This is a genomic window from Chelativorans sp. J32, from assembly GCF_000518985.1.
In the GTDB taxonomy this organism is placed as follows: domain Bacteria; phylum Pseudomonadota; class Alphaproteobacteria; order Rhizobiales; family Rhizobiaceae; genus Chelativorans.
On record NZ_JAEQ01000011.1, the window covers coordinates 53224 to 108508 of the forward strand.

At 61.1% G+C, this 55285-nt stretch carries 58 protein-coding genes and 1 tRNA gene (2 of these 59 running past the window's edge); 34 read left to right on the top strand and 25 right to left on the bottom strand.

The annotated features are described in order from the left end of the window. Positions 1-627 carry the 3' portion of a glycosyltransferase family 4 protein gene (locus CHEJ32_RS0114855; RefSeq protein WP_028034495.1) on the top strand. The gene continues 459 nt to the left of window position 1, outside the view, so only the last 627 of its 1086 coding nucleotides appear in the window; the start codon falls outside the window, past its left edge; it ends in the stop codon at positions 625-627. Between the two features lie 26 nt (positions 628-653). Further along, a complete protein-coding gene (locus tag CHEJ32_RS0114860; RefSeq protein WP_028034496.1) occupies positions 654-2858 on the top strand; it encodes an amylo-alpha-1,6-glucosidase in 2205 nt (734 codons plus the stop codon). 42 nt (positions 2859-2900) lie between these two features. Here CHEJ32_RS0114860 and CHEJ32_RS0114865 read toward each other — a convergent pair whose 3' ends face one another. From CHEJ32_RS0114865 to CHEJ32_RS0114875, 3 genes are all read right to left on the bottom strand, one after another. Beyond that, entirely contained in the window at positions 2901-3248 is a 348-nt protein-coding gene (locus CHEJ32_RS0114865; protein WP_028034497.1) for a DUF1428 domain-containing protein, read from the bottom strand. A gap of 76 nt (positions 3249-3324) precedes the next feature. Continuing rightward, positions 3325-4071 (bottom strand): helix-turn-helix transcriptional regulator, encoded by a 747-nt coding sequence (locus tag CHEJ32_RS24940; protein ID WP_245261114.1) that lies wholly within the window; start codon positions 4069-4071, stop codon positions 3325-3327. A gap of 418 nt (positions 4072-4489) precedes the next feature. Next, positions 4490-5809, bottom strand: a complete 1320-nt coding sequence (locus CHEJ32_RS0114875) for an NAD(P)H-dependent oxidoreductase (RefSeq protein WP_028034499.1) — start codon at positions 5807-5809, stop codon at positions 4490-4492. Between the two features lie 418 nt (positions 5810-6227). On the opposite strand from CHEJ32_RS0114875, the gene CHEJ32_RS0114880 reads away from it, so the two are divergent. From CHEJ32_RS0114880 to CHEJ32_RS0114900, 5 genes are all read left to right on the top strand, one after another. Further along, complete coding sequence (locus CHEJ32_RS0114880; RefSeq protein WP_028034500.1) at positions 6228-7850, top strand: alpha-amylase family protein; 1623 nt, start codon at positions 6228-6230, stop codon at positions 7848-7850. Between the two features lie 21 nt (positions 7851-7871). Beyond that, the gene (locus CHEJ32_RS0114885; protein ID WP_034658573.1) at positions 7872-8912 is read left to right on the top strand and encodes an SDR family oxidoreductase; all 1041 of its coding nucleotides are present in this window, start codon (positions 7872-7874) and stop codon (positions 8910-8912) included. A gap of 87 nt (positions 8913-8999) precedes the next feature. Next, positions 9000-9659: an SRPBCC family protein gene (locus tag CHEJ32_RS0114890; protein WP_028034502.1), complete on the top strand. Its 660-nt coding sequence runs from the start codon at positions 9000-9002 to the stop codon at positions 9657-9659. 12 nt (positions 9660-9671) lie between these two features. Beyond that, complete coding sequence (locus tag CHEJ32_RS0114895) at positions 9672-10865, top strand: zinc-dependent alcohol dehydrogenase (RefSeq protein WP_028034503.1); 1194 nt, start codon at positions 9672-9674, stop codon at positions 10863-10865. Beyond that, positions 10858-11643 carry an SDR family oxidoreductase gene (locus CHEJ32_RS0114900; RefSeq protein WP_028034504.1) on the top strand — a complete coding sequence of 262 codons (786 nt, stop codon included), beginning with the start codon at positions 10858-10860 and terminating at the stop codon, positions 11641-11643. The genes CHEJ32_RS0114895 and CHEJ32_RS0114900 overlap by 8 nt, the downstream gene beginning before the upstream one ends. Here the strand turns inward: CHEJ32_RS0114900 and CHEJ32_RS0114905 are convergent, their stop codons facing one another. The 10 genes from CHEJ32_RS0114905 to sppA form a co-directional block, all read right to left on the bottom strand. Beyond that, on the bottom strand, positions 11644-12510 hold the full coding sequence (locus CHEJ32_RS0114905) for a GNAT family N-acetyltransferase (RefSeq protein WP_051469697.1): 867 nt from the start codon (positions 12508-12510) through the stop codon (positions 11644-11646). It abuts the gene before it with no gap. 114 nt (positions 12511-12624) lie between these two features. Continuing rightward, complete coding sequence (locus CHEJ32_RS0114910) at positions 12625-14766, bottom strand: PAS domain-containing hybrid sensor histidine kinase/response regulator (protein ID WP_245261117.1); 2142 nt, start codon at positions 14764-14766, stop codon at positions 12625-12627. Positions 14767-14918: 152 nt separating this feature from the next. After that, positions 14919-15908 carry an MDR family oxidoreductase gene (locus CHEJ32_RS0114915; protein WP_028034507.1) on the bottom strand — a complete coding sequence of 330 codons (990 nt, stop codon included), beginning with the start codon at positions 15906-15908 and terminating at the stop codon, positions 14919-14921. Positions 15909-15988: 80 nt separating this feature from the next. Further along, a complete protein-coding gene (lspA, locus tag CHEJ32_RS0114920; protein ID WP_028034508.1) occupies positions 15989-16471 on the bottom strand; it encodes a signal peptidase II in 483 nt (160 codons plus the stop codon). Then, complete coding sequence (locus CHEJ32_RS0114925; RefSeq protein WP_156936707.1) at positions 16468-17307, bottom strand: RNA methyltransferase; 840 nt, start codon at positions 17305-17307, stop codon at positions 16468-16470. The genes lspA and CHEJ32_RS0114925 overlap by 4 nt, the downstream gene beginning before the upstream one ends. Positions 17308-17324: 17 nt before the next feature. Continuing rightward, on the bottom strand, positions 17325-18329 hold the full coding sequence (locus CHEJ32_RS0114930; RefSeq protein WP_028034510.1) for a class I SAM-dependent rRNA methyltransferase: 1005 nt from the start codon (positions 18327-18329) through the stop codon (positions 17325-17327). Positions 18330-18398: 69 nt separating this feature from the next. Continuing rightward, positions 18399-18896 carry a hypothetical protein gene (locus CHEJ32_RS0114935; protein ID WP_028034511.1) on the bottom strand — a complete coding sequence of 166 codons (498 nt, stop codon included), beginning with the start codon at positions 18894-18896 and terminating at the stop codon, positions 18399-18401. Positions 18897-19023: 127 nt separating this feature from the next. Continuing rightward, the gene (locus CHEJ32_RS0114940; RefSeq protein WP_028034512.1) at positions 19024-19347 is read right to left on the bottom strand and encodes a LapA family protein; all 324 of its coding nucleotides are present in this window, start codon (positions 19345-19347) and stop codon (positions 19024-19026) included. Between the two features lie 35 nt (positions 19348-19382). After that, entirely contained in the window at positions 19383-19667 is a 285-nt protein-coding gene (locus CHEJ32_RS0114945) for an integration host factor subunit beta (RefSeq protein WP_028034513.1), read from the bottom strand. Between the two features lie 54 nt (positions 19668-19721). Then, the gene (gene sppA / locus CHEJ32_RS0114950; RefSeq protein ID WP_028034514.1) at positions 19722-20687 is read right to left on the bottom strand and encodes a signal peptide peptidase SppA; all 966 of its coding nucleotides are present in this window, start codon (positions 20685-20687) and stop codon (positions 19722-19724) included. A 281-nt stretch (positions 20688-20968) separates the two neighbouring features. Here sppA and lptC point away from each other — a divergent pair, with 281 nt between their 5' ends. From lptC to ptsN, 6 genes are all read left to right on the top strand, one after another. Further along, positions 20969-21676 (top strand): LPS export ABC transporter periplasmic protein LptC, encoded by a 708-nt coding sequence (lptC, locus tag CHEJ32_RS0114955; RefSeq protein WP_198023875.1) that lies wholly within the window; start codon positions 20969-20971, stop codon positions 21674-21676. After that, entirely contained in the window at positions 21669-22226 is a 558-nt protein-coding gene (locus CHEJ32_RS0114960; protein ID WP_034658574.1) for an LptA/OstA family protein, read from the top strand. The genes lptC and CHEJ32_RS0114960 overlap by 8 nt, the downstream gene beginning before the upstream one ends. An 8-nt stretch (positions 22227-22234) precedes the next feature. Continuing rightward, a complete protein-coding gene (gene lptB, locus CHEJ32_RS0114965; RefSeq protein WP_028034517.1) occupies positions 22235-23029 on the top strand; it encodes an LPS export ABC transporter ATP-binding protein in 795 nt (264 codons plus the stop codon). Positions 23030-23167: 138 nt separating this feature from the next. Beyond that, positions 23168-24646 (top strand): RNA polymerase factor sigma-54, encoded by a 1479-nt coding sequence (rpoN, locus tag CHEJ32_RS0114970; RefSeq protein WP_028034518.1) that lies wholly within the window; start codon positions 23168-23170, stop codon positions 24644-24646. Between the two features lie 229 nt (positions 24647-24875). Continuing rightward, positions 24876-25454 carry a ribosome hibernation-promoting factor, HPF/YfiA family gene (gene hpf, locus CHEJ32_RS0114975; protein ID WP_028034519.1) on the top strand — a complete coding sequence of 193 codons (579 nt, stop codon included), beginning with the start codon at positions 24876-24878 and terminating at the stop codon, positions 25452-25454. A 54-nt stretch (positions 25455-25508) separates the two neighbouring features. Continuing rightward, entirely contained in the window at positions 25509-25973 is a 465-nt protein-coding gene (gene ptsN, locus CHEJ32_RS0114980) for a PTS IIA-like nitrogen regulatory protein PtsN (protein ID WP_028034520.1), read from the top strand. Positions 25974-26034: 61 nt separating this feature from the next. Here ptsN and CHEJ32_RS0114985 read toward each other — a convergent pair whose 3' ends face one another. Beyond that, the gene (locus tag CHEJ32_RS0114985) at positions 26035-26292 is read right to left on the bottom strand and encodes a DUF1150 domain-containing protein (RefSeq protein ID WP_028034521.1); all 258 of its coding nucleotides are present in this window, start codon (positions 26290-26292) and stop codon (positions 26035-26037) included. 82 nt (positions 26293-26374) lie between these two features. Then, the gene (locus tag CHEJ32_RS0114990; protein ID WP_028034522.1) at positions 26375-26800 is read right to left on the bottom strand and encodes an Hsp20 family protein; all 426 of its coding nucleotides are present in this window, start codon (positions 26798-26800) and stop codon (positions 26375-26377) included. A 111-nt stretch (positions 26801-26911) separates the two neighbouring features. On the opposite strand from CHEJ32_RS0114990, the gene CHEJ32_RS0114995 reads away from it, so the two are divergent. From CHEJ32_RS0114995 to upp, 10 genes are all read left to right on the top strand, one after another. Further along, positions 26912-27853, top strand: coding sequence for a nucleoside hydrolase (locus CHEJ32_RS0114995; RefSeq protein WP_028034523.1), 942 nt, complete (start codon positions 26912-26914; stop codon positions 27851-27853). Between the two features lie 138 nt (positions 27854-27991). Continuing rightward, the gene (phnC, locus tag CHEJ32_RS0115000) at positions 27992-28828 is read left to right on the top strand and encodes a phosphonate ABC transporter ATP-binding protein (protein WP_028034524.1); all 837 of its coding nucleotides are present in this window, start codon (positions 27992-27994) and stop codon (positions 28826-28828) included. An 85-nt stretch (positions 28829-28913) separates the two neighbouring features. Then, positions 28914-29822, top strand: a complete 909-nt coding sequence (gene phnD / locus CHEJ32_RS0115005; RefSeq protein WP_028034525.1) for a phosphonate ABC transporter substrate-binding protein — start codon at positions 28914-28916, stop codon at positions 29820-29822. Positions 29823-29879: 57 nt separating this feature from the next. Next, positions 29880-30848 (top strand): phosphonate ABC transporter, permease protein PhnE, encoded by a 969-nt coding sequence (gene phnE, locus CHEJ32_RS0115010; protein ID WP_028034526.1) that lies wholly within the window; start codon positions 29880-29882, stop codon positions 30846-30848. A 1-nt stretch (position 30849) separates the two neighbouring features. Continuing rightward, positions 30850-32400, top strand: coding sequence for a phosphonate ABC transporter, permease protein PhnE (gene phnE, locus CHEJ32_RS0115015; RefSeq protein WP_034658575.1), 1551 nt, complete (start codon positions 30850-30852; stop codon positions 32398-32400). A gap of 118 nt (positions 32401-32518) precedes the next feature. Continuing rightward, entirely contained in the window at positions 32519-33226 is a 708-nt protein-coding gene (locus tag CHEJ32_RS0115020; RefSeq protein ID WP_028034528.1) for a DUF1045 domain-containing protein, read from the top strand. Between the two features lies 1 nt (position 33227). After that, on the top strand, positions 33228-34367 hold the full coding sequence (locus tag CHEJ32_RS0115025) for an alpha-D-ribose 1-methylphosphonate 5-triphosphate diphosphatase (RefSeq protein ID WP_028034529.1): 1140 nt from the start codon (positions 33228-33230) through the stop codon (positions 34365-34367). Next, positions 34367-34996: a phosphonate metabolism protein/1,5-bisphosphokinase (PRPP-forming) PhnN gene (gene phnN / locus CHEJ32_RS0115030; protein ID WP_028034530.1), complete on the top strand. Its 630-nt coding sequence runs from the start codon at positions 34367-34369 to the stop codon at positions 34994-34996. Before CHEJ32_RS0115025 ends, phnN begins: the two co-directional genes overlap by 1 nt. A gap of 21 nt (positions 34997-35017) precedes the next feature. Further along, positions 35018-35989: an adenosine deaminase gene (locus tag CHEJ32_RS0115035; RefSeq protein ID WP_028034531.1), complete on the top strand. Its 972-nt coding sequence runs from the start codon at positions 35018-35020 to the stop codon at positions 35987-35989. 93 nt (positions 35990-36082) lie between these two features. Next, entirely contained in the window at positions 36083-36712 is a 630-nt protein-coding gene (upp, locus tag CHEJ32_RS0115040; RefSeq protein WP_028034532.1) for a uracil phosphoribosyltransferase, read from the top strand. Positions 36713-36765: 53 nt separating this feature from the next. On the opposite strand, the gene deoA is transcribed toward upp, so the two are convergent. From deoA to CHEJ32_RS0115070, 6 genes are all read right to left on the bottom strand, one after another. After that, on the bottom strand, positions 36766-38079 hold the full coding sequence (deoA, locus tag CHEJ32_RS0115045; protein WP_028034533.1) for a thymidine phosphorylase: 1314 nt from the start codon (positions 38077-38079) through the stop codon (positions 36766-36768). A gap of 72 nt (positions 38080-38151) precedes the next feature. Beyond that, complete coding sequence (locus CHEJ32_RS0115050; protein WP_028034534.1) at positions 38152-38958, bottom strand: purine-nucleoside phosphorylase; 807 nt, start codon at positions 38956-38958, stop codon at positions 38152-38154. Next, positions 38955-39350 carry a cytidine deaminase gene (locus CHEJ32_RS0115055; protein WP_028034535.1) on the bottom strand — a complete coding sequence of 132 codons (396 nt, stop codon included), beginning with the start codon at positions 39348-39350 and terminating at the stop codon, positions 38955-38957. The genes CHEJ32_RS0115050 and CHEJ32_RS0115055 overlap by 4 nt, the downstream gene beginning before the upstream one ends. Beyond that, complete coding sequence (locus CHEJ32_RS0115060) at positions 39350-40321, bottom strand: ABC transporter permease (protein ID WP_028034536.1); 972 nt, start codon at positions 40319-40321, stop codon at positions 39350-39352. Before CHEJ32_RS0115060 ends, CHEJ32_RS0115055 begins: the two co-directional genes overlap by 1 nt. Continuing rightward, positions 40321-41460 carry an ABC transporter permease gene (locus CHEJ32_RS0115065; RefSeq protein ID WP_028034537.1) on the bottom strand — a complete coding sequence of 380 codons (1140 nt, stop codon included), beginning with the start codon at positions 41458-41460 and terminating at the stop codon, positions 40321-40323. The genes CHEJ32_RS0115060 and CHEJ32_RS0115065 overlap by 1 nt, the downstream gene beginning before the upstream one ends. Then, complete coding sequence (locus CHEJ32_RS0115070) at positions 41457-42989, bottom strand: ABC transporter ATP-binding protein (protein ID WP_028034538.1); 1533 nt, start codon at positions 42987-42989, stop codon at positions 41457-41459. Before CHEJ32_RS0115070 ends, CHEJ32_RS0115065 begins: the two co-directional genes overlap by 4 nt. A 168-nt stretch (positions 42990-43157) precedes the next feature. Here CHEJ32_RS0115070 and CHEJ32_RS0115075 point away from each other — a divergent pair, with 168 nt between their 5' ends. From CHEJ32_RS0115075 to CHEJ32_RS0115085, 3 genes are all read left to right on the top strand, one after another. Then, positions 43158-43637, top strand: a complete 480-nt coding sequence (locus CHEJ32_RS0115075) for a pyridoxamine 5'-phosphate oxidase family protein (protein WP_028034539.1) — start codon at positions 43158-43160, stop codon at positions 43635-43637. A gap of 133 nt (positions 43638-43770) precedes the next feature. Beyond that, positions 43771-44397, top strand: a complete 627-nt coding sequence (locus CHEJ32_RS0115080; protein ID WP_028034540.1) for an ABATE domain-containing protein — start codon at positions 43771-43773, stop codon at positions 44395-44397. A gap of 11 nt (positions 44398-44408) precedes the next feature. Further along, complete coding sequence (locus tag CHEJ32_RS0115085; protein WP_028034541.1) at positions 44409-44927, top strand: hypothetical protein; 519 nt, start codon at positions 44409-44411, stop codon at positions 44925-44927. Positions 44928-44982: 55 nt separating this feature from the next. Here the strand turns inward: CHEJ32_RS0115085 and CHEJ32_RS27185 are convergent, their stop codons facing one another. Further along, entirely contained in the window at positions 44983-45123 is a 141-nt protein-coding gene (locus CHEJ32_RS27185) for a hypothetical protein (RefSeq protein ID WP_156936708.1), read from the bottom strand. On the opposite strand from CHEJ32_RS27185, the gene CHEJ32_RS0115095 reads away from it, so the two are divergent. The 3 genes from CHEJ32_RS0115095 (at position 45122) to CHEJ32_RS0115105 (ending at position 48711) form a co-directional block, all read left to right on the top strand. Then, positions 45122-46696: a sugar ABC transporter ATP-binding protein gene (locus CHEJ32_RS0115095; RefSeq protein WP_210164590.1), complete on the top strand. Its 1575-nt coding sequence runs from the start codon at positions 45122-45124 to the stop codon at positions 46694-46696. The genes CHEJ32_RS27185 and CHEJ32_RS0115095 overlap by 2 nt on opposite strands. Next, entirely contained in the window at positions 46693-47700 is a 1008-nt protein-coding gene (locus tag CHEJ32_RS0115100; RefSeq protein ID WP_028034543.1) for an ABC transporter permease, read from the top strand. The genes CHEJ32_RS0115095 and CHEJ32_RS0115100 overlap by 4 nt, the downstream gene beginning before the upstream one ends. A 63-nt stretch (positions 47701-47763) precedes the next feature. Beyond that, positions 47764-48711 (top strand): ABC transporter substrate-binding protein, encoded by a 948-nt coding sequence (locus CHEJ32_RS0115105; protein ID WP_028034544.1) that lies wholly within the window; start codon positions 47764-47766, stop codon positions 48709-48711. Between the two features lie 129 nt (positions 48712-48840). On the opposite strand, the gene CHEJ32_RS0115115 is transcribed toward CHEJ32_RS0115105, so the two are convergent. Continuing rightward, positions 48841-49050 (bottom strand): hypothetical protein, encoded by a 210-nt coding sequence (locus CHEJ32_RS0115115; protein ID WP_028034545.1) that lies wholly within the window; start codon positions 49048-49050, stop codon positions 48841-48843. A 277-nt stretch (positions 49051-49327) separates the two neighbouring features. On the opposite strand from CHEJ32_RS0115115, the gene CHEJ32_RS0115120 reads away from it, so the two are divergent. From CHEJ32_RS0115120 to scpB, 3 genes are all read left to right on the top strand, one after another. Beyond that, on the top strand, positions 49328-50266 hold the full coding sequence (locus CHEJ32_RS0115120) for an AEC family transporter (RefSeq protein ID WP_028034546.1): 939 nt from the start codon (positions 49328-49330) through the stop codon (positions 50264-50266). A 185-nt stretch (positions 50267-50451) separates the two neighbouring features. Next, positions 50452-51630, top strand: a complete 1179-nt coding sequence (locus tag CHEJ32_RS0115125; protein WP_028034547.1) for a CaiB/BaiF CoA-transferase family protein — start codon at positions 50452-50454, stop codon at positions 51628-51630. Then, positions 51623-52420: a methylmalonyl-CoA decarboxylase gene (scpB, locus tag CHEJ32_RS0115130; RefSeq protein ID WP_034658577.1), complete on the top strand. Its 798-nt coding sequence runs from the start codon at positions 51623-51625 to the stop codon at positions 52418-52420. Before CHEJ32_RS0115125 ends, scpB begins: the two co-directional genes overlap by 8 nt. Before the next feature lie 93 nt (positions 52421-52513). Here the strand turns inward: scpB and CHEJ32_RS0115135 are convergent. Beyond that, positions 52514-52589 (bottom strand) — tRNA-Ala (locus CHEJ32_RS0115135). A 143-nt stretch (positions 52590-52732) separates the two neighbouring features. Then, complete coding sequence (locus CHEJ32_RS0115140) at positions 52733-53107, bottom strand: TIGR02300 family protein (protein WP_028034549.1); 375 nt, start codon at positions 53105-53107, stop codon at positions 52733-52735. Positions 53108-53332: 225 nt separating this feature from the next. Here CHEJ32_RS0115140 and aroA point away from each other — a divergent pair, with 225 nt between their 5' ends. Both aroA and CHEJ32_RS0115150 read left to right on the top strand, forming a co-directional pair. Next, on the top strand, positions 53333-54676 hold the full coding sequence (aroA, locus tag CHEJ32_RS0115145) for a 3-phosphoshikimate 1-carboxyvinyltransferase (protein ID WP_028034550.1): 1344 nt from the start codon (positions 53333-53335) through the stop codon (positions 54674-54676). A gap of 10 nt (positions 54677-54686) precedes the next feature. After that, positions 54687-55285 carry the 5' portion of an SDR family oxidoreductase gene (locus tag CHEJ32_RS0115150; RefSeq protein ID WP_028034551.1) on the top strand. Its footprint extends 106 nt past the window's final position, so the window shows 599 of its 705 coding nt (coding positions 1-599); the start codon lies at positions 54687-54689; the stop codon falls past the right edge of the window.

A 55285-nucleotide genomic window follows, 5' to 3' on the forward strand; every position in this document is an offset into this window, starting at 1 on the left:
ACCGTCCGGCATGGTCTGCCGCTCGATCTGCTTCCGTTCAGCCCGGTCGCCAAGGGTGGCTATCTCGCATTTCTCGGCCGCATATCGCCGGAGAAGCGCCCCGACCGCGCAATCGAAATCGCCGCGCGGACGGGCTTGCCTCTCAAAATCGCAGCGAAGGTAGACAAGGCGGATCAGCAATACTGGGACGGTTTCATCAAACCCATGATCGATCGGCATTCCAATGTCGAATATATCGGCGAGGTGAACGATCGCGGAAAGGCCGAGTTTCTCGGCAATGCAGCCGCTCTCCTGTTTCCGATAGACTGGCCGGAACCCTTCGGCCTTGTCATGATTGAGTCCATGGCCTGCGGCACGCCGGTGATCGCCTTCCGATGCGGCTCGGTGCCGGAGGTGCTGGACCAAGATGTATCCGGATTCATCGTGACCTCGATAGATGAAGCAGTCGCGGCTGTACCGCGCGCGCTGGCAGCCGACCGCGCAGGCGTACGCCGCCGCTTTGAGGAACGCTTCAGCGTCGGGCGCATGGCAGCCGACTATCTGGAGGTATATGAACGCTTGCTGCATCACCGGATGCGCACCGTTCCGTTTCCGGCTGAGGCGGTCGGAGTCCAGACGGTCGCCTAAGACCCGACTCGTCCAAGGAGGCAGTCATGGACGACCGCAGCAACCCGCTTGCGCCCAATCCGGACGAATACGTCACGGCGCGTACGCCGCAATTCTTCATCGCCGCCACCGCTCCTCTGCAGGAGCGGCGGCCACGAACGCAGAAGCATGGCGACACCTTCTCCATGTTCGATCACAACGGAGACGCACTTTCGGGGCCCGCCAGCCCCGAAGGTATTTTTCATCGAGACACGCGATATCTCTCGCATCTCTTCCTTACCATCGGAGGAGAGCGCCCGCTCCTTTTGAGCTCGATGCTGCGTGACGACAATGCCCTGCTCACCTTCGATCTGGCGAACCCCGATCTCTATGAGAATGGCTCCATCAGTCTTCAGCACGACCTCATTCATATCCGCCGAACACGCTTTCTCTGGAACGCAGCATGCTACGAGCGGATCAGCGTCAGGAATTACGACGAGGAGACCCGCACCATCCGGCTGGAACTCGCTTTCGCGGCGGATTTCGCGGATCTCTTCGAGGTTCGGGGCGCCCGCCGGAAAAAGAGGGGTCAGATGCATCCGCCGCAGGTGGAGGCCGGGCGTGTCACCCTTTCCTATACGGGGCTCGACGGCGTTCTTCGCCGCACCATCATCCGTGTCGATCCCGCACCCGTCACCTTAACCGGCGAACACGCGGTGTTCGAGGTGCAGTTGAAGCCTCGCCAGACACGCCAGATCTTCATCGAGATCCTCTGCGATGCGGAGCCGCAGGATTTCACCCCGCGCCGGCTCTTCTTCTCCAACCTTCTGGAGGCGCGCCGTTTCAATCGCGCGGCCGTCAGCAATGCAGCATCGGTGTCGACCTCCAATGACGTCTTCAACGAAGCTGTCCGACGGGCCGTTGCCGACCTTTACATGCTCGTCACGGATACGGAGGACGGCCCCTATCCCTATGCCGGCATTCCATGGTTCAGCACCGTGTTCGGCCGGGATGCGCTCATCACTGCGCTCCAAACCCTCTGGTTGGACCCCTCGATCGCACGGGGCGTTTTGAAGCATCTTGCTGCGAACCAGGCCACCGAAGTGAATCCCGCAGCGGATGCGGAGCCGGGAAAGATCCTGCACGAGGTCCGCTATGGCGAGATGGCGGAGCTCGGTGAGGTTCCCTTCCGCCGCTATTACGGAAGCGTGGATGCCACGCCTCTCTTTGTCGTGCTCGCGGGAGCCTATCTCGATCGCACCGGGGATGTGGAAACCCTGAAATCTCTCTGGCCGAATATCGAGGCGGCGCTTTCCTGGATCGAGGAATATGGCGACAGGGATGGTGACGGCTTCGTGGAATATGGCCGTCGCACGGTGGAGGGGCTCGCCAACCAGGGCTGGAAGGACAGTTTCGATGCAATCTTCCATGCCGATGGCAGCCTCGCGATAGGGCCCATCTCGGTCTGCGAGGTGCAAGCTTATGTTTATGGCGCGTGGAAAGCCGCGGCCAGGATCGCTTCGGCCATGGGGCTGCCCGAGCGGGCGCCCCAATTCGAGGCGAAGGCGGAGGAGCTTCGCGCGCGCTTCGACAGGGTCTTTTTCGACGAGGAGTTGGGGACTTATGTTTTGGCGCTCGACGGCAACAACAAGCCTTGCCGGGTACGCGCTTCCAATGCCGGCCACGCGCTTTTCACGGGCATAGCTTATCCCGATCGTGCGCCGAGCGTCGTCGCGACGCTCATGGAGCGCTCGTCCTTTTCCGGGTGGGGTATCCGCACGGTTGCAACCACCGAAGCCCGGTATAATCCCATGAGCTACCATAACGGCTCGGTTTGGCCGCACGACAACGCGTTGATAGCCGCCGGGCTCGCGCGCTACGGCTTCCGGAGCGAAGCCACGCGCGTGTTCGAGGGGTTGTTCATGGCCTCGACCTATATCGACCTGCGGCGGCTACCTGAGCTTTTTTGCGGTTTCCCCCGCCAAAGAAGCCGCGGGCCGACCTTTTATCCGGTGGCGTGCGCTCCTCAGGCCTGGGCCGCGGTCACGCCGCTTTCCATGCTGCAGTCCTGCCTTGGAATGGGCTTTGATCCCGGCGCAGGAACGCTCCTCTTCCATCAGCCCATCCTGCCCGAGTTCCTGGACGAAGTGACGCTGCGCGGGATCAGACTGCCTCAAGGCCGGCTGGATATCTTCCTGCGGCGGGTCGACGACGAGGTGGTGGTGCAGGTGCTCGACCGTGAAGGCGACACGCGCGTAACCACCACCTATTGACACACAGCCGCCTTCCTCATCCAGGAAGGTGGCTGCGCCCTGTCAGAGACCGAGAAAAGGTTTGAACCCGCCATAGATCATCCGCTTGCCGTCAAACGGCATGTCTTCTGATTTCATGCGGGGATCCGCCATGACCTTGGCGAGGACCTGGTCGCGGTGCTCGCGCGATTCATAGATCACATAGGAGAACACAACGATCTCGTCTTCCTTCGCCTGCACGGCACGCGGAAAGGACGTGAGTTCTCCATAGGGGACGTCATCGCCGAAGCATTCGACATAGCCGATCGCGCCATGCTCCCGCCAGACCTGCTCGCCGAGCTGGGCCTGACGCTTGTATTCCTCGATTTTGTCCTTCGGCAGAGGGATGATGAAGCCGTCGACATACGCCATCGCAATTCTCCTTCGCTAGATTGCGGGCCTAGGACGAATGGAGAAGGCGCCAGCCGACATTCGGCAAGCAGAAAATTCAGCGCTTCAGGCGCAGCAGAGCCGGAGTCGCCTGCTTATATCTCCTCATTGCCGAGGTCAGGTGGCTCTGGCTCGAGAAGCCACTGAGATACGCCACCTCTGCTATCGTCATATCGGTGTCGAGGAGGAGCTTTTCCGCAAAGCTGATGCGCAGATTGATGAGATACTTGTGCGGAGGTTCTCCAAAGGTTTTCGTGAATGCCTGGATAAAATACCCCGTGGACAGCTCGCAGAGGGCGGCGAGCTCGTTCACCGAAAGCTTTCGGGCAAAATTTCCCTTGAGATACTCCTCGACCCGCTTGGCAGCCGCTACGGACAGACCACCCTTCGGTCGGCTGGCCGAGGTCGAATGGCTCGTATAGCTACGCAGAATATGTATACCGAAGAGAGTGACGATCGAATCGACCAAGAGCTCGTTCGGCGGCTCCTCGCGGATCAGCTCCGCCTTGAGCATTTGCGCAAGTTGTAGCGCTTTCAGATCCACCGTGCCGAAGGGGAGTGGCTGGAGTTCCCACGGTCTACCGCCGAATTCGTGTTCGGCTAGCTCGGTAAGGCTTTCCGGCGGAAGTGCAACGGATATGTTTTCCCTATGGGAGTTCCATCTGCTCTCGCTTTCCAAGAAAGCCGGGCTGATGACGATCATGCCTACGGGAGCGTCGTAGGTGACAGGCTTCTCGCCTGCGAAGGCCGCAGTAATGTTTGCCGACGGCGCCAATGTTACGGCCACAAAATGCGTGTCGGACAAGAATCTCTGCGATCCGGGCGCGCGTACGGAATAGACCGCCCCACCCCTGTAGGTCGTCAGCCGTGGCCCGGCATCTCTCGGTATCGCATCCAATATGCGAGGATCAGCTGGCGGACGCTCCCAAGAGACACGTTCGCGCGGGCTCGTTCCTAAGTAATGTTGCACTGTTAGCCGCCGCCCCGACTAATTGTTTTGGGCACTTTCTTCTATTTCGCGGCCAATCGCAAGTTATAGCGCTGCCAGATGGGGCTGAAAAAAGCGCGCGGCTTTTTGTCCCAATTTCGGGAGTCTGAATGGGCGCTCGCCTCCCACGCGCGTTCCACCGCGGTGACACGCGCCTCAGCCTCGCCCTCGACGACTATATTGCCGCGAGCTTCACAACTATTCGTTGCTCCGCCCATTGTCCGTCAGCTTCGCGTCACGCCCCGTAGATCAGCCTGTCCTGTCTCGCTCGCAGTTCGGCGATCTTCGAGTTCTCGGGAGGAGCGGCATTGTCATAGGTAAGAAGATCGCCCTTGCGGATGGGCTTCAATACCTTGCCGCCTTGCAGCAGTCCGCACGGTATGGCTGCTGCCGCGCGAGCTTCGTCGGCTCTCATGATCCAGGCGCGGTAGCAATATTCCCCTATCGCATCAAGCCGATCGCCGGGCCTGAGATCCCGCTTCGCAACCGCACACACTTCGGCCACGGGCTTGGGAAGCGGGACCATGTCCGCCTTGCGATAGAGAACCACGCGGGCACACGTGAGAGGCACTTCGAGCGAGGTGAGGTGGTATGGCCGGTGGAAAGTGAAATAAGGCCCCTCTCCCATCTTCAAATCCTCCATCCGCTCGCGGATCCGCGGATGCGACATCTCGGCGATGACGAATACGCCGGGTGCTACGCCCTTTCCGATCGAATAATCCACCACGCCGGTGCGGGAGAGAACACCGCCGTCTTCTCTGGGGATCAGCGTCTTGTTGAGCTCAGCCAATGTGGCAGCTGGGCCGTGCATGCCCGGCTTGTCAGGCACAAGGCCGGTGGCATTTGCGATTGCCGCCATCTCGACCATCGTTTTCGAACCGTCGACGAACTCCACGAGCATGCGGACATTCATGTTCCGCCGCTCGGCCTCTTCCGCATAGTCGTCCGGGATCGCGTCCGTGTTGAGGGGGTTGTTCTTGCCCTTGCCCGCGGCGACGATGGTGTGGCCCATGGCGGAGACAAACTCGATCAGCTCCATGCAGGCGGAGGGCTCATCGCCCGCGCCGAGCGAGTAGGTCACGCCCAACCGGTCGGCTTCGCTTTTGAGATAGGCGCCGATGGTCACATCCGCCTCGACATTCATCATGACGAGATGTTTGCCGTGCTCCATGGCGCGCAGGCCGATTTCCGCGCCGACCGCAGGAACCCCGGTTGCATCGACAACGACATCGATAAGATCGCTTTCGATGATCTGGCCGGCATCTCCCGTCACCGCGATCCGACCGGCCTCGATCGTGCTGGCCATGGCGGCGGCGCTGTCGACTATCTTCGCGTGACCCGGCTCCTGATAGGCGATCTCCGCCGCTTTCAGCGCTGATTCGGGCCGGAGTTCAGAGATCGCGCCGACTTCGATGCCGCGCATATGGGAAACCCGGGCCACGATGTCGGTCCCCATTTCGCCGGCTCCGATAAGGCCGATACGAATCGGCTTCCCAGTCTTGGCCCGCTCTTCCAGATCGCGCGCAAGCCCAACCAGCGCTACGTTGCTTGTCATGATATGCCTCCGGCTCAGCTCCTACGAGGGTTAAAGGGCTGGGAGGCACGCCGTCAAGGACGGCCATTTGCTGCGGTGCGACAGAATTGCACGGCTGTTATGCAAAACAGCTCTTTAAATCCCGCGGCGAGCCCCCTATGTAAGCCGCAAGTTCTCGACGGGGCTCCTCCTCCCTAAAATCCCTGTCGGGTCGCGGTCAGCCTATCCTCCTCCCAGGCTGACCGACTCCAAAGGCACCCGCTGGACCTCCTCCCCCAGCGGGTGCTTTTTTTTGAGATTTCCGCACCCCTACAGCATCGGCCTGAAACCGGAATCGGTTTTCGGAAAGCACGATGCGTCGCCCTGGCTCGGAACGCTCTCTCGTATAAATGCGTTGGCTCCTCGAAGGCGCTATGGTTCGAGGGGTATTGCGAGGTTGATGAGCGATTATTGGTGGAAGAACGCGGTAGTTTACGCGGTCGATGTAGAGCGGTTCTGCGATTCGGATGACGACGGCATAGGGGATTTCAAAGGGCTGACGTCCAAACTGGACTATATCGCCGAGCTCGGCGTCACCTGCATCTGGCTACTTCCCTTCTATCCCTCCTTCGGCCAGGACAACGGCTACAGCATCACCGATTATCTACGCGTCGACACCCGCTTCGGCGTGTTCGAGGACTTCCTCGATTTCATTCATCGGGCCGGCGAGCACGGAATTCGCGTCGTTGTCGATCTCGTGGTGCACCATACATCAACCCATCACCCGTGGTTTCAGGCCGCTCGCTATAACGAGAAGTCCCGTTACCGGAATTACTACATTTGGGCCCACAATCCTCCACCGACGCCGCCAGACAAGGGCACAATCTTCCCGGGTGAGGAAGAGACGGTCTGGACCTACGACGAGGTCGTGCGCGCCTATTACCACCACCGGTTCTATCACTTCGAACCCGGGCTCAATCACGCCAATCCCGATGTGCGCGACGAAATCGGGAGGATCATCGATTATTGGCTGAGCTTCGGCATTGCCGGGTTTCGCGTGGATGCGGCGTCACACATCCTGGAAAACCCGCTCGCCAAGTCCGGGGAGGACGAGCACGCACCGGACATGTTGCGGGAGATGTTTGACAGGGCAACCGGAGCCAAGGCCGACATCGTCATGCTGGGCGAGGTGGACGAAAGCCCGGACAAGCTCGAGAAGTTCTTCGATGGAACACGGTTGAACATGATGTTCAACTTCCTGCTGAACAACTATCTCATTCTGGGGCTGGCGCAAGAAAAGGTGGAACCGATCCAGCGTGGGTTGGCCATGCTTCCCGTGCCACCGGAAAATGGTCAATGGGCCAATTTCCTGCGCAATTTCGACGAAGCGGACCTGGAGCGGCTCACGCCTGAGGAGTTGGAGAGCGTTCTCCAGATTTTTGCGCCAAAGGAAGAGATGCGCATCTACGGGCGCGGCTTGAGGCGGCGTCTCGCGCCGATGCTGGATGGAGACGTACGCCGTCTGAAGATGGCGATGAGCCTTCTTTATTCCATGCCGGGCGTACCCGTTGTCGTTTATGGCGACGAAATCGGCATGGGAGAAGATCTTTCCCAAGAGGGGCGCAATTCCGTCCGCTCGCCGATGCAGTGGGACGGAGGCCGCAACGGCGGCTTTTCATCGGCCCGGAAGGAAAAGCTTGTCCAGCCGATGGTCGATAAAGGCCGTTTCGGCTTCGAGCGCATCAATGCGGAGGCGCAGCGCAATGATCCGGATTCCCTCCTCTCCTTTGTCAAGCAACTCTCGATCTTGCGCCGCGAGCGTACCGAGATAGGCAGTGGTTTTTGCGCGTTCCTCGAGAGCGGTTCCGACCATGTGCTCGTGCATCATTACAAGTCCGAGGCCGCCCCGCTGGTCATGATACACAATCTCAACGGGCAGTCGGTGGATATCGATATCCAGCTGCCGGCCGGCGTGACCTCGCTGGGCGCTCTCTTCGGCGGCAAGACGCCGCCCGTCGAAAATGGACGGCTGCGTATGCCACTCGAACCTTACGGCGTGCGCTGGTTGGGTCTGCCGCGCTGATTTGCAGAACTGGAGGAAGCTATGGCAGGGGAGAGAGGCCGACTGGCGGCCCGCAAAGTGGTGGTGATCACCGGCGCGTCGGCCGGTGTAGGCCGAGCTGTCGCGCATCGCTTTGCCGGGTCCGGTGCAGCCGTGGCCCTTATTGCGCGCGACCAGACGGCCTTGGAAGAGACAAGGGCGGAAGTGGAAGCGAGAGGCGGGAGTGCCATGGTGATCCCGCTGGATGTGGCCGATGCCGACGCTGTCTTTGCGGCTGCACGGGACGTGGAAGAAGAGCTCGGGACCATCGACGTCTGGATCAACAATGCGATGGCGACGGTCTTTTCTCCATTTTCCGAGATGGGGCCGGAAGAATTCCGCCGCGTTACGGAGACCACCTATCTCGGCTATGTTTACGGCACGATGGCCGCGCTCGAGCAAATGCGCAGGCGCAATCGAGGGGTAATCGTGCAGGTTGGGTCCGCCCTCTCCTATCGCGGGATCCCGCTGCAATCGGCCTATTGTGGCGCAAAGCATGCTATCCGCGGCTTTACGGACTCGCTGCGTTGCGAACTGATCCATGAAAGAAGCCGGATCAAGCTTACAATGGTGCATCTTCCGGCGATAAATACGCCGCAATTCGAGTGGGCGCGCACGCATATGTCCAAGGCTCCGCGTCCCGTCGCGCCTGTGTTCCAGCCAGAAGTTGCCGCTGAGGCGATCTACAGTGCCTCCCGAAATCCCCGCCGGGAAATATGGCTCGGCTCGAGCACGGCCCAGGTGATCCTCGGAAATGCACTCGCGCCATGGCTGCTCGACCGTTACCTGGCGCGCAGATGCTACGACGGGCAGCAGAGACGGGTGGAAGTGGCGCCGGGCCGCGCCGACAATCTGTTCCATCCCGTGCACAAGCCTCACCGCACTCACGGTACATTCGATAACGAGGCTTCTTCCTCCGCCGCTGCATTCTCCGGAAGCGGGCTTCGGCTGGGCGTCGCGATGGCAGGATTCGGTGTAGCGGTGATCGCAGGCATGCTGGCGCGAGGCGCTCTTTCGGCACGTTCCCTGCGCTCCAGACGCTGAACGAGCGGCGCCGAACCCTGCGGGAACAATCGACGCGGGCATAGGTTTGGGCCGCATCGCCTTTGGCCTTACCCGAGGGAGCATCCGATGCATCATCGACATCACAACCACGGTGCCGGCCGTGCACTTGCGGCCGGTATGTTGGGCGCTGCCGCCGGCGCCATCGTCTTGATGGCTGCCCGCAGCATGATGAGGGACAACCATCCAATGGGCCCTGAGGACTCACCGCGCCATGCCTGGCGCCGCCGCGCCGGCCGCCGCTGGCGCGAGGGAGCAGTGGTCGGCCGGAGCATCACGGTGAACGCCCCGCGCGAGGAGGTCTATTCCCGCTGGCGCGACTTCTCGACCTTCCCGAATTTCATGGAGAATGTCGTCTCCGTCACCCCCCTGGACCAGACAAGATCGCGCTGGGTCATCGAGGGCCCTGCCGGCAGCACGGTCGAATTCGAAACGAGGATCACCGAAGATCGACCGAATGAGCTGATCGCCTGGGAATCGGACGAGGACGCCGAGGTGCGCAACAGCGGCCGGGTCACCTTCCGCGATGCACCAGGCGGCCGCGGCACCGAGATCGAGGCGGTGATCGCCTATGATCCGCCGGGAGGCGCGGTGGGTCGCATGGCTGCCAAGCTCTTCCAGAAGGAGCCCGGCGTTCAGGCCAAGCGCGAGCTGCGTCGCTTCAAGCAGTTGATGGAGACCGGCGAGATCTCCACGGCCGCTTCCGGTTCAGCGTCTTCGCGCGCTTGAGGTCGACCAGGCATGCGCGCTCTCGTCTGGCACGGAAAACACGATGTTCGCGTCGATACGGTTGACGATCCCGAGATCGTCAACCCCCGCGACGCGATCATCAAGATCACCTCGACCGCAATCTGCGGGTCGGACCTTCACCTCTATGATGGGGTTATTCCAACCATGCGCCCGGGTGACATCCTGGGCCACGAATTCATGGGCGAAGTGGTCGAGGTGGGGAAAGGAAACACCCGGCTCAAAAAGGGAGACCGCGTCGTGGTCCCCTTCGTGATCGCCTGCGGAAAATGCTTCTTCTGCGAGAAGCAGCAATATTCCGCCTGCGACAACTCCAATCCGGCTGACAAGGCCGATATGTCCCAGATGCTCTATGGCCACCAGATGGCCGGCCTCTTCGGCTATTCGCATCTGACAGGCGGTTATGCCGGCGGGCAGGCGGAATATGTCCGCGTGCCCTATTCGGATATTGGCCCGATCGTCGTGCCCGACGACCTTGAGGATGACGAGGTTCTCTTCCTTTCCGATATCCTGCCGACAGGATGGATGGCGGCGGAAAACTGCGAGATCGAGGAGGGAGACACCGTTGCCGTCTGGGGCTGCGGACCGGTCGGGCTCTTCGCCATCCAAAGCGCGCTCATCATGGGCGCTGAGCAGGTGATCGCGATCGACCATTATCCGCACCGGCTGGAACTCGCGCGAAAGCTCGGGGCCAAGGTGATCAATTACAAGAACGCCCGGGTCTACGAAGCCTTGATGGAAATGACAGGTGGGATCGGCCCGGATGCGGTCATCGATGCGGTCGGGCTGGAGAGCCACGGATTCGCTCCGGACAATCTCTACGATTACGCCAAGCAGACGCTGAAATTGGAGACGGATCGTCCCCACGTGCTGCGGCAGGCGATCTATGCTTGCCGCAAGGGCGGCCGTGTCTCGGTCCCGGGTGTCTATGGCGGATTCGTCGACAAATTTCCCGTCGGCGCCTTTATGCAAAAGGGCCTCACCTTGCGGACGGGGCAGACGCATGTGCAGAAATATCTGGCTCCGCTGCTCGAGATGATCCGCGAGCGCAAGATCGACACGACCTTCCTCATCAGTCACCGCCTGCCCCTGGAACAGGGCCCGGACGGCTATCGGAAATTTGCTTTCGAGCAGAACGATACGACGAAGGTCGTCCTGAAACCCGGATGGGAGAAGAGCAATGGCTGACGAGCTAGGACTTGCAGTCGTAACCGGCGCGTCCACGGGCATTGGCTATGAGCTGGCGAGATGCTGCGCTGAGGCCGGCTATGATCTCGTCGTGGCTGCGGACGAGCCGGAAATCGCGGCCGCAGCCGGTAATTTCCAGGCAATGGGCGTGAACGCCGAGCCGGTGGAGGCGGATCTTTCCACGGCCGAGGGCGTGGAGAAGCTTTATGTAACGCTCGCAGGCCGGCCCGTGGATTTACTGCTCGCCAATGCAGGGCGCGGTCTCGGGCACGCCTTTCTCGATCAGGAGGTGGCCGACATCAGACATGTGATCGACACGAATATCACAGGCACGGTTCTCCTGGTGCATCGAGTCGGCAGGGACATGCGGCTCAGGAACCGCGGGCGGATTCTCTTCACCGGCTCGATTGCCGGCTTTCTGCCGGGGAGCTTTCAGGCCGTCTACAATGCCACGAAAGCGTTTGTGGACAGTTTCTCCTGGGCGCTGCGCAACGAATTGAAGGACACCAATATCACCGTGACCTGCTTGATGCCGGGTCCGACGGACACCGAATTTTTCGAACGCGCCGATATGACCGACACGAAAGTGGGTTCGGAACAAAAAATGGACCCGGCTAAGGTCGCCCGGATCGGCTTCGACGCGATGATGAAGGGCGAGGCTGGCGTTGTGGCGGGGTTCTCGAACAAGATCCAAGCCGCCATGGCCCATCTCATGCCCGCCAGCCTGCTTGCGGAACAGCACCGCAAGATGGCGGAACCGGGAACCGCGAAGCGCTGATCAGGCGGCGAATCGCTGCGCTTCCGCGCCATAGTAGGCGATGTAGCGTTCCGAGATCGCTTCGACGGGGAGCACAACGAAAACATCCGTCGTGCAGAAATCCCAATCGATCACGCAGCCCTCCCCGAATTTCGCTCCGAGGCGCAAATAACCCTTGATCAGTGGCGGCATGCCGGAAAGCGCTGCCTTCGCGTCGATCGCTTCCAGCGGCATCAGGTCCATCGACACATAGCGCTTGCTCCTCGCCTGGATGGACCACGCCCCATCTGCCTGGCAGTAATGCGCGAGAAAAGAGAGCGCCTCTGCATGCGCGGCGGGCACGGTACCGTGGAACGACGCGCAGCCCGTCATGACGTCGATCCTGTTGCGGCGGCAATAGGCCCAAATTCCCTGCCAGAGAAGCTCGATTGTTCGCTTCGAACGGTAAGCCGGCAAAACACAGGAGCGGCCGAGCTCGAGGAAGCGGCGATCGGGATGACGCGCGATGAGCTTTTCCAGCTCGAACTCCGCTTCGGAGTAGAATCCACCGGCCGCCAATGCCTGCTCCTGGGGAAGGAGCCGATAGGTGCCGACGATTCGATCACACTCCGTCCCCGGCAGGGTGGTGTCGATCACCAAAAGGTGGTCGCAAACGGCGTCGAAACGGTCGGCATCACGTTCTTCCGCGCTCTGGGAGGACGATCTTGCGCCCATTTCCTGATAGAAGACGCGGAAGCGAATCGCTTGCGCAGCAGCCACCTCCTCCGTATCGCGCGCCAGTCGCACCTCGAGCGGGCCGATCCTGCCCAGGATGGAATGATCGGAAATAGCAGCATTTACAAGGGCGGCCTTGTCGGCGCTATCGTGGCTCACGGTCGATTTCAGCATCAAGTTGTGCACGGCTGAGTCTCCTCCACGGCGCTGCGATCGGGAATTAGAGAGAAGCTGCGACAGGACGATGACAGGAAACTGGCCGGCTTACAATCTTTCTGTAAACAGTGTTCACGCTGTGGTGTGGACTTCGAGAGCAGTGAGAAGACGGCTGGGGTCTAGCGGTTTACTGATGAAGCCGGTGGCGCCATGGGCGAGCGCGGTGTGCCGTGTCTTCTCCTGGCCGTCTGCCGAAAGAACCAGGATCGGAATCGGCGCCAGCCCCGTCTCTTCTTCATAGCGGCGGATCTGAATAATGGCGTCCAGCCCATCCATAACAGGCATATGGAGATCCATAAGCACCATGTCGTAGTCACGGGCTGGATGGGTTAGGATATCCACGGCCGCGCGGCCATTCGAGGCCACCACTACGGAATGCCCGGCCTTGCCGAGGGCAGCGCGCGCAAGCAAGGCGTTGATTTCATTGTCTTCGGCCACCAGGATCTTGAGGCCGCGACCGGGCTGTTCCGGAGCTTTGCCCGTTATCTCGTCCACAGGTGGCGACCCCGCCATCTGCGGGTTGAGAAGCAGGCGCATAAGGGTGCGGTCGCGCGCCGGCCTCGCGATAAAGGCATCATAGCCGTTGAGGCGGAACTTGGTGAGCCGGCCACGATCGGTAGGCGCAATCAGGGTGAGCGCCTGTTTTGAGCGCAGACCATTGCGGCGCAGCCGGCCGAGGAGGTCGCCTCTGTCGTTCTCGAGCGAGGCGTCGATGATGATGGCATCGAACCCGGTTTTCCGCCGGCGCAGAAGCGAAAGCGTGCTTTTCTCGCCCTCAAAAACGCGGGCCTTTCCTCCATGCGACCGGACACTCATGGCGAGCGCCTCGCCTTCCACGGCATGTGGCGTCAGGATGGCGACATCGAAACCCTTGAGCACCAGCGATGTCTCGGCAGTCGAACCCTCGGGGTCGACGAGAGGGATGCAGACGGTAAAGGTGGCACCCTCACCGGGAGCGCTTTCCACGGTTATCGTGCCTTCCATGGCATCGACCAGCCGCTTCGTGATCGCCAGGCCAAGGCCCGCGCCGCCATGCTTGCGCGTCGAGCTCGTATCCGCTTGCTCGAATTCCTGGAAGATGCGCGACAGGCTATCCTGTTCGAGGCCTGGTCCCGTGTCATCGACCTTGAAGGAGAGTTTCGGCGCTCCTCCGTTGTGGGTCAACACCGTCACCGTCACCAGAACGCCGCCTTCCTCCGTGAACTTGATCGCATTTCCAAGGAGATTGAGCAGGATTTGACGGAGCCGGCCCGGATCGGCGACGATCGTGTCGGGCACTTCCGGCGCGATGTGGCAGCCTAGGCCGATCTTCTTCGTGAAGGCGCGTACGGCCATGAGTTCGACCACGCTTTCGACCAGTTCCCGGACCGCCATGCGCTGCGGCTCGAGTTCAAGCCGCCCGGCCTCGATCTTGGAGTAATCGAGCAGATCCTCGATAAGCGCCAGAAGCGCGCTGGCTGAAGTCGTGATCGCGCCCACATAAGTGCGCTGTTCGGAAGAAAGCCTTGTATCCGCGAGAAGCGTTGCCATCCCGATGATGCCATTCATCGGCGTGCGGATTTCATGGCTTACGGTCGCAAGAAAGCGCGATTTGGCTATGCTCGCCTGCTCCGCGCGCTCCCGCGCGTTGACAAGGGCGGTTTCGGCCCGTTTGCGGGCAGTGATGTCTCGCGCGATGGCCCAATGCGAGACCACCCCGCTTTCACGGTCACGCCGGGAGATTTCTGTCCAGGAAAACCACCGCAAGCCGCTCCTCGTGTGAATGGCCACGTCGATCGAGCTCAGCCGTTCTCCTTCCGCCAGCTCGTCGGCCGACATGGGTGAAATGTCTATTCCCAGCTGATGCAGGGTCTTTCCGAAGATGTCGCCGGGTTCGCTTTCGATAAGCTCGGCGAAGATGCGGTTGGCATAGAGAATGCGCCCCTCGCCGTCGCGATGGATCACAAGGTCTCCGAGAGTTTCGAGCAAGCCATAGAAGCGTTGCTCCGCCTCCTCCATTTGCGAGACGCGATCGGCGAGCTCCTCCACATGATGTTCGTCGGTCGTTGCCTCTCGTGGTGCCTCGGCGAACCTTTCCTGGGGAAGGGCGATGGCCGCAACGAAAGCCGTTGCACCAAGGCCGACCAGCAGGAAAGTGAGGAGGGGATCGGAGCGAATGAAATGCGCCGCCCCTGCAATGAGAAGGGCTGCGACGGCGAAAATCAGCAAGATCATGCCTGCAAGCGAGGTGAATCCTCGCCGGGGCCGAGCCTGGCCCTGCCCAAACCATTTCCAGATCGGCTTCAAATCCCCAGCGCGCATACCCGAAGGGTAATTCGGGTATGACTTATGGATCGTTACGATCCCGGCTGCTCTTCTTTCTTGCTTTACATTTGGATAACCAGCCGCCCGCGCACACGGCCGGCCACGATATCCTTTCCTGCCGCGATGACATCGCGGAAGGAAATGTCAGCAGAAAGGCTGGAAAGTTTGTCCCGGTCGAGATCCTTCGAAACGCGGCGCCAGGCTTCCAACCTCAGGGATTTGGGGGCCATGACCGAATCGATGCCGAGGAGCGAGATTCCCCGCAATATGAAGGGAGCCACCGTGGCGGGCAGGTCCATGCCTTGTGCGAGGCCACACGCGGCCACCGCACCGCCATAGCAGGTCATTGAAAGGACGTTGGCAAGCGTGTGGCTGCCGACTGCATCGATGCCGCCCGCCCAACGCTCTTTCCCGAGCGGGCGGCCGGCGCCGGAGAGTTCTTCGCGTGGAATGATCTCGCGCGCGCCCAGCCCCTTCAGATAGTCTTCCTCCGACATTCGCCCGGTGACCGCCACCACCTCGTATCCAAGCTTTGCAAGGAGCGAAACGGCGACAGAACCGACACCGCCGCTCGCGCCGGTGACGATCACAGGGCCCCGATCAGGCGAAATGCCGTGGCGCTGCAGCGCCATCACGCAGAGCATCGCGGTATAACCAGCGGTGCCGATGGCCATTGCTTCCCGGGACGACATGTCTTGGGGCAGCGGCACCAACCAGTCACCGCTGACGCGGGCGCGGCCGGCATAGGCGCCGTAATGCGTCTCGCCCACGCCCCAGCCGTTGAGGATGACCTTGTCGCCAGCATACCAGTCGGGGTGGCTGGACCGGATCACCGTTCCCGCGAAATCCACTCCGGGGATCATGGGAAAGCGCCTTACGACCGGCGCTGCTCCGGTGATCGCCAGCCCATCCTTGTAGTTGACGGTACTGGCTTCGACCGCGACGGTGACGTCACCGTCCATCAGGTCGTCCTCGGTCATCTGGACGAAATCGACGGATTGGTTCTTGTCTTCGTCACGGGTGATTAGAACGGCTTCGAAACGGTCGCTCATGTCACAGCTCCACTGGCCTACAAGTCATGCTTGCTAGGCTTAGACTGCTCTGCGGCAGCACCCGGGTCAATGGGCCGGCTTCACGACTCCTGCCGCTGGCGGCGAAGGCCCAGCACCTCCTCCAGGATGACGAGCATCGCACCTACGGTGATGAAGGCATCGGCCAGGTTGAAAATCGCGAAGGACCAAACCGGCGTGTGAAAGTAGATGTAATCGACGACATAGCCGCGAAGCGCCCGATCTATCAGGTTTCCAACCGCGCCGCCGAGGATCAGGGCAAAACCCAATCGCGCATAGATGTGGCTCGTATGAGTGCGGAACGCGAGCACTGCGATGAATATGATGATGCCGAGCACCAGCAAGCTCAGCCAGAAACCGCCGACGCCGGAAAGGAAGGAGAAGGCAACGCCAGTGTTCCGGGAATGCAGCAGGGCCAGGAAAGGCAGCATGTCGACGTGCTGATGCAGCGGCAAGCGCGCCTCCACGAGCGCCTTGACGAGCTGATCGAGAATGACGGCAATGATGGCGATGGTGGCATAGGGCGCGATCTGGCGCGATTTCATGAGGAAGGTCCGTGGCTTGCAGGCAGGGCGGTGCGGCGGATCTCATAGAGCATGACGCCGGTGGCGACCGCCAGATTGAGCGAATCGGCGCGGCCCGCCTGCGGAATGCGTACGAGCCGGTCGCAAGCTTCCGCCAGCTTTTCCGGCAGGCCCTGTTGTTCATTGCCCATGAGGAGGAGGACCGGCGTGCCGGAATAGTCCACGTTCCGATAGTCGACCGATCCTTTGAGATGGGTCCCGACCATGAGGCCCGAGAAGCCCTCCCGCCAGGAAAGGAATGCGCTCTCGTCAGCACGAGCAAGGGGAACGGAAAAAACCGATCCCATGGTTGCGCGTACGGTTTCGAGAGAGAATGGATCGGTGCATTCTCCGACCAGCATCAGACCCTTGGCGCCCACTGCATCGACCGTACGTATGATGGTGCCCAGATTGCCGGGATCGCGCACCCGGTCGAGCGCGACCCAGACATCCCCGCCTGCCGGCTGGATTTCGTGGAGCGGCAGCCAGCGCTGCTCGAAAATGCCGACCACCATCTGCGGGTTGTCGCGTCGGGTAATGGCGGAAAGCACTTTCTCGCTAACCTGGAGCACGAGTCCGCCGGCGGCCACGGTCCGGGCAGCAGCTCTTTCTACGGTGGTGTTGCCGCCTGCGCTCTTGGCGTAAACAAGCGTCCGGATTGCCCAACCTGTATCGAGCGCGTCGAGCACCAGCTTGAGGCCCTCGGCCATGAAAACGCCTTCGCGGTCCCGATATTTCTTGAGCGCAAGAGCCTTGATATCTTTGACGAGCGGATTCGAGAGGCTTGTCACCTCCTTCACACGTCCCGGCGTACGCATTGCCTTTTCCGGTCCGCTCATCGCGCTACCCAACGGGAAAAGAGCGAGGTGGAGAGCGCCCGCCCGGCTGATTTCTCGCGGATCACCAGCTCGCCCGATTCGACGCGCCCGCCCATGCCCGCAAAAGTATCACGCATCAGCGCATGAATGGAAAAGAAGGAGGCGCGGATCGAATAGGCGGTGAGCACCAATGCCAGCGGTTTCGGCGAAAGGATTTCACGGCATGTTTCCACCAGACCCGGCAAATCCTCGAACAATTGCCAGACTTCGCCCTTGGGGCCCCGCCCATAGGCCGGCGGATCGAGCAGGATGATGTCGTAGCCATTGCCGCGCCTGGCCTCGCGCTCAGCGAATTTCACGGCGTCCTCGACGATCCAGCGGATCGGACGGTCCGTGAGCCCCGCCATTTCCTGATTCTCCCGCGCCCAGCCGATCGCCTTTTTGGAGGCGTCGACATGGGTTACCTGTGCGCCGGCTTCGGCAGCGACGAGGGACGCGAGACCTGTATAGCCAAAGAGATTGAGTACTTTGACCGGCCGTCGCGCCGATTCGATGAGGCCGCGCATATGCTCCCAATGGCTCGCCTGCTCCGGAAACACACCGACATGACGAAATGAGGTGAAGCGGCCGAGATACGAGATCCCGTCATGCCGCATAGGCCAGGTTTCACCGAGCGGAATTCGCGGAAAGCGCCAGCGGCCCATTCCTTCCTCGTCCGTGTCGCCGGTGAAGATGGCGTCTGCCTTCTCCCATTCGGCCGCGTCCCAAGCGGGCTGCCAGATCGCCTGGCCTTCGGGGCGGATGATGCGGTACGGGCCATATTGCTCGAGCTTGCGACCGGCGCCGGAATCGAGCAGGGCGTAGTCTTCGTCTGGAAGCACCTCCAGGATGAGGGGTAGTCGCTCATCGGGGAGCGCGCCCGAGCGGCGCTCGGGAGTCCGGGTCGGCTTCGCCGGCTCTCGCCTCTCGCGGCCTTCGGTGTGCGGTCGATGCCGTTGGTTCTTCTCCCGTGAAGGCTTCAACAAGGGCTCCGGAATTGATGGTGCGTCTGCGGCTTCTGCCATAGCGGAAGAACGGGCGCAACACGGCATTCAGGCATCGATCCGCCGGCGCATCAGAAGCACGGCCGAAACCATCGATGCGAAGCCGAGGAGCTTTACACAGGCGATGACAATGTGTCCGGTCTCCCAACGCAGCCTTACGGCATCGAAGTCTTCCGGGAGAGGGCCAGGCTTCCAGCTGGCAAGCTCCGCATTGACCGGAGCCACCACCGCGGCCCAGATCATAAGGCCTCCGAGATAGAGCATGCTGCCCGCCAGCGCCGGTTTGAACGCCCGTGGCTCTTTACGTCCCACAAGCAGGGTCACGGTGAACCCGAGCAGAATGGAGCCGAGCTCGATCGGGCCGCCCAGAATACCGAACAGAAGGAATTGCCCGTGAAAGACGGTCGCTTCCCGCCAGAGCTCGGGTGGCCAATTCGCGATTCGGGGCGGTGCCTCCAAAAGATGCGCAAAGGACAGACCAAGGCTGAGCGCCATGATGGTCAGCGACAGCAGGGAGCAGACGAACAATGTGCGTGAGAGCGTCATAAGCGACTCAAAAACGAGAACGGCATGATCGTTCCAGTCGCGCCTGTAGCAGCTCTCGATCGGGTATAAGCCCTTAGCTGCCCGATCGCTGTGACGCGATCTGAATAGCTGGGTCAGGCGCGTGGACTTACGCCTGTGTGCGTGCGAGGCTCGTCGGGCTTCGTTCCGGGATGGCTGCCGCCTTCAATCGCTCCACCTCCTGCGCGCGGTCGCGTGCCAGACGGCGATACCGCCCCTGGCGAAACCAGGTGATCGCGCCGCCGATGGCCATGCCGAGGATGAGAGCGAGAAAAAGATAAACGAAGAGCGGCAATTCCACAGTGAGGGCCGGATTGCCCGGATTGAACGGATCGATTGTGAATGGTGTGAATGCCCGGTTTGCGACCGCAAGGGCGATCAGGATGACCGCCAGCGGCAATACGATAAGCACGAGCACGACCCGATGAACCATTTCGGGGCACATCCTTCAGATAGAGTTGGAGCGGACTATTCCTCCGCGTTCAACCGTTCACGCAGCTCTTTTCCGGTCTTGAAGAAAGGAACCCATTTCTCCTCGACGTGAACGGATTCCCCCGTGCGCGGGTTTCGCCCGGTACGCGCGGGGCGGTTTTTCACCGAGAAGGCACCAAAGCCGCGCAACTCCACCCGGTTGCCCTGGGCGAGTGCCTCCGTGATCTCATCAAAAATCGCATTGACGATATTTTCAACGTCGCGAAGAAACAGGTGCGGGTTGCGATTGGCAATCGTTTGCACAAGCTCGGACTTGATCATGTTCGTAACCGCCGCTCCGTTTGATCACATATTCCCCTGAATTTATTCTTTTTTTCACTTTTGCAACCCCGCTTTTTCAGGTTGCCAGAGGGACATGAGGCCGTCAAGGAAGATATGTTCCATTCCGAGACGGTCGAGCACGCCCCGCTGTGAGAGGCCAAGCATGCTCCCCAGCCACTCGGCCGCGGAGGTGGGGAAGAGAATGGAACCATTGGAATTGCGCGGCTTCCACTCGACCACCTCGAGATCAGCGCTGAGGCCTTGGGCAGTGAGCCATGCCTGCGCCTCGCGCTCGCCGCCGAGCGCGTCCACCAGCTTACGCTCCAGCGCCTGACGCCCCGTGAAGATCGAGCCGTCGGCCAGCGTCAACACCTGATCGCGCGGTAGTCTGCGTCGTTCGCTGATGAGATCCACAAACCAGTTGTAGCTGTCGCTGATCATCGCGGCGAGCATTTGGCGTTCCGCGTCCGTCGTGGGATTGAAGGGGGACGGCTCGGCCTTGAGCGGAGACGACTTCACCTCCTCCACCTTGACCCCAAGCTTGTTCAGCAACTCGCTGATTTCGGGATATTGAATGATGACGCCGATGGACCCAACGATCGAGGTCTGTCGCGCGACGATATGGTCGGCTGCGCTCGCCACCATGTAGCCGGCTGAAGCTGCAAGCGTTCCCACCTGCGCGACAACCGGCTTTGCGTCTGCCAGACGGCGGATGGCGTCGTAGATGGCCTCGCCGCCTGCGGTGGTGCCGCCGGGAGAATCGACGGTGAGGATTACACCCCTGACGGCGTTTGATTCGCGCACGTCTTCCAGAAGGTCCAGGAGATCCTTGTCTTCCAGGATCGTGCCTTCGACCCGGACCTGCGCAATGTGCGGCCCGGCTGCCAGCGTATCGCCGAACACCCAACGCCCGGCGGCGATGATGGCGAGGGCCAGCACCAGAAGCGCTGCGGCACGCCAGAAAGTGAGCTTGCGCCTAAGGCGCCTGCGGTCAATCAGATCGTCGGCACGGGTGGACATTGGAGGCTCTTGCACTCACATAAAGGTCACTTGCCTTTTAGACGAAGCTGCGCATATGAGCTACCCATCTTCGCATCACTGCATCGCGTGCACCGGTTCATTTGCCGCTAACCCTTTGAGGCCAACCCGAAATCGGCCATAATATCGTGAGACGGGAAGAGGGGCGGGGAAACCCGATGCAGGGTTTGAGCGACGGCGGCGAAAACGGTGATGTTGCGGAAGGCGCGAACAGGCCGGCTAACGGCTACAAAGCGCCTTTTTCGTTCGTCAGGAGTAAAGCGTTGAACAGCATTGCCAAAGCGGAAGTGAGCGGGATGAGCACGCCCGGGCTTAGCCGCAGCGAGCGCGGAGCCGAGGCGTTCGCCCGTGCGGCGCGCCATTCCCGTCGCGTGCGCGTCCTCAAGATCGTGCTGCCGATCGCGGCTTTGGTGATTTCCGGCCTGTTCCTGGGTTACTCCGTCTTTGCGCCGGCAGGGGTGAAGGCGTTGAACCTCGATTCGGCAACGATAGAGGGCGGCAATCTCGTAATGCACAATCCGTCCCTGAACGGCTTCACCAGCGAAAACCTGCCCTACAGCGTCACGGCAGCGCTGGCGCGCCAGGCGATCGGTTCGGATTCGGGTCCTATCGAGCTTGAGAAGATCCAGGCAACGCTGCCGATCGGCGATGACCGGCAGGCGACGGTTACTGCCGGCGGGGGCATTTTCAATCAGCAGACCAATCGGTTGACGCTGAACAGCGCCATCACGGTCGAATCGAACGCGGGTATTTTTGCGCAGCTGAATTCGGCCGATGTCGATATCGCCTCGGGTAATTTGAGCACCAACGAGCCGGTTAATATCGAAGTGAACGGAATGCGTGTGAAGGCCAAAAGCTTTCACACAGTTGACGGTCTTGAAAGACTTGTGTTCGAAAATGGGGTCCGGCTGGAAATTGATCCGGCCAGGGTGAGAAAGGCGCAGGAAGAGGGGACTGCGGGCGATGGGTAAGTTTCTGGGCTTGGCCCTCGCAATGGGCCTTTTGATTCTGTGGCCGGGAGAAGGATTCGCGCAAAACAGCGAATCCAGGCCGAGCCAGCTTGGTCTGAATTTATCGAGTGACGAGCCCATCCAGATCGATGGTGCCCGCGTCGAGGTGGATCAGACACAAAATCTCGCTACATTGACTGGCGACGTGCAGGTCGTGCAGGGGCCGACCCTGCTCAAGGCTGCACGCTTGAGGATCTATTACGCCGAGGGCAGCGGTCTGCCCACCAACGGCGCTGCCAACATCAAGCGGCTGGAAGCAGATGGGGGGGTCTATGTGAAATCGGAGACCCAGGTGGCGACGGGCGATCAGGGCTCCTTCGACATGGGGACGGAAGTGCTGGTGCTCTCCGGCGATGAAGTCGTCCTCTCCGAAGGGGACAATGTCATCGTCGGCTGCAAGCTTACGGTGCACATGAAAACAGGTCAGGCGACGCTGGAGAGTTGCAAGGGCAAGGGATCCAACGGCCGCGTCCGAATGCTCCTTACCCCGAACTCCCAGACCAGCCAGTAAGGACGCCCGTGGCATTTCTCCAGTCGCGTGGGAACAGAGGTTCCGGCAAGCCAGAATCGAATGCGGTCCCCGAGCCTTACAAGGGTACGCTGATCGCGCGCGGCCTCACGAAATCCTACAAGAATCGCCAGGTGGTCAGCGGGGTTTCGCTGGGCGTTCGGGCGGGCGAAGCGGTCGGCCTGCTTGGGCCGAACGGTGCCGGCAAGACCACCTGCTTCTACATGGTCACCGGGCTCGTGCCTGTGGATCAAGGTACGATCCATATCGATGGCTATGACGTGACCTCCATGCCCATGTATCGCAGGGCACGGCTGGGCATCGGCTATCTCCCGCAGGAGGCCTCGATATTTCGTGGCCTGACGGTTGAAGCCAATATCCGTGCCATCCTCGAAGTGGTCGAGAAAAGCCGCAAGGAACGCGAGCGCACGCTCGATGCCCTGCTGGAAGAGTTTCATATAAGCCACTTGCGCAAGTCTCCGGCCATAGCGCTTTCGGGCGGCGAGAGGCGGCGGTTGGAGATCGCCCGCGCATTGGCGAGCAAGCCCAATTTCATGCTGCTGGACGAACCCTTCGCCGGAATTGACCCGATTGCGGTCACGGACATCCAGCAATTGGTGCGCCATCTGACTGCGCGCGGCATCGGAGTGCTCATCACCGACCACAATGTCCGCGAAACGCTGGGCCTGATCGACCGCGCCTATATCATCCACGCCGGCCAGGTCCTCACGCATGGTCGGCCGGAGGATATCGTCGGCAATGCCGATGTGCGCCGCCTCTATCTGGGCGAAGGCTTCACGCTCTAGCCGGCTATGCCCTCAAGCAAACATGCGGCTATGTTACGCTTCCCTGACGGCAGGTGTTGCGCGTTGATTCCTTGACAAGCAAATATCGGGCCAGTTTTATCGTTCTTGCGGATATCCGCGAGAAGGACCAGGGCGGAAATGGCACTTTCACCCGGCATACAGCTGCGGCAGGCTCAGTCGCTGGTGATGACACCCCAGCTGCTGCAATCGATCCGGCTTTTGCAGCTCACGCATGTGGAACTCGAGCAGTTCATAGCTTCTGAGATCGAGCGCAACCCGCTTCTCGAGCGTGATCGCCCAAGCTCGGAAGCCTTCGCCGCCGGCGACGAGGGACCGACTTCCTCCAGCACCGCGGAGGCGATTGCGGAGCGCCTGGACAGCTCCCTCGAGAACCTGTTCCCGGACGATCCGGGTGTGAGGGACGCGATAGGGCCCGATCTTGCGGCTCAGTGGCGCTCGGCCGCCGGAAGTGGGGTGGTCGCCGCCGGCGAGGACTGGAATCTCGAGGCCCTAGCGGCTGCGCCCGTGACCCTGCGGGACCATGTTCGGGAGCAGATTGCGCTTACATTCTCCGATCCGGCTTCCCGATTGGTCGCCGAGGAGCTTGCCGAGGGCCTCGATGACGCGGGCTATTTTACCGGGGGACTCCCTGAAATCGCCGAACGGCTCGCGGTGGATCTGCCGACGCTTGAGCGCGTCCTTGCCAAGTGCCAGACCTTCGATCCCCCCGGCCTGTTCGGCCGCAGCCTTTCCGAATGCCTGGCGCTGCAATTGAAGGCGCGCGACCGCCTGGATCCGGCCATGCAGGCGCTCCTCTCTCATCTCGATCTGCTGTCGAAACGCGACTTTCATGCACTCAAGAAGCTTTGCGGTGTCGACGAAGAAGATCTTATCGACATGCTGGCGGAAATCCGCTCACTTGATCCCAAACCCGGCGCGGCCTTCACGTCCGCACCGGCCGAGCCGGTCGAACCGGATGTGATCGTCCGTCCCTCCGCCGATGGGAGCTGGGCTGTGGAGCTCAATCAGGAGGCGCTGCCGCGCGTGCTTGTCAACGAGGCCTATTTTGCCACTGTCTCCAGCCACGCGAACAAGGAAGAGAAAATCTTTCTGTCAGAATGCTTGCAGAGCGCCAACTGGCTCACACGCAGTTTGGAGCAACGGGCACGGACGATTTTGAAGGTTGCCGTCGAGATCGTGCGTCAGCAGGATGCTTTTCTCGTGCACGGTGTGCAGCACCTGCGGCCCCTCACGCTGAAAATGGTTGCCGAGGCCATCGACATGCACGAATCCACCATCAGCCGCGTGGCGGCGAACAAATTCATGATGACACCGCGCGGTCTCTTCGAGCTGCGTTATTTCTTTACGACCGCGATCGCAGCCGCCGATGGAGGCGATGCACATTCGGCGGAGGCCGTCCGCGACCGGATCCGGCGCCTTGTCGAGGCGGAAGATCCGAATGATGTCCTCTCCGATGACACCATAGTAGACGTGCTGCGCAAAGAGGGTATCGATATAGCCCGCCGCACCGTCGCCAAGTACCGGGAGGGGATGAACATTCCATCGTCGGTACAACGCCGGCGCGAAAAGAGGGCGCTTGCCGGCATTGGTGCATAACGCTCCGGCTCGCTAAGCTTACCCAGCGTCCGATTGACAACAGTCTGGGAACCCACTAGAAGCCCGCCCCCAAGAGGACGGCGGGTCGGCCACCTACCTTCTTGCAGAAGCGGATAGGCGGAAACTCCACTGGACGGATTTGATTTTGCTGCCGCAGAACCTTGTATACGCGGGCCACGAGTATAAACTCGGATCTGTTGGTATCCTGACCAGGAAAGGTCGTTCTCTCATGAGCCTCCGGATTTCTGGCAAGCATATGGACATCGGCGAAGCGTTCCGGGCGCGCATCGAGGGCCGGATCAGCGAAGCGGTCGAGAAGTATTTCGATGGTGGGTTTTCTGGTCGGGTGACCGTTGAAAAATCAAAAGGACGCTTTGGCGCCGATTGCTCGATCCATCTTGATACCGGCATTGTCCTCCAAGCAACCGGCGAAGCGCAGGATCCTCAGCTGGCCTTTGACATGGCGGCCGAGCGCATCGAGAAGCGACTGAGGCGGTACAAACGTAAGTTGAAATCGCGCGGAGCAGCCCAGAATGGAAACGGCTCGTTTGACGCCGCCTATCGCATCATGGAGCCCATCGCAGACGATCAGGATGAAATCCCGGAGGATTTTGCACCCACAGTGGTGGCCGAGTCCAGCGTGGCGCTTAGAGCCATGACCGTCGCCTCCGCCGTAATGGAACTCGATATGAAGGACAGCCCCGTCTTCGTCTTCCGCAATTCCGGGAGCAACATGGTGAACATCGTCTATCGGCGTGCCGATGGAAATATCGGCTGGATCGATCCTTCAGCCACGACAAACGGATAGGGCTGGCCGCCGGCTCTCGCCGGAAGGGGCACGGCAAGCAGAGGAATCATGAAAATGGATCTGAGCGATCTTATCGCGGTTTCGGCAATCCTGCCGGCCTTGAAGGCAAATTCAAAGAAGCAGGTCTTGCAGCTGCTTGCGGAGAAGGCGGCGGAGCAGACGAGCCTGCCGGAGCGCGAAATCTTCGAAACGATCCTGCAGCGGGAAAAGCTGGGTTCTACGGGTGTGGGCAATGGGATCGCCATTCCTCACGGAAAGCTGCCCGGCATCAAACAGATCACCGGCGTCTTCGCGCGGCTGGAAACACCAGTGGACTTCGATTCGCTGGATGACCTTCCGGTCGATCTCGTCTTCCTGCTGCTCGCCCCCGAAGGCGCGGGCGCCGATCACCTGAAAGCACTGTCGCGGATCGCGCGTGTGCTGCGCGACGCAGACACCACCGCAAAGATCCGCGGTACCCGGGACGCCGCTGCCATCCACACCTTCCTGTCGGAAGCTCCCGCTTCAAACGCGGCTTGACGTGAAGCTTTCAAGCGCCACGCAAGTCTCTTGCGTGGCGTGATTGTTTTCTCGGTTGGCCTTAATGGAGGCTGACCGGCTTGAGATCGTTCTGAAAGGCCCCGGCCAGGGCTGCATCGCGTTGATCGGCCAGCAGGATCGGCTGCCCGTTTGCCGCAAACAGCGCCCATAGCTTCGTGCCCGGAACCATGTCGGGCATTCCCGGAAACTTCACCTTGAGCTCCTCGGCGTCCATCTCGCGCATATAGGCGATCGCGCCTTCGCCCAAATTGGCAAGCTGCTGCGGGGTAAGCGTGAACTTCGTTGTGTTGTTCGTCATATCAGCCTCCTATCCAGCGGGCCGTCTTGAAAGACCAACCCACTCAAGAGCTTTGTGGTTCCGGTCGAAACGCCCCGGATCGTCATTCCTTCACCGAAATGTTTATTTTGCGCACCAGCCGTTCGGGCTCGGGCCTGTCGAGATCAACGGAAAGCAGGCCGTTCTTGAGCTCCGCCCCGAGCACCCGCATGCCATCCGCAAGCACGAAGACTCGCTGGAACTGCCGCGATGCTATGCCCCGATGCAGGAATTCGCGCTCCGTCTCGTCGTTCTGCCGGCCGCGTACCACGAGCTGGTTTTCCTCGGTGGTCACCTCGAGGTCCTGCTCCGAAAAGCCGGCTACGGCGAGCGTGATCCGCAGACGCTCGCCGCGTCCATCGGTATTGCGGATACGTTCTATATTGTATGGAGGATAGCTGTCGCCCGACTTGGCGATGCGTTCGAGCGTCTTTTCCATACTGTCGAACCCCAACAAGAGCGGGTTCGAAAACGGCGTCATGCGCGTCATGTGTTCCTGTCCTCAAAGAGCGACGTGGACAGGCGAAAACCCGATTGGCGCTTCCGCCTGCGACATTGATATGGTCGATCCGATAAATGAGTTCAAGAAGGTAAAGAGATCGTGGCGCAGCGGAGAAAAATCATCATCGATACGGATCCGGGACAGGACGACGCCGTTGCCATTCTGCTTGCTCTTGCGAGCCCGGAGCTTGAAATCCTCGGCATCGCCACCGTTGCGGGGAATGTCCCTCTGGCGCTTACGGAGAAGAACGCGCGCAAGATCTGCGAACTGGCGGGCCGGCCGGATGTGCCGGTCTATGCCGGAGCGGTTCGCCCCATGGTGAACGACTTGGTAACCGCGGAACATGTGCACGGCAAAACAGGTCTGGATGGGCCGGATCTTCCGGACCCCCGCATGCCACTGCAAGCCAAGCACGCGGTCGACTGGATCATAGAAACGCTGATGGCCCATGAGGCCGGCGAGGTGACCCTCTGCACCCTCGGACCGTTGACGAACATCGCTCTCGCGCTCGTGCGGGAGCCTGCCATAGCCTCGCGAGTCCGTGAAATCGTCATGATGGGCGGTGGATTTTTCGAAGGGGGCAATGTGACGCCCGCGGCAGAATTCAACATCTATGTGGATCCACATGCAGCCGATGTCGTGTTCCGTTCCGGCATTCCAATTGTCATGATGCCGTTGGACGTCACCCATAAGGCGCTGACCACCTCCGCCCGCATTGCGGCTTTCCGCAATTTAGGCACACATGTGGGCAGTGCGACCGCGGAAATGCTGGAATTCTTCGAGCGCTTCGACGAGGAGAAATACGGTTCGGACGGTGGCCCTCTGCATGATCCCTGCGTGATCGCCTATCTGCTGCAACCCGAGCTTTTCAGCGGGCGCTTGTGCAACGTTTCCATCGAAACGGCCTCGGAACTTACTCTCGGCATGACGGTGATCGATTGGTGGCGCGTGACGGACCGGCCTGCGAACGCGCATGTGATGCGCGACATCGATCATGAAGGTTTTTTCCGGCTTCTGGTCGAGAGGTTGGGGAGACTTTGAATTCGCCGCGCCCGCCTGCAAGGGAAGGGGCGATTGTGAATTGTAAGAAAACTGACATCTCGACGACATGCCAGCTTCATGTGTGAGCTTTAGGCCATATTCCCGACAAGGGCTGAAAGCCCGAACGGGGAGAAGCTCATGCTTCAACTGCGAGAAGTCACGCGACGCTTTGGAACCAATGTCGCGGTGAAGAACGTAGACATCGAAATCGGCGACGGTGAGATGGTCGGCATCATCGGCCGTTCCGGTGCCGGCAAATCCACGCTGCTGCGCATGATCAACCGCCTCATCGATCCGAGCGATGGGGCGATTCTTTTTGATGGAGTCGAGGTTTCGGCCCTTAGCGGCGCGGCGCTTCGGCGGTGGCAGCGCGATTGTGCGATGATCTTCCAGCAGTTCAATCTCGTGCCTCGGCTCGATGTGCTCACGAATGTTCTGCTTGGACGCCTCAACCATCGTTCTACCGCCCGCAACCTCCTCGGTCTCTATTCACGCGAGGAGCGCCTGCAGGCGATCGCCGCTTTGGAGCGCCTCGACATTGCCAGGACGGCATTGCAGAGAGCAGGCACTCTCTCGGGAGGGCAGCAGCAGCGTGTTGCGATCGCGCGTGCCCTGATGCAGGAGCCGAAGGTCATCCTTGCCGACGAGCCGATAGCTTCGCTCGATCCGCTCAACGCCAAGGTGGTGATGGATTCGCTGGCCGATATCAACGCCCGCGAGGGCATCACCGTCATCACCAACCTGCACACGCTGGACACTGCGCGCCACTACTGCTCGCGGATCATCGGCATGGCCCAGGGAGCCGTGGTCTTCGACGGCACGCCGGCGCAACTGACCAGTGAAGCCGTGCGCCGGGTTTACGGGGCGGAAGGGACGGACGCGATTGCCGAGGCGATCACATCGACCAGCATAAACAAGCCGGCCCGACCGCCCCAAGCCAAGCCGCGCCTGGAGCCGGCCGTGCTCGCCGGCTGAACCGGCGGCGTAGTCCACGTAACGGACCTGAAATCCCAGAACGACCAAACGGAGCCGGCGCTGCCGGCCAGCAGGAGAGACGATCATGTTGAAGCACATCTTCTTGGGTGCTGTGGCTTTCGGCGCTATCCTCGTGGGAAGCGCGCGGGCAGAAGATCTCAAGGAATTCCGTATCGGCCTTATCGGCGGCGAGAACGAATCCGATCGGCTGCGCAACTTTCAATGCATGGTGGAGAAGCTGCCTGCTGTCCTGGGCGTCGAGAAGGTCTCGCTCTTTCCGGCCGCGGATTATGACGGCACCATCCAGGGCCTTCTTGGCGGCACGCTCGACTACGCCGAACTTGGCGCTTCGGGCTACGCCAAGATCTATCTGGAGGACCCGAACGCGGTCGAACCGATCCTGACCACGGTGCAGACGGACGGCTCCGCCGGCTATTACTCGATCATGGTCGCCCGCAAGGATTCCGGCATTCGTACGGTCGAGGACCTGAAGGGCAAGAAGCTCGGCTTTGCCGATCCGGATTCCACGTCCGGCTATCTCATCCCGATGGTCACGCTGCCGCAGGCGATCGGAACGGATGTTAAGAGCTATTTTGGCGAGACCGGCTTCGGCGGCGGCCACGAGAATCTCGTTCTCGAGGTGCTGAAGGGCACGTTCGATGCAGGCACGACCTTCGGCTCCGGCGTCGGCGAATTCGCCGACGGCTACAGCTCCGGCAATCTGCACAAGATGGTCGAAAAAGGCATTCTCGACATGGACGACCTCGTCGAGGTCTGGAAATCGCCGCTCATCCCGAACGGCCCGGTGGTCGTCCGTTCCAGCATGAACCAGGAAATGAAGGATACCTTCAAGCAGTTCATGATGGATCTGCCCAAGAGCGACCCGGAATGCTTCTCAGCCATTCAGGGCGGCGACTTTTCCGGTTTTATCGAAGTGACGCCCGAGTTCTATCAGCCGATCATCGACGCCCGCAAAGCCCAGATCGGCTCATAAGGAACGATGCTCTAATCGCGCCGCCGGTTTTCCGGCGGCGCTTTCATTGAGGGACCAATGAGCGTTACCAATCGCCCCCCAGTATCCCTGTCCCCGGGACATGCGATCGAAGTGCATTGGCAGGCGCTCGCAGCGCGACGCCGCTTCTACACGATTGGCGGCCTTCTCTTGATGTTCGCGGCCCTGAGCGGTTCGCTTTGGTTCGCAAATGAATCGAATGCCGGCAAGTTTTTCGATCGGCTTCCCTATTTCTTCGATTTCGTCGGCCAGCTCATGCCGCGAGACGGCTGGGAAGTGTGGCGGGCCCTTTTCGATCTCCCGTCGCCCTATGACGATGGCAGCCTGAAGTTCGACTATCCGGATGGAAGAGTCTATGTGACCGATGGCTTCTACATACCGGAATATTTCTATGACATGCTGGAGACGATCAATATCGCGCTCGTTTCCACGCTCATCGGTTTCGGTTTCGGCTTCGTCCTTTGCTTTCTCGCCGCTTCCAATCTCACTTCGCGACGGTGGCTGCGCTGGTTTGTGCGCCGCTTCATGGAAATCCTCCGCGCATTCCCGGAGATCGTCATTGCCGGTTTTTTCCTGGCGGTACTCTCGATCGGAGCTGTTCCCGCGATCATCGCTGTCGCCATCCATACGATTGGAGCATTGGGCAAACTGTTCTTTGAAGTGGTGGAGAATGCCGACTTGCGCCCGGAGGAGGGTCTGCGTGCGGTGGGCGCCAATTGGGTCGAGCGGGTCTGGTTCGGCATCGTGCCCCAAGTCCTTCCCAATTTCCTGAGCTATGGACTGCTTCGCCTGGAAATCAATGTACGCGCTTCCACCATAATCGGTGCTGTGGGTGGCGGCGGCATAGGCGAGGCGCTCCGGCTTTCCATCAGCCGCGGACACGAGGCAAAGACACTCGCCATCGTGCTTCTGCTTTTCTGCACGATTACCGCGGTCGACCAGTTTTCCGCGTGGCTGCGCCGCCGCATCGTCGGCAGCCAGAGCTTCGATTTCGGGCGGGGAGATTGAAATGGCGACGTTGACGGCATCCGAGGCGGAATCCCTCGCAGAACGCCATCCGGATATCTTCGCGGTACCGTTGCGCAAGCGTCTTGCCGGGTGGCTGATCGGCTTCGGGATCGTTGCTTATCTCTCCTTTGCCTGGTGGTTCTTTTCCGTAGGGCAGGTTTTGTCCGGCGCGAATTGGGAAATCGCAGATGCCTATATGGCCGACTGGATATCCTATGAAATCCAGCCCAGCCTCGCCTTGAAGGGCAATCATCTCGAGATCACCTATCCGCGCTTCTCGCCGCTTGGCGACAATCCCGACCCGGATTGGGTGGAGAAGCGTATGGGAACGGTGGAGATCCCCGAACGGGGCACACCGGTGACCCCGGACAATGGGGCTGCGAAGGCAGGCGCGGGCTTCCTTGGAAATATGAATTCTTCAAATTCCGGCGGCTTCCTGGGCCAGCTTGGCACCAGCGCTCCCGGCGCGGCTACCACGGCTCCCGCCAATACTCCACAGGAACCGGTGCGCCGCGAGGAGGCCGTTTTAGAGGCCACCGTGCATTTCGGCGGAGAAAAGAGCGTGGAGATCCTTCCCGGTCTTGTGCGCGTGCAGCGGGGCGAGGAAATGCTGACGTTCGAAATCGAGGACGGGCGGGTGATTGCGCGCGATCCTCTCCCCGACTGGGCGATCCAGCGTGAGCCGGGCGCCAAGGTCACGGCGTATCTCGGCTTTGCCGGCCGCGTGGAAATCCGCGACGATGTCGTCAAGATCCGCCGCCGTTTCCTTGGCTGGGAAAACTTTTTCTTCGATACGCGCTCGGCGTTTTTCGGCCGGTCGGTGGGGGAGGTGGCCCATCTCGTCTTCTTCGGCGAGAGGCTCGATCCCGATAGCTCCAACACGGCGCTCGCCTGGCAGGATTTTCTCAACAATACCGAATGGCAGCACGGCGATGTCTGGCTCAAGCTCTTCCAGACGATCGTGATGGCCTTTGTCGGCACGGTATTCGCGACTTTGCTGGCGTTTCCGCTCGCCTTTGCCGCCGCACGGAACATAAACCCCAACAGAGCCGTCAATTTCCTATTGAAGCGCTTCTTCGATTTCCTCCGTTCGGTCGACATGCTGATCTGGGCGCTCTTCTTCACACGCGCCTTCGGTCCCGGGCCGCTCGCCGGTATTTCGGCGATCTTCGTCACCGATACGGGCACCTTCGGAAAACTCTATTCCGAGACGCTGGAAAATATCGATGACAAGCAGCGAGAGGGCGTGCGTTCGGTTGGGGCGGGACCGGCTGAAGTGCAGCGTTACGGCGTGATGCCCCAGGTCCTGCCGGTCTTCATCAGCCAATCGCTCTACTTCTGGGAATCGAACACGCGCTCTGCCACCATCATCGGGGCTGTGGGCGCCGGCGGTATCGGCCTTAAGCTTTGGGAGGCCATGCGCACCAACTCCGACTGGGAGAATGTGGCCTATATGGTCCTGCTCATCCTCCTTGTGGTTTTCATCTTCGACAATATATCCAATCTATTGCGTCGGAAGCTCATCGGTACGGATGCTGCCGGAACGCGATGAGCATGCCTGCAGCAAAAAAACCATCTAAGAGGACGCCGTGCATGGTTTTCCGCGGCGGCTTCGTTAATCTGTCATGCAAATCACCTAATCCATCGCGATCTGCGAGGGCCGTTTGACAATGCGATATGCAATCTATTTCACGCCTCAAAAGGATGACCCGCTCACCCGCGCTGCGGAGCGTTGGCTGGGGCGGAGCGCTTTCGGAGGGCATCAGATTACGCCCACGGCAGCAGGATCCTTTTCCGCCGCTGAGATTGCGTTCCATACCGCCGCTGCGCGGCGTTACGGTTTCCATGCAACCTTGAAGGCGCCCTTCCGCCTCGCGGAGGGGAAGAGCGAAGCGGAATTGATCGCTGCGCTGGAAAATCTCGCCGCGTCGCGTGAGCCTTTCCTGGTCGAGCCGGTGAAACTTGCCCGGCTTGGAGGCTTTTTCGCGCTCGTGCCGGCTGTTGCATCGCGGGAACTCGACCAGCTTGCGGCCGATGTGGTCACCGAGTTCGAACCCTATCGCGCTCCGCTCACACAGGACGAGATCGCAAGGCGCAATCCCGATGGGCTTTCCCCGGCGCAGCTGAAAAATCTCTATAAGTGGGGTTACCCGCACGTATTCGAGGAATTTCGGTTCCACATGACGCTCACAGGGCGCATCCCTGCCGCCGAAGCCGAGCGGATGCAGCAGGCTATCGAGGAATTCTTCGGCCCGTTGCTTCTGCAAGCGCTTCAGGTATCAACACTTGCCCTGTTCGCGGAGCCCGAGGCAGGTGCTCCGTTCCACATAATGTCCCTTCATGCCCTGGGCGGCGAGAGGGAAAGGAAGTTTGCCTGAAATGCCGACTGAATTGATTTTGAAGAACGCTCGTATCGTGCTGGCCGATGAAGTGGTGAGCGGCAGCATCGCCATTCGCGACGGGCGCATTACCGATGTTTCGCGTGACGACATCGCTGGCGGCGAGGATATGGAAGGCGACTTCCTTATTCCCGGGCTCGTGGAACTCCATACCGACCACCTGGAGCGTCATTATTCCCCGCGTCCCAAGGTCCGATGGAACCCGATCGCCGCAGTTCTCGCCCACGACGCACAGATCGCGGCTTCCGGCATAACAACCGTGTTCGACGCCCTTCGTGTGGGCATGGATGAGGATGCGGATCTGGAATCCAGCGAGATGCGCCGCCTGGCGGACGCCATAGAAGAGAGCATCGCAGCCGAGCGCCTGCGCGCCGACCACTTCCTGCATCTTCGCTGCGAGGTCTCCGCGCCCGACTGCCTCGACGGCTTCAAGCTGTTCGAGAATGATTCGCGTGTGAAGCTTGCCTCACTGATGGACCATTCCCCGGGTCAGCGGCAGTTCACGGATCTTGAGACCTACGCGACCTATTACAAGGTGAAGATGAAGCTGTCGGATGACGAGTTCCGACGCTTCTGCGAGCGCCGCATGGCCCAATCAGAAAAGAATTCCGCGCCGAACCGTCGTGCGATTTCCGAAGCCTGCCGGGCAAACGGAATCATACTGGCGAGCCACGACGACGCCACGCTGGAGCACGTGCGCGAGGCGGAAGCCGACGGTGTGCGCGTGGCCGAGTTTCCCACCACCGCTGCGGCGGCGCGCGCGTCCAAGGATGCCGGGATGGCCGTTCTCATGGGCGCACCCAATGTGGTGCGCGGCAGTTCTCATTCCGGCAATGTCTCCGCACGAGAGCTTGCGGAAGCGGGCGACCTGGACATCCTATCTTCGGACTATATCCCCTTCAGCCTTGTCCAGGCGGCGTTCTTTCTGAGCGAAGCTGTCGAGGGCATCACGCTTCCGGAGGCCGTCGCAAAGGTCTCCAAGAATCCGGCGGAGGCCGTTGGTCTCAGCGACCGCGGCGTGATCGAGCCCGGTCGCCGGGCCGATCTGGTGCGCGTCCGGCTCGATGATGGCATCCCGGTGGTCCGTACCGTCTGGCGCGAAGGACGCCGCGTCGCGTGATCGTTTCCGCCTCTATCCAGCGCGCTCAGGACGAGGCGCCCTTTCCGATAAGGCAGGGTGTGTTTGTCGCCGTCGTGGGGCCTTCGGGCGGCGGTAAGGATTCGGTGATGCGCTATGCGAAAGAGCGTCTCGGCTCTCTCGAAGCCGATATCATCTTCGCCCGGCGTGTCATCACCCGCCCGATGGAGCCGGGCAGTGAGGAACATGACACACTGGACGAAGCGGGCTTCGAACGACGGAAGGCGGCCGGCGGCTTCGCTCTTTCCTGGTGCGCCAACGGGTTGAGCTATGGTCTGCCCGCAAGCGTGGACGAGGCGATGCGGCAAGGAAAGGTCGTCGTGGCGAATGGCTCGCGCGCCGTGATCCCCGAGATCAGGGCGCGTTATGTCCACGTCTTGCCCGTGGTCATTACCGCACCTCGCGAGGTGTTGGCGGAGCGTCTTTCCAGCCGTGGCCGCGAAACGCGCGAAGAGATGCTGGCTCGGCTCGCTCGCGGTACCGCAAGCGAACTCGCGGTAACCGACGGCCACGTCATCGACAATTCCGGCCCGTTGGAGGTGGCCGGGGAGCGTTTCCTCGAAACGCTACGCAAGGCTGCTGCCTGGAGCGATGTTTGTGATATGGTCTGACCCCCAAACGGGGCAGGCCGAATGGTGCTTAAAGCTGAACTCCATTGTCATATAGAGGGCGCCGCCTCGCCCGCGCTCGTCGAAGCCCAGGCGCGGAAGTACGGCGCCGACGTTTCTTCCTTCATCCGCGACGGCGCTTACTGCTGGCGGGATTTCACCACTTTCCTGATCGCCTATGATCGGGCCGCCAGCCTGTTCCGGACAGCGGAGGATTATGCACTTCTGGCGGAAACCCATCTGACGGAGCTCGCCCGACAAGGCGCGATCTATTCTGAATTCTTCACCTCGCCCGACCATGCCGAACGCGCCGGCCTTTCGCCACAAGCCTACACGGAAGGGCTTGGCGAGGGCATCGCCCGGGCAAAGCGTGCGGCCGGCATAGAGGCGCGCATGATCGTCACCGGTGTGCGTCACTTCGGCCCGGAAGCGGTGGAGAAGGCCGCCCGTTTTGCCGTCACCTGTGGCCACCCTCTGGTGACCGGCTTTGGCGTGGCCGGCGACGAACGTGTCGGCCATCCCCGCGATTTCGTGCGCGCGTTCGATATTGCCCGCGAAGCGGGGCTCGGCATCACCATTCACGCAGGCGAGTTCGGCGGGGCCGACAGTGTCGAAGCGGCACTTGATCACCTGAGACCATCCCGGATCGGCCACGGCGTGCGCGCGATCGAGCAGCCGGACCTCCTGCGCCGGATCGCCGAGGAGGGGATCGTCCTGGAAGTCTGCCCTGTGTCCAACATCGTGCTTAAGGTCTTCCCGGATTTCGCGCGGCATCCGTTCTTGCAGCTCCGGGCCGCCGGGTGCCGGCTGACGCTCAATTCGGATGACCCGCCCCATTTCCGCACCCGCCTGGCGCGGGAATATGAGGTCGCTGCCGAGCATTTCGGACTTCGCGAGGCTGCGCTCCTGGCTCTGACCCGGACGGCGGTCGAGGCGGCGTTCGTAGACGAGGAAACCCGCGCGGCGCTGCTGGCCCGGATCGAGGCCGGCTCCTGATTTCATAAATCTGTGACAGGAATTTACCTCCGTCTGGCGGCCGGACGCATAAGCGTTATTGTTTCGGCTAGCAGAGTTCGCGGAGTAAAAGCCATGCAGGGCGTAACCGTCGTCGATCACCCGCTTGTCCAGCACAAGCTCACCATCATGCGCGACAAGGAGACGTCGACCGCCGGTTTCCGCCGCCTGTTGCGCGAGATTTCGCTGCTGCTTTGCTACGAAGTCACGCGCGACCTTGAGCTCACGACGCGTATCATCGAGACACCGCTGACGACGATGGAAGCGCCGACCTTGGAAGGCAAGAAGCTGGTATTTGCCTCGGTCCTGCGCGCCGGCAACGGTTTGCTCGATGGTATGCTCGACCTGGTGCCCGCAGCCCGCGTCGCCCATATCGGGCTCTATCGCGATCACGAGACCCTGCAGGCGGTGGAATATTTCTTCAAGGCGCCGAGCGATCTCGAGAACCGGCTGGTGATCGTGGTGGACCCCATGCTTGCCACCGCCAATTCCGCCGTCGCTGCCGTTGATAAGCTGAAGGCGCGCGGTGCTGGCAATATCCGTTTTCTATGCCTGCTCGCCGCGCCGGAAGGTATCCAGCATTTCCGTGAAGCGCACCCGGACGTACCGATCTTCACGGCATCGATTGACGAGCGCCTCAACGAGCAAGGCTATATCGTGCCTGGGCTGGGCGATGCCGGCGATCGCATGTACGGCACGAAATAGCCGCTCCCGTTAACGTAAAGCCGGGACCGAGCTTGTCGCAACCGCCGGCATGATCATCCCGTAATCTTGTCGAGAACAGGCGATTTCGTCTGAGGCATCTCGTCGGAAATCCTGTAGGCATGGCGGACAGCCTGCGCGGCCCGTTCCGCTTCCGCTGAACTGCGGGCATGAACAATCGCGAGCGGATCGCCGACCCGTACCGGGGTTCCAATGGGCAAGGTTTCCGTCAAGCCGACGCTGTGGTCGATCGAATCCTCCGGCTTGCGCCGGCCGCCTCCGAGTTCGACCACCGCAACACCCAACGCGCGCGTATCGACGCCGGCAATGAACCCCTCCCGCTCGGCTTTGACTTGAACCTGCTCCGGGGCAGGGGACAGATAATCGTCCATCCTCTCCACGAAATCGGTCGGGCCGCCCAGTGTCGCAACCATTATGCCGAACCGGTCCGCTGCGGCCCCGCTGTCGAGCGCGTCGCCGGCGCGTGCAAGAGCATCCTGCTCATCGGCCGCTATAGAGGCCGCGACCAACATCTCCGCCGCGAGCGCCAGCGTGACCTGTTCGAGGCGCTTGTCGCGCGCCTTCCCGGTGAGGAAATCGACTGCGTTCCGCACCTCCACCGCGTTGCCGGCGGCGGTGGCGAGCGGCTCGTTCATATCGGTGATGAGGGCGCTGGCCGAAAGCCCCGCGCCCTGAGCCACCTGAACCAGGCTCGCCGCAAGGTCGACGGCATCGCGCTGTTCGGCCATGAAAGCGCCGTTGCCGGACTTCACATCGAGTACCAGCGATTGCAGGCCGGCAGCGAGTTTTTTGGAAAGGATGGATGCGGTGATGAGCGGGATGGATTCTACGGTTCCGGTCACGTCGCGGATGGCGTAGAACCGCCGGTCCGCTGGCGCAAGGTCTCCCGTCTGGCCGATGATGGCGCAGCCTGACGCCCGCACGGCCCGTTCGAACTCTTCCTGGGTCGGCTGGCTGCGATATCCGGGAATGGAATCCATCTTGTCGAGCGTGCCGCCCGTGTGGCCGAGCCCGCGGCCCGAGATCATCGGCACATAGGCGCCGCAGGCGGCCACGATGGGCGCCAGCATCAGCGAGACATTGTCACCCACGCCGCCGGTGGAATGCTTGTCGGTGACCGGGCCCGGCAGGGATGACCAATCGAGCACATCGCCGGAATCGCGCATGGAGAGTGTCAGAGCGACGGTCTCCTCCCGCTCCATGCCGTTCAACAGGATCGCCATTGCGAGCGCGGCTACCTGCCCTTCGCTCCACTGGCCGGAAGCAAGACCGGCGGCAAATTCGGCGATTTCGGCCGGGGAGAGCGACTTGCGATCGCGCTTCCTGCGAATGATTTCCTGCGGGAGCATCGTCAGTTCGCTTCCTGCTTGAGGCGGCGCGGTGCAGTGCAGACGGGCATAAGCGGGCCAGAATGCCGGCTGTCAAACATCCGGCATTTCCTCCGTGAGAAACTGCCGAAGGACCCTGGCAAGCTTTTCGCCGCCCACGGGAGCCATGTCCTTGGTCTCCTCATGAGAGAGTTCGCCCGCTGCCATACCGGCAGCGAGATTGGTGATAACGGAGCAGGCGGCCACGCGCAGGCCGAGGAAGCGGGCGAGGATTACCTCCGGCACGGTGGACATGCCCACGGCATCGGCACCCAGGATGCGCGCCATGCGGATCTCGGCCGGCGTTTCGAAGCTGGGACCGGAAAACCACATATAGACACCCTTGTGCAGCGTCTCGCCGGCTTTGATCGCAGCGCGTTCCAGCGCCTCGCGCAGCTCCCGGTCATAGGCCTCGTTCATGCCGACAAACCGCGCCTCTGCCTGTTCGCCGATGAGCGGGTTCATGCCGGAGAAATTGATGTGGTCCTGCACCAGCATGACCGAGCCTGCCGGCATTTCTGCCTTCAACGAACCGGCAGCATTGGTGAGGACGATCGCCGCGATGCCGATGCCGGCCAGCACTTCAAGCGCAGGGCGCATAGCGGCGGCATTCCCGTGCTCGTAATAATGCGCGCGGCCGGCGAGCATGATCACCGGAACGCTGCCGAAATAGCCTGCAACCAGCTCGCCCGCATGGCCGGTGACGCCGCTTCGCGGAAAACCGGGCAAGTCTTCATAGGGAATGCGCACGGGCTTGCTTACCTCGTTCGCCAGCCGGCCGAGACCCGATCCCAGCACGATAGCAATCCGCGGAGCCAGGCCGCCGAGCCGCTCGATGAGGATGTCGATCGTTTCCTTCATGTGCCGGGCTCCAGGTCGAAGGCATGCGGGAAAACCGTCGAGAATGGTACGGTCTCGACCACGCCGTTCATGTCGCAGAGATGCAGTTTCGCGTTCGATGTCACGAATTCGGAAAGCCGCTGGCGACAGCCGCCGCACGGCATGATCTTCGGCATTTTTTCCGCCACGACCGCGATCTCGGAGACGCGGCCGCCACCCGCCATGATCATATGGCCGAGCGCCGTGGTCTCCGCACACCAGCCCTCCGGGTATGAGGCGTTCTCGATGTTGCAGCCGGCATGGATCGCGCCGGTCTCGGTGCGGATGGCGGCGCCCACGGGAAAGCGCGAATAGGGGGCATAAGCCCTTTCCATCGCCCCCTTCGCGGCGGTGAAGATGTCATTCGTAGTCATCAGCGTTCCTTCACATAGGGGATGCCGCCGGCCCGTGGCGGTTCGGCCCTGCCGATGAAGCCCGCAAGCAGGATGACGGTGAGAATGTAGGGCAGCGCCTGCATGAACTGCACCGGGAGTTGGCCGACGAGCGGCAGCGGAGTGCCCTGAATCCGGATGGAGAAGGCGTCGAGGAAGCCGAAGAGCAGGCAGGCGAACATCACCGGTACTGGCCGCCATTTTGCAAAGATGAGCGCCGCGAGCGCGATATATCCGCGACCGGCGGTCATGTCCTTAACGAATCCGGCGTTCTGGGAAAGTGCCAGATAGGTGCCGGCAAGTCCGGTGAGGATGCCGGTGCAGATCACCGCGCGATAACGCAGCCAGGCGACGGAGATGCCGGCGGTATCCACCGCGGCGGGGTTCTCGCCCACCGCGCGCAGGCGCAGGCCGAAGCGGGTGCGGAACAGGACCCACCAGGTAAAGGGCACAAGGAGGAAGGCGACATAGGCGATAAGGGAGTGGCCGGAGAGCAGGTCCGAATAAAGGTCGCCGATGATCGGCACATCGCTCAGCGTTTCCGCGAAAGGCAACTGGATGGCGCCGAACCGCGCATCCCCGCCAAGCAATGGGGTGCGTCCGCCCTGGCTGAACCAAGCCTGGCCGAGAATGATCGTGGAGCCGGCGGCGATGAAGTTGATCGCCACGCCCGAGACGATCTGGTTGCCGCGATGAGTGATCGAGGCGAAGCCGTGCACGAGCGAAAGGAAGACGGCGATAAGGACTGCGGCCGCGAGCCCCGCCCAGGCGGAGCCGGAGACGGCGGCCGCGGCGCCGGCAGCGAATGCACCGGCAAGCATCTTTCCCTCGAGCCCGATGTCGAAGACGCCGGAACGTTCCGAATAGAGCCCGGCGAGCGCGGCCAGAAGCAGCGGCACCGAGACGCGGATGGTAGAATCGAGCAGAAAGACCAGCGTGTTGAAGAAATCCATCAGGCACGCTCCCCCTGCTTTGCTTCGACTCCGACCGAACTTGGTCGGATGTTTGCGAAGAGCGCCTGGAGGCTGGGCCGGAACATGTTTTCCAGCGCGCCGGCGAAGAGGATGACGAGGCCCTGGATGATGACGATCATGTCGCGGGATATGCCCGGCATTTCGAAGGCGAGCTCCGCACCGCCCTGATAGAGGATGCCGAAGAGGATGGCCGCTGGGACGATACCCGCCGGATGCGAGCGGCCCATCAACGCCACGGCAATGCCGACGAAGCCTGCACCGGTGACGAAATCGATCTGCAGCCGGTTCTGGTCGCCCATTACGGGGTTGAGTGCCATCATACCGGCAAGGGCCCCGGAGACCAGCATCGTGATGATGATAATGCGCGTCTCGCTCACGCCGGCATAGCGGGCGGCCTTTGGGCTATGGCCGCGCGTGCGGATCTCGTAGCCGAGCCGCGTACGCCAGATCAGCACCCAAACGAGAAAGGCTGCGAGCAGCGCCAGCAGGAACGACACGTTGAAAGGCGAGGAGCGCACGGTAAGCCCGATGGCATCGAACAGGAAATTGAGCTTGGGAAGCTGCCCGCCTTCCAGGAAGGTGCGCGTCTGCGGCGCCTGGCTGGCCGCAGGCTTGAGCACGTTCACCAGAAGATAGACCATCAGGCTCGCCGCAATGAAGTTGAACATGATGGTGGTGATGACGATGTGCGAGCCTCGCCTGGCTTGCAGATAGGCCGGAATGAACGCCCAAGCGGCGCCAAAGACCGCCGCGCCGACGATAGCGATCGGGAAGGTGAGCCACCACGGCAGAATACTGTCGAAGGCGAGGCAGACAAGCGCTACGCCGAGCCCCCCGACATAAGCCTGCCCCTCCCCGCCGATGTTGAAGAGACCGCAATGGAAGGCGACTGCGACCGCGAGCCCGGTGAAGATGAAACTCGTCGCGTAATAGAGCGTATAGGCGATGGCCTGCCCGCGCCCCAACGCACCTTCGACCAGGATGGCAGCCGCCCGGAAAGGATTTTCGCCGATCAGCAGGACGACGAGGCCCGCGACGATGAAGGCGACGAACAGGTTGATAAGGGGGATCAGCCCGTAATCAGCCCAGGCCGGCAGCTTTGCATAAGGCGTGCTCACGCCGCCGTCTCCCTTTCGTCCACGCCGGCCATGAGCAGGCCGAGCTCGCCTTCGGTGGCATCTCCGGCACGCTCGCCGACAATACGACCTGCGAACATCACCAGAATGCGGTCGGACAGGGAGCGGATCTCGTCAAGCTCGACGGAGACAAGAAGCACGGCTTTGCCGCGATCTCGCATCTCGATCAGCCGCTTGTGGATGAACTCTATCCCACCGACATCGACGCCGCGCGTCGGCTGGCCGACGATGAGGACTTTCGGGTCCTGCTCCATCTCGCGCGCAAGCACGATCTTTTGCTGGTTGCCGCCGGAGAAATTGGCAGTCTTGAGCTGCGGGTTGGGCGGGCGGATGTCGTATTTGCGGATCTTCTCCTCGGCATCATTGCGGATCGCGTCAACGTCGAGGATCGGTCCCTTGGCGTATTTCTCCTGCCGGTGATAGCCGAGGATGGAGTTCTCGCTTTCGTCGAAGGGCAGGACGAGGCCCATGTGATGCCGGTCCTCCGGCACATGGGCGAGGCCGCGGGCACGGAGCTCCGACGGGTCTGCCGCACCCGTCAGGTCTATGGGAATTCCATCGAGTGTCACGGTGCCGGAGACCGCCTTGCGGATGCCGGTAATGGTTTCGAGGAGTTCCGACTGGCCGTTACCCGCCACGCCGGCGATGCCCACGATCTCGCCCGTACGCAGATCGAAGGAGACATCGTCGACCATCGTCACGCCGCGCGAATCCTTGACGGTGAGGTTCTTCACCGAAAGCAGCACGTCGCCAGGGGCGGCCGGCCCCTTCTCGACACGCAACAGGACGCGGCGGCCGACCATGAGTTCGGCGAGTTCCTCGACGGTGGTTTCGCTCGTCTTGCTGGTGGCGACCAGTGCCCCCTGCCGCATGACGGAGACATTGTCGGTGACGGCCATGATCTCGCGCAGCTTGTGCGTGATGAGGACAACGGTTTTGCCCTCCTCCTTGAGCTGGCGAAGGATGCGGAAGAGATGATCAGCCTCGGCAGGCGTCAACACCCCGGTGGGCTCGTCGAGGATGAGGATCTCCGCGCCGCGATAAAGGGCCTTCAGGATCTCCACGCGTTGCTGCAGGCCCACTGGGAGGTCTTCCACTATGGCATCCGGATCGACCTCCAGCCCGTATTCCCGCTCAAGGCGCTGCAGTTCAGCCCTCGCCTTGGCGATGGAGGTGTTGAGCAAGGGCTCGCCCTCGGCGCCCAGGATAATGTTTTCGAGGACCGTGAAGTTGTGCACGAGCATGAAATGCTGGTGCACCATGCCGATGCCTCGCGCGATGGCGTCGCTCGGCGTCTCGATCTTGGCCTTCTCGCCATGGATGAGGATTTCGCCGCGGTCGGCCTGGTAAAAGCCGTAGAGGATTGACATCAGGGTCGATTTCCCGGCGCCGTTCTCGCCGATAATGCCGTGAATGGTTCCGGCGGGGATTTTTAGGCTGATATCCCTGTTGGCGCGGACCAAGCCGAAGCTCTTGTCGATGCCAATCAGCTCGATCGCAGCGTTCCCCATCAGCCTGCCGTCTTCCCTGACGTTTTATCGTTTGGTCAACAGGTAGCACGCAGCTTTTGGGCTGCCAACCAGGACGGCTGTGCGGGACAGAAGCGCACTGCCCTCTTAAGGAACAAGCCTGCTCGGCGGTGGTTGTTGGAAAAAGCCCGAGCCGATGGAGAATGCCCTATGGCAGAAATGGACAAGGAAGAACGCGTATGGGAGCTGATCCGGAAGATCGGCATCTGCATGCTTGCGAGCCGTGACGGCGAGGTGCTTCGCTCCCGGCCGATGGCCGCCTATTTCGACCGCGAGACCCATATCATCTATTTCCTGACCGATGCGGATAGCCACAAGAAGGAAGAACTCGACAAGGATCCGCATGTGGTGCTCGCCTTCGCGGATACGAGCAGCCAGACCTACCTTTCCCTGAGTGGAGTTGCCGAGGTCCTGAACGATCGTGCCAAGGTGCGTGAGCTCTGGTCGACGCCGGCGAAGGCCTGGTGGGACAGCCCCGACGACCCCAATATCCGCGTCCTGAAGGTTGTCCCGCAGGATGCACAATATTGGGATAGCCCGGGAACGGTCATCAGCTATGTGAAGATGGCCGCCGCCGCCGTTTCCAACACGCGGCCAGCCATGGGCGAAAACGTAAAGGTCAGTTTCTGAGCCGAATGGTGCAATGGAAACGCGGGGCGCGCACAGCGCCCCGTTGTTTTTGGTCGCCTCGACACAATCCTCGCCTTGACCTAACCGGCAAAAAGGATTTAGCTGGTTGACGATCCGGCGGAGATGAAGATCCATGAGTTCGCCACGGCTGGAAGCCGGCCCCGTGCCCTTCTTTCTGGGAGGCCGGCTCTGCCTCGATTTCGTCAACACGGTGAACAGCCGGTCGAGACCCGCCACCAGGAACTATCTGCCCGGCTTTGACGAGGTGATTGGCTGGGGTCGGCAGACCGGACTATTCGGCCCTGGCGCAATCGACCGGCTGGAAGAGCGCGCACGGGCTTTTCCCTCGCAGGCGGCGGAGGCGCACGGCGCGATAATCGCCTTTCGCGAGGCGCTTTACCGGATTTTCCGCAGCGTCATCGACGAGACTCCCGCACCCGAGGCCGATATGCGCCGCCTCAGTGATTGGCTGCGCGAGGCGCGCAATCAGCAAGTCCTTTCCGGGACTGGCCGCCTTTTCTCTTGGGCATGGGACGAGAGCCGGCTGGATTTCCGTTCGCCCGCTTGCGCCGTTGCGGTTTCGGCAGAGCATCTGCTCACCCACGAGGACCTCAAGCGGGTTAAGGAATGCCCCGGTCCCGAAGGCTGCGGCTGGCTCTTCTACGACGAGACCAAGAACGTATCGCGGCGCTGGTGCAGCATGGAGCATTGCGGCGGAGCGGCAAAGGCGCGCCGCTATGCCGAGCGGCATCGCCATTGAGGGAGGAGGAGATGCGCTGGAAATGGTCGGAGAAGCAAGTCCTCGTCACCGCCCTAGCGCTCTGCGCGGTGCTTTTCGTGGCCGGGTGGTTCACCCGCGAGGACCTGTCGGAGCAGCCCTATCTCGAAATCCTGGGTGGCGGCTTCATGTTCAATTACCGCAACACTGATGTTTATTACGGCTTCACCGCTCAGGTGAAGCGGCCGCTGGCGAGCGGGTCGATTATCGAGGCGAGCTTCGAGGATCCGCGGGGCGGCCCTCCGCATGTTGTGTCGGAGCGCGTGAGCACCATGACGGACCGCTACGCCCTGCGCTCTCCCTCGATTCGCGGTGTGGAGGCCGGCAAGCCGTATCACGTGGCGATCAAGGTCTATGACCGGGAGCGCAAGCAGGTAATCTGGCAGACCGAGAGAAGCTATCGAAGCCAGATCAGCGACAAGATCGTGCCGGCAAAGCCATTGACCATCGGTCCGGGATATCACCGGAATCCCGAAGCCGTGAAGTCGCAGTCCTCACTGCCGAGGCAGTGATATATCTGATGGCGCTCTGAATAAATTCCTGTTGCATATCGCCCGCGCAAGTGGATCATATGCCTGCAAGCAGGTTGACCGGGGTCTCCGCCTCGGTCGGGAGGAGACCGGCAGATGCATTCGGACGGGAGGCGGATGGCTTCATCCGCCGTGCAGCCGTTTCCGCGCCCATGCCCGCACCCAAGGGAGGCAGCATGAGCGCGCATTCTTCCGCACTGGGTGCGTCGGTATCCGACACCCCGCGCGTGCCCGTCGTCACGATGAGCGGTATCGAAAAGCATTTTCCGGGCGTCCACGCGCTGAAGCAGGTGCATTTCGAACTTCTGCCGGGCGAGGTGCACGCCCTCATGGGCGAGAACGGCGCGGGCAAATCCACGCTGATGAAGATCCTCGCCGGTATCTACCACAAGGACGACGGCACGATCCTGATCGATGGCGAGCCGAAGGAGATCGTGAGCCCACGCGCCGCGCAGGATCTGGGCATCAGCATCATTCACCAGGAACTGAGCCTGATGAATGATCTGATCACCGCACAGAATATCTTCATCGGCCGCGAGCCGCGCCTGCGCTTCGGCAGAATCGACGAGGCGCAGTTGACCCGGCAAGCGGCCGAGATCTTTGCTTCCATGAACCTCTCGCTCGATCCGCGCGCGCTGGTGGGAAACCTCACCATCGCCAAGCAGCAGATGGTGGAAATCGCCAAGGCGCTGTCGTTCAATGCGCGCGTACTCATCATGGACGAGCCGACCGCGGCGCTGAACAAGGCCGAGATCGAGGAACTCTTCGTCATCATCCGCCGGCTGAAGGCGGATGGCGTCGGCATTGTCTATATCTCGCACAAGATGGACGAGCTGAAGGAGATCGCCGACCGCGTGACGGTGATGCGCGACGGTCAATATGTAGGGACCGTCTCGGCTGCCGACACGCCGACGAGCCGCATCATTGCCATGATGGTGGGCCGCGCACTCACGGACACGACGGTGGAGATCCCCGATCTGAGCGGTGCAGAAATCGCCCTGGACGTGCGTGGCCTGAGCCGCGGGCGGGAGATCCGCAATGTGAGCTTCAAGGTCAGGAAGGGTGAGATTCTGGGCTTTGCCGGGCTCATGGGCGCGGGCCGAACCGAGGTGGCGCGGGCCATCTTCGGAGCCGACCCGCGCGATGCCGGCGAGATCCGCGTCAACGGAAAGCTTTGCGATATCCGAACGCCTACGGACGCAGTGCGCGCGGGCATCGGTTATCTGTCGGAGGACAGGAAGCGCTTTGGCCTTTGTCTCGGCATGGATGTGCGCGCCAATATTGCCATGGCCAGCATGAAGCGTTTCACGCGGGGCGTCGGTGCCATCGACGAAGGCGATATGCGGAAAGTGGCCGAGCGCTACATCGCGCAGCTTTCGATCCGCACCCCTTCCGACCGCCAGGAGGTGCGGTTCCTCTCGGGCGGCAACCAGCAGAAGGTGGTCATCGCCAAATGGCTGCTGCGCGATTGCGACGTGCTGATTTTCGATGAACCGACCCGCGGCATCGATGTCGGCGCCAAGAGCGAAATCTACAAGCTTCTGGCAAGCCTCGCTGCCCAGGGGCGCGCCATCATCGTCATATCGTCCGAGCTGCCGGAGATACTTCGCCTCAGCCATCGCATCGCCGTGATGTGCGAGGGGCGGCTGACCGGCATCCTGCCCGGCGGGCCGGGAACGAGCCAGGAGGAGATCATGCATTTGGCAACCCTGCGCGAGAGCGCCATGATACCGACGGAAGCCGCCCCATGAGCACTGTCGAAGCAGCACCGCGCCCGCGTCTTGCCGCCCGCCTCTTCGCTTCCGGCGCGCATCAGCGACTGCTTGCCTTCGCGAGCCTCATCATCCTCCTGGTGGGGTTTTCGCTCGCCTCTCCGAATTTCATGCAGATGTCGAACATCATTGCCATCCTGCAGGCGACTTCGGTGAATGGCGTGCTGGCGGTTGCGGCGACGCTTGTCATCATCACCGGCGGCATCGATCTGTCCGTCGGCACGCTGATGACCTTCTGCGCAGTCATCGCCGGCGTCGTGCTCACCTATTGGGGCATGCCCATGCCGCTCGGCATCCTCGCGGCGGTCGCGGCGGGCGCCCTCTGCGGGCTCACCTCCGGCACCTTCATCGCCAAGATGAAGATCCCGCCCTTCATTGCCACGCTCGGCATGATGCTGATGCTGAAAGGGTTGTCGCTGGTGATTTCGGGCACGCGGCCCATTTACTTCAACGACACGCCGGGTTTCACCGAGATCGCCAGCGGTTCGGTCATAGGCGCCGTCATTCCGGCGCTGCCCGTCCCGAACGGCGTGCTCATCCTTTTCCTGGTGGCAATCGGCGCGAGCTATATCCTCGGCCGCACGGTGCTCGGCCGCTACACCTTCGCGCTCGGGTCGAATGAGGAGGCGGTGCGCCTTTCCGGCGTCAATGTCGACGCGTGGAAGATGGCCGTCTACGCGCTTGCGGGCGGCATATGCGGCATTGCGGGCCTGTTGATCGCTTCTCGGCTCAATTCCGCCCAGCCGGCGCTCGGTCTCGGCTACGAGCTGGAGGCGATCGCCGCGGTCGTGATCGGCGGGACGTCGCTTGCCGGCGGCCGCGGCACGATCCTTGGCACGCTGATCGGCGCGCTCATCATGTCGGTGCTCACAAATGGACTGCGCATCCTTTCCGTCACCCAGGAATGGCAGACGGTGGTCACCGGCGCGATCATCATCCTGGCCGTCTATATCGACATGATGCGGAGACGAAGAACCGTTTGAATCAACGAGAAGGGCTCCAGGCCCCGAGGCTTCCAATCCGAAGAAGAACCAAGTGGAGGAGACATGTTCACGAGACGATTGTTCCTAGGCGCCATCAGCGCCGCGGCCCTGCTGGCGAGCGGATTTTCCGCCAGCTCGCAGGACAAGATGTATATCGCCCTCATCTCGAAGGGGTTCCAGCACCAGTTCTGGCAGGCCGTGAAGGCCGGGGCCGACAAGGCCGCCGCCGAACTCGGTGTGGAGGTCACCTTCGAGGGCCCGGATAATGAAACCATGGTCGACCGGCAGATCGACATGCTCTCGGCCGCACTTGCCAAGAAGCCGGCGGCGATCGGCTTTGCGGCCCTCGACAGCCAGGCGGCTATTCCGCTCTTGAAGCAGGCGGACGAGGCGGGCATCCCGATCATCGCCTTCGACTCGGGCGTCGACAGCGATATCCCGACGGCCACTGCGGCCACGGACAATCTTGCCGCGGCAGCACTCGCCGCCGACAAGATGGCGGAACTGATCGGTGGCAGTGGCAAGGTGGCGATCGTCGCCCACGACCAGACCAGCCGAACCGGCATCGATCGTGTCGAAGGCTTCCAGAAGCAGGTTGAGGAGAAATACCCCGATATCGAGATCGTCACCGTGCAGTATGGCGGCGGAGATCACCTGAAATCGACGGAGATCACCAAGTCGATCCTGCAGGCCAATCCGGACCTGAAGGGAATCTTCGGCGCAAATGAAGGCTCCGCGATCGGCGTCGTCAACGGCGTGCGTGAAATGAACCGGACGGACGTGGTGGTCATCGGCTACGATTCAGGCGCTCAGCAGAAGCAGGCGATCAAAGACGGGCTTATGGCCGGCGCCATCACCCAGAACCCGGTGGGAATCGGCTACGAGACGGTAAAGGCTGCCGTAGCAGCCGCTAAGGGCGAGCCGGTCCAGAAGGAGATCGATACGGGCTTCTACTATTACGACAAGAACAATATAGACGACCCGGAGATCGCCGCCGTTCTCTACGATTGATACGCGTGGCGTCGGGGAGCTTCTTTCCCGACGCCCTTTCAGCTGACGTCATTTGGACGATGGCCAGCCATGACATCCTGATTGTCGTGGCTGCTCGGCAAATTAGGGCTTCGTTCTGACTGTCTGGCGCTAGCGGCCCAACGCCTGTTTCGCGAGCGTGGTCAGTTCCTCTTCGTCGGTAATCCCGGCGAGGTAATAGCCGAGTATGCGGGAGGCGCGTGTCTCGCGCTCGTGCTCGCTTTCCCCCGGCACGCCAGTCTTATCGAAGACGCGCCCGAGGAGCTCGACCTCCGCCGGGTTGAAGATGCCTGCTTCTTTTGCTTTGCGACGATAAGGCATATGCCACGCTAGCGGATTAATTCTTTGAAGGTCAACATTTTTTGAAAACCGATGATTTCGTCGCGCAGCTCCTGCGGCATCTGAATAATCGTCGCCGCGTGCAGGTAATGAAGCGGTTATTCGCGGAGAACTTTCGATTGCGGTAATCGATTTCGCAAACGATTTTTGGCTGCGTTGGAAAAGGCTGATGCATTTAGGGGCTGACCAACGGCGGATGCCAAGATCTATAGAGCGGCGTCGAAACGCTGCTATTTCCGCTTTATTTGAGAGATTTTAAATGGCCTCGGATCTTATCGCGGCGATTCTGCCAGTTATTGTCACATTGTTGTTGGGGTATTTTGCTGGCTGGCATCACGACTTCGACATCAAGCGAGCGGCTGTGCTCATCCAGATGGTGATGTCGTATGCTCTTCCGATCACCCTTTTCAGCGGACTGCTGGCAATGCCCCGTCAACAGATTGCCGCGCAATGGAGCCTGGCGTTAACGATTGCCGTGGCCATGGTGGCAGCCTACGGCATCGTCCTCTTTCTCTCTCGGATCATATTCAAACGGGACATCATGACTGCGTCCCTACAGTCGCTGATGGTGTCAACTCCTTCCACCTTCGTTGGCGTACCGGTGCTGGGTCACCTTTTCGGAAATGAGCACACCATTCTGATTGCGGTCGTAGGTATGGTGTTCAGTTTGATACTTCTCCCCACGACCATGATCTTGCTCGCTGCCGGCAGGGCGAAAACGTCACCCGCTTCGGAAAACGGTTCGGAACTGAGTGGCGAGATCATCCACGCGCTCCGCCAACCGCTGGTTTGGGCGCCCCTGTTGGCCGTTGTGTTCGTACTCACTGGCTTGCAGCTTCCCTTACCGCTTCGGCAATCCTTCCTGCTGCTTGGCAACACGACGGGCGGAGTGGCACTGTTTGGGTGCGGGATTTACCTTTATTCCATCCGCATCACAGTCGGTACCGAGGCTGCACTGCTGGTTGCAGGGCGTAACATAATCGTTCCGGCAGCGAGTCTGGTGGCGATGCTTCTTCTGAGCTTTGAGGCAAATCCCGTGCGTGAGATTGTCGTTACCCTCGCGCTACCGGTTGTTGTGGTGGGCCTTGCGCTAGCCGTTCGATATGGCGTGGCTGAGCAGCAGATGGCATCAATATTATTTTTCAGCACTGTCCTTTCATTTCTGACCATCGCTGCCTTTTTTTGGGTGTCTCCATAAATTCAATATTGTTGCCAATTTTGTTGGCCGGTCTCAAAACAAAGATTGTATGCGAAGTCCTCTATCAATTTATCGACTGGGGAAGTTTGGTTTTAATACCCGAGAGGCATCGTAATCGGCGGCAAGGCTGATGTATAATCAGGTCAGCGCCTGCTGTATTATTGTTTATTTTAGGACGTATTTTAATGAGTATGGCGCCGCAAGTTACCGATGGCCTTCTTAAAGGCATAACAATTCTCGACCTTTCGCGTGTCCTGGCGGGACCGTTTGCGACGATGATCCTTGCCAATCTTGGCGCCCGGGTCATCAAAGTGGAAATCCCGGGCACCGGCGATGATTCTCGTGCATTCGGGCCGTTCAGCAACGGCAAGTCACTCTATTATTCCGCCATCAACTGCAACAAGGAGAGCATAGCGCTCAACCTGAAGAACGCCGGTGACCTTGCCATCTTTCACAAGCTCGCGGCAAAGGCGGATGTCTTGGTTGAAAACTACCGTCCGGGAACCATGGAAAAGCTCGGCCTCGGATGGGATGTGCTTCACGCGCGCTATCCCCGCCTCGTCTATGGCGCGGCATCGGGCTTTGGCGATAGCGGGCCATTCTCGCAGAGAGCCGCCTACGACATCGTCGTCCAGGGAATGGGCGGCATCATGAGCTTGACGGGATATCCGGATTCCCCGCCGGCACGGGTGGGTGTTTCGATCGGCGATATGGCAGCAGGTCTCTATCTTGCCATCGGCATTAACGCGGCGCTCTATCGGCGTACGATCACGGGCAAGGGCTGCAAGATCGATATAGCCATGCTTGATTGCCAGGTCGCGATCCTGGAGGACGCAATCACCAGCTACGCCAAGACAGGTGTTATCCCGGGACGCCTTGGGACCCGACATCCCACCGTTGCTCCCTTTCAAGCCTATAAGGCGAAGGACGGTCACTTCATTATCGCCGCTGGCAACGACCATCTTTTCGGCTTGTTGACGGAGGTGTTGGGGCGTCCGGATCTAGCAACGGACCCGCGCTTCAAGACCAACGATCTGCGCCACGATAATGTCGATGCGCTTCAGACCGAGATCGAGAAGGCGCTTGCGAGCAGGACGGTGTCCGACTGGATCGACGCCTTGGATGCCAAGGGTGTGCCTTGCTCAAGGATCAACGACATACCGCATGTGATGGCGGATCCGCAGGTGGCGGCGCGCCATATGGTGGTGTCCGTGAATGACCCAGTCGCAGGGCAGATCAAAGTCGCCGGAAACCCGATCAAAATCGTGGGCATGGCAGAGCCGACAACGTTCCGGCCCGCGCCGGGCCTCGATGCCGACAGGAGCTCCATTCTCGCTGAGATCGCAGGAGAATCCGATGAGTAGCGCTACTGTGTCCCAGGAACTCGTCCATTCGGAGCTTCGGGGCGAAGTGGGTATCCTCACCCTGGACAATTATGCCAAGCGCAACGCTCTCAGCCGGGAGCTGCTCAGGGGCTTGGTCGATGGTCTGCAGGGATTTTCAGGAAAGGTGAGGGCCGTGATCTTGCGGGCTGAGCAGGACGTCAAGGTTTGGTCCGCCGGGCACGATGTCACTGAGCTGGCGCACGATAAATCCGACCCGCTCGCTTATGGAGATCCGCTTGAGGTCGCGCTCCGGGCCATCCGGAACTTTCCGGCACCCGTCATCGCCATGGTGCAAGGGTCCGTGTGGGGCGGAGCCTTCGATCTCGTGATGTCCTGCGACATCGTGATCGCCGACGAGACGGCGAGCTTTGCGATCACCCCGGCCAATCTGGGCCTGCCCTACAACACCGCCGGTCTACTTCATTTCATAGGACGGCTGCCGCTCAATCTGATCAAGGAAATGTTCTTCACGGCCGCTCCCATAAAGGCGCAGGACTCGGCCCGGTGGGGAATCGTGAATCATCTTGTCTCCTCAACCGACATAGACAATTTCACGTTCGCCATGGCTCAGGAAATCTGCACCAAGGCACCTTTGGCTATAGCGGTCGTCAAGGAGCAACTGACGGTTCTCAGCGATTATGAGCCGATCGCCGCGCAAATCTTCGAACACATCGAGGATCTGCGCCGGAAGGTTTATGACAGCGAGGATTTCCAGGAAGGACTCAGTGCCTTCCTCCAGAAGCGCCGTCCTTCCTTCCAGGGAAAATAACGTTTCTCGGGGGGGACGGGCAGACACTCAGCGCTTGCTGGCCCGGCACATGACTGAGCCTGCCGGTTAGCGATCAGAATTGCGGTGAGAAATTGGTGGAGCCAAGGGGAGTCGAACCCCTGACCTCTTGAATGCCATTCAAGCGCTCTCCCAACTGAGCTATGGCCCCACACTTGGCCCGTTCAGGCCACCGCCGTCTCCGGCGGAAGAGGTCTCTTCGGTTTAGGATCACCGAAGTTGCTGGCGGCTTCTAAACCCGACCGCCGCCGGAATCAAGCCCGCATATGACGCGGGCTTGATCATTTTTTCCGCTTAATGTTCCTCGTCCTCGTCGCCGACGCCGATGATGCCGGTAACGTCGTCATCATCTTCCTCTTCCTCCTCGAGGAAAGTATCGTCGTCATCGCCGAGGTCGACGTCTTCGTCCAGATCCGGCAGGTCGGCGTCATCGCCCTTTGCCTCTTCGTCTGCATCTTCCAGCGAGACGATCTCCGCGCCCTCTTCGACGTCGAGTTCCTTGTCCTCCAGATCGTCCTCTTCCTCCATCACCTCCGCACCGGATTCGAAATAGCTGCGCGGATAGGAGATGCCGGTATAGGGCGATACGATCGGATCCCTATTCAGATCATAGAATTTTCGGCCCGTCTCCGGGCATATGCGTTTCGTGCCGAGTTCGGGTTTAGCCACCGTTTTGCCTCTTGTCTTTCCTGGCCGGCCCGATGAACCGGCAATCCGGCGGAGCGGCGCCTGCCGCCACTTGCCGTGTTTTGGGTCCCATAGCTACAGATCGCGCGCCTGTCAAAGCCTAATGAAGGCCCGAGTCGAAGGCGATGCGCAAGCCCTGTTCTTGGGGGATGACCGGTCATTTTCAACATGCTAGAGCCTCGGCAAGCATGCCGCCTGGAGAAAGCCATGACACATCATTTACCGCGCCATCCAGCGCTGAGCCGCCGATCGCGAGCCCTTTCTGGCCAAGTGCGCGTTCCGGGAGACAAATCCATCTCGCACCGCTCACTGATGTTCGGCGGGCTTGCCTCCGGGGAAACACGCATCACCGGCCTTCTGGAAGGCGAGGACGTCTTGCGCACGGCCGAGGCCATGAAGGCGATGGGTGCGCTCATCGAGCGGCGCGACGGGACATGGATCATCCAGGGGGTCGGCAACGGATGCCTGCTGGAACCAGAGGCGCCCTTCGACTTCGGCAATGCCGGCACCGGCTCGCGGCTCACAATGGGGCTTGTCGGCACGTATGATATGACGACCCGCTTCATCGGCGACGCTTCCCTATCGAAACGCCCGATGGCCCGCGTGCTCGATCCGCTCCGCCAGATGGGAACGCAGGTGCTGGAAGCGGCGTCCGGCGACCGCATGCCGATCACGCTGCGAGGTCCGAAACATGCCGCCCCGATCACCTATCGCGTTCCCATGGCCTCGGCGCAGGTGAAATCGGCCGTTCTGCTGGCGGGCCTCAATGCGCCGGGCGTCACCACCGTGATCGAGCCGGTGATGACGCGCGACCACACGGAGAAGATGCTGGCGGGCTTTGGCGCCGAAATCGAGATCGAGGTGGATGCCGAAGGCGCGCGTCATATCCGGATCCAGGGGCAGGGCAGGCTAGCAGGGCAGGAGATCGCCGTTCCCGGCGACCCGTCCTCCGCGGCATTCCCGCTGGTCGCCGCTCTCATCGTGCCGGGCTCCGAGATTGCGATCGAGAACGTGCTGATGAACCCGACACGCAGCGGCCTGATCTTGACGCTGCAGGAAATGGGGGCCGATATCGAGCTTCTTAATCGGCGCTCTGCAGGTGGCGAGGAAGTGGCGGATCTCCGCGTTCGCTCTTCGAACCTCACGGGCGTGACGGTGCCTGCAGAGCGTGCACCTTTCATGATTGACGAATATCCGGTTCTGGCCGTGGCGGCGAGCTTCGCCGAGGGCGAGACGCTGATGCTCGGCATCGAGGAGCTACGCGTGAAGGAGTCGGACCGGCTGACCGCGGTGGCCGAAGGGCTCAAGGCAAACGGCGTCGACTGCACAGAGGGAAAAGACACGCTTGCAGTGCGCGGAAGACCGGACGGAAAGGGATTTGGCGGCGGCACAGTGGCCACTTATCTCGACCACCGGATCGCGATGGCGTTTCTGGTCTTCGGCCTTGCGACGGACGAGCCGGTTGCTATCGACGATCAGTCCATGATCGCGACGAGCTTTCCGGAATTCATGGACCTGATGACTGGGCTGGGCGCAGAAATCGAGCACTAGGCGAGAGACCATGACGGACGCGAAAGTGGCGATGATCGTCGGCGGCGGCAGCGGTATGGGAGCTGCGGCTGCTCGCAGGATGGCGGAAGACGGGTTTTCGGTGGCCGTACTCTCCTCCTCCGGCAAAGGTGAGGCACTCGCAAAGGAACTCGGCGGCTTGGGCTTCACCGGATCGAACCGGTCCGTCGAGGATCTGCAACGCTTTACGGCATCGGTCCTCGATCGCTTCGGGAGGATCGATGCGGTGGTCAATAGCGCCGGTCATGGGCCGAAGGGCGATCTGCTTGAGATTTCCGATGCCGACTGGCAGCTCGGCATGGAATTCTACCTGCTCAACGTCATTCGTATCGCCCGCCTCGTCACGCCTGTGATGCAGGCGCAGAAATCCGGCGCAATCGTCAACATATCGACCTATGCCGTCTTCGAGCCCGAGGCGGATTTCCCCACTTCGGGGGTTTTCCGTTCGGGCCTTGCAGCCTTCACCAAGCTGTTTGCCGACAAATACGCATCCGACAACATACGCATGAACAATGTGCTTCCCGGCTTCGTTGATAGCCTGCCGGAAAAGGAGGAGCGCCGCAGCCGCATTCCGATGAAGCGCTACGGCAC

Bases quoted from the DNA above. Each gene is read 5' to 3' on its own strand.
- CHEJ32_RS0115060 (WP_028034536.1), bottom strand. From the start codon at position 40,321: ATGGATTTCTTCAACACGCTGGTCTTTCTGCTCGATTCTACCATCCGC.
- CHEJ32_RS0114990 (WP_028034522.1), bottom strand. From the start codon at position 26,800: ATGACGCGCATGACGCCGTTTTCGAACCCGCTCTTGTTGGGGTTCGAC.
- CHEJ32_RS0114985 (WP_028034521.1), bottom strand. From the start codon at position 26,292: ATGACGAACAACACAACGAAGTTCACGCTTACCCCGCAGCAGCTTGCC.
- CHEJ32_RS0115055 (WP_028034535.1), bottom strand. From the start codon at position 39,350: ATGACTACGAATGACATCTTCACCGCCGCGAAGGGGGCGATGGAAAGG.
- CHEJ32_RS0115120 (WP_028034546.1), top strand. From the start codon at position 49,328: ATGGCCTCGGATCTTATCGCGGCGATTCTGCCAGTTATTGTCACATTG.
- aroA (WP_028034550.1), top strand. From the start codon at position 53,333: ATGACACATCATTTACCGCGCCATCCAGCGCTGAGCCGCCGATCGCGA.
- CHEJ32_RS0114875 (WP_028034499.1), bottom strand. From the start codon at position 5,809: ATGACAAGCAACGTAGCGCTGGTTGGGCTTGCGCGCGATCTGGAAGAG.
- CHEJ32_RS0114865 (WP_028034497.1), bottom strand. From the start codon at position 3,248: ATGGCGTATGTCGACGGCTTCATCATCCCTCTGCCGAAGGACAAAATC.
- CHEJ32_RS0115105 (WP_028034544.1), top strand. From the start codon at position 47,764: ATGTTCACGAGACGATTGTTCCTAGGCGCCATCAGCGCCGCGGCCCTG.
- CHEJ32_RS0115050 (WP_028034534.1), bottom strand. From the start codon at position 38,958: ATGAAGGAAACGATCGACATCCTCATCGAGCGGCTCGGCGGCCTGGCT.
- CHEJ32_RS0115020 (WP_028034528.1), top strand. From the start codon at position 32,519: ATGCGATATGCAATCTATTTCACGCCTCAAAAGGATGACCCGCTCACC.
- CHEJ32_RS0115035 (WP_028034531.1), top strand. From the start codon at position 35,018: ATGGTGCTTAAAGCTGAACTCCATTGTCATATAGAGGGCGCCGCCTCG.
- CHEJ32_RS0115100 (WP_028034543.1), top strand. From the start codon at position 46,693: ATGAGCACTGTCGAAGCAGCACCGCGCCCGCGTCTTGCCGCCCGCCTC.
- CHEJ32_RS0115080 (WP_028034540.1), top strand. From the start codon at position 43,771: ATGAGTTCGCCACGGCTGGAAGCCGGCCCCGTGCCCTTCTTTCTGGGA.
- CHEJ32_RS0114895 (WP_028034503.1), top strand. From the start codon at position 9,672: ATGCGCGCTCTCGTCTGGCACGGAAAACACGATGTTCGCGTCGATACG.
- CHEJ32_RS0115075 (WP_028034539.1), top strand. From the start codon at position 43,158: ATGGCAGAAATGGACAAGGAAGAACGCGTATGGGAGCTGATCCGGAAG.
- ptsN (WP_028034520.1), top strand. From the start codon at position 25,509: ATGGATCTGAGCGATCTTATCGCGGTTTCGGCAATCCTGCCGGCCTTG.
- CHEJ32_RS0114940 (WP_028034512.1), bottom strand. From the start codon at position 19,347: ATGGTTCATCGGGTCGTGCTCGTGCTTATCGTATTGCCGCTGGCGGTC.
- lspA (WP_028034508.1), bottom strand. From the start codon at position 16,471: ATGAAATCGCGCCAGATCGCGCCCTATGCCACCATCGCCATCATTGCC.
- deoA (WP_028034533.1), bottom strand. From the start codon at position 38,079: ATGCTCCCGCAGGAAATCATTCGCAGGAAGCGCGATCGCAAGTCGCTC.
- CHEJ32_RS0114910 (WP_245261117.1), bottom strand. From the start codon at position 14,766: ATGATCTTGCTGATTTTCGCCGTCGCAGCCCTTCTCATTGCAGGGGCG.
- CHEJ32_RS0115025 (WP_028034529.1), top strand. From the start codon at position 33,228: ATGCCGACTGAATTGATTTTGAAGAACGCTCGTATCGTGCTGGCCGAT.
- CHEJ32_RS0114905 (WP_051469697.1), bottom strand. From the start codon at position 12,510: ATGCTGAAATCGACCGTGAGCCACGATAGCGCCGACAAGGCCGCCCTT.
- CHEJ32_RS0114915 (WP_028034507.1), bottom strand. From the start codon at position 15,908: ATGAGCGACCGTTTCGAAGCCGTTCTAATCACCCGTGACGAAGACAAG.
- phnE (WP_034658575.1), top strand. From the start codon at position 30,850: ATGGCGACGTTGACGGCATCCGAGGCGGAATCCCTCGCAGAACGCCAT.
- scpB (WP_034658577.1), top strand. From the start codon at position 51,623: ATGAGTAGCGCTACTGTGTCCCAGGAACTCGTCCATTCGGAGCTTCGG.
- CHEJ32_RS0114890 (WP_028034502.1), top strand. From the start codon at position 9,000: ATGCATCATCGACATCACAACCACGGTGCCGGCCGTGCACTTGCGGCC.
- CHEJ32_RS0115115 (WP_028034545.1), bottom strand. From the start codon at position 49,050: ATGCCTTATCGTCGCAAAGCAAAAGAAGCAGGCATCTTCAACCCGGCG.
- phnE (WP_028034526.1), top strand. From the start codon at position 29,880: ATGAGCGTTACCAATCGCCCCCCAGTATCCCTGTCCCCGGGACATGCG.
- sppA (WP_028034514.1), bottom strand. From the start codon at position 20,687: ATGTCCACCCGTGCCGACGATCTGATTGACCGCAGGCGCCTTAGGCGC.
- CHEJ32_RS0114960 (WP_034658574.1), top strand. From the start codon at position 21,669: ATGGGTAAGTTTCTGGGCTTGGCCCTCGCAATGGGCCTTTTGATTCTG.
- CHEJ32_RS0114900 (WP_028034504.1), top strand. From the start codon at position 10,858: ATGGCTGACGAGCTAGGACTTGCAGTCGTAACCGGCGCGTCCACGGGC.
- phnD (WP_028034525.1), top strand. From the start codon at position 28,914: ATGTTGAAGCACATCTTCTTGGGTGCTGTGGCTTTCGGCGCTATCCTC.
- CHEJ32_RS0114925 (WP_156936707.1), bottom strand. From the start codon at position 17,307: ATGCGTACGCCGGGACGTGTGAAGGAGGTGACAAGCCTCTCGAATCCG.
- phnC (WP_028034524.1), top strand. From the start codon at position 27,992: ATGCTTCAACTGCGAGAAGTCACGCGACGCTTTGGAACCAATGTCGCG.
- upp (WP_028034532.1), top strand. From the start codon at position 36,083: ATGCAGGGCGTAACCGTCGTCGATCACCCGCTTGTCCAGCACAAGCTC.
- CHEJ32_RS0115085 (WP_028034541.1), top strand. From the start codon at position 44,409: ATGCGCTGGAAATGGTCGGAGAAGCAAGTCCTCGTCACCGCCCTAGCG.
- CHEJ32_RS0114945 (WP_028034513.1), bottom strand. From the start codon at position 19,667: ATGATCAAGTCCGAGCTTGTGCAAACGATTGCCAATCGCAACCCGCAC.
- hpf (WP_028034519.1), top strand. From the start codon at position 24,876: ATGAGCCTCCGGATTTCTGGCAAGCATATGGACATCGGCGAAGCGTTC.
- CHEJ32_RS0114935 (WP_028034511.1), bottom strand. From the start codon at position 18,896: ATGACGCTCTCACGCACATTGTTCGTCTGCTCCCTGCTGTCGCTGACC.
- CHEJ32_RS0115095 (WP_210164590.1), top strand. From the start codon at position 45,122: ATGAGCGCGCATTCTTCCGCACTGGGTGCGTCGGTATCCGACACCCCG.
- rpoN (WP_028034518.1), top strand. From the start codon at position 23,168: ATGGCACTTTCACCCGGCATACAGCTGCGGCAGGCTCAGTCGCTGGTG.
- CHEJ32_RS0115125 (WP_028034547.1), top strand. From the start codon at position 50,452: ATGAGTATGGCGCCGCAAGTTACCGATGGCCTTCTTAAAGGCATAACA.
- CHEJ32_RS0115070 (WP_028034538.1), bottom strand. From the start codon at position 42,989: ATGGGGAACGCTGCGATCGAGCTGATTGGCATCGACAAGAGCTTCGGC.
- CHEJ32_RS0114885 (WP_034658573.1), top strand. From the start codon at position 7,872: ATGGCAGGGGAGAGAGGCCGACTGGCGGCCCGCAAAGTGGTGGTGATC.
- CHEJ32_RS27185 (WP_156936708.1), bottom strand. From the start codon at position 45,123: ATGCTGCCTCCCTTGGGTGCGGGCATGGGCGCGGAAACGGCTGCACGG.
- CHEJ32_RS0114880 (WP_028034500.1), top strand. From the start codon at position 6,228: ATGAGCGATTATTGGTGGAAGAACGCGGTAGTTTACGCGGTCGATGTA.
- CHEJ32_RS0114860 (WP_028034496.1), top strand. From the start codon at position 654: ATGGACGACCGCAGCAACCCGCTTGCGCCCAATCCGGACGAATACGTC.